This window comes from Psychrobacter nivimaris (assembly GCF_043419765.1).
Classification (GTDB): Bacteria; Pseudomonadota; Gammaproteobacteria; order Pseudomonadales; family Moraxellaceae; genus Psychrobacter.
On sequence record NZ_JBHOFX010000002.1, the window covers coordinates 230,685 to 288,355 of the forward strand.

49 protein-coding genes (2 of these 49 cut by a window edge) are annotated in these 57,671 nt (G+C 41.9%); 28 read left to right on the plus strand and 21 right to left on the minus strand.

Annotated elements, in window-relative coordinates; translation table 11 throughout:
* A protein-coding gene (locus ACHEVO_RS04365) for an L-serine ammonia-lyase (RefSeq protein ID WP_227511229.1) crosses the window boundary here: on the plus strand, window positions 1-1,331 show its 3' portion. The gene continues 106 nt to the left of window position 1, outside the view; only the last 1,331 of its 1,437 coding nucleotides appear in the window; its start codon lies off the left edge, out of view; the stop codon is at window positions 1,329-1,331.
* Window positions 1,332-1,445: 114 nt separating this feature from the next.
* Here ACHEVO_RS04365 and ACHEVO_RS04370 read toward each other — a convergent pair whose 3' ends face one another.
* The 3 genes from ACHEVO_RS04370 to xthA all read right to left on the minus strand — a co-directional run bounded on the left by ACHEVO_RS04370 (window position 1,446) and on the right by xthA (window position 4,443).
* Window positions 1,446-1,844: a DUF4377 domain-containing protein gene (locus tag ACHEVO_RS04370; protein ID WP_057759787.1), complete on the minus strand. Its 399-nt coding sequence runs from the start codon at window positions 1,842-1,844 to the stop codon at window positions 1,446-1,448.
* Window positions 1,845-2,204: 360 nt separating this feature from the next.
* Window positions 2,205-3,428, minus strand: coding sequence for a bifunctional glutamate N-acetyltransferase/amino-acid acetyltransferase ArgJ (gene argJ / locus ACHEVO_RS04375; protein ID WP_394124074.1), 1,224 nt, complete (start codon window positions 3,426-3,428; stop codon window positions 2,205-2,207).
* A gap of 190 nt (window positions 3,429-3,618) precedes the next feature.
* Window positions 3,619-4,443 carry an exodeoxyribonuclease III gene (gene xthA, locus ACHEVO_RS04380; protein WP_394124075.1) on the minus strand — a complete coding sequence of 275 codons (825 nt, stop codon included), beginning with the start codon at window positions 4,441-4,443 and terminating at the stop codon, window positions 3,619-3,621.
* Window positions 4,444-4,648: 205 nt separating this feature from the next.
* Here xthA and ACHEVO_RS04385 point away from each other — a divergent pair, with 205 nt between their 5' ends.
* From ACHEVO_RS04385 to ACHEVO_RS04405, 5 genes are all read left to right on the plus strand, one after another.
* Window positions 4,649-5,236 (plus strand): thioesterase family protein, encoded by a 588-nt coding sequence (locus tag ACHEVO_RS04385; protein WP_394124076.1) that lies wholly within the window; start codon window positions 4,649-4,651, stop codon window positions 5,234-5,236.
* Between the two features lie 7 nt (window positions 5,237-5,243).
* Window positions 5,244-6,080: an ABC transporter ATP-binding protein gene (locus tag ACHEVO_RS04390; RefSeq protein WP_394124077.1), complete on the plus strand. Its 837-nt coding sequence runs from the start codon at window positions 5,244-5,246 to the stop codon at window positions 6,078-6,080.
* 147 nt (window positions 6,081-6,227) lie between these two features.
* The gene (locus ACHEVO_RS04395; RefSeq protein ID WP_394124078.1) at window positions 6,228-7,004 is read left to right on the plus strand and encodes an ABC transporter permease; all 777 of its coding nucleotides are present in this window, start codon (window positions 6,228-6,230) and stop codon (window positions 7,002-7,004) included.
* A gap of 462 nt (window positions 7,005-7,466) precedes the next feature.
* Window positions 7,467-9,164 carry an AMP-binding protein gene (locus ACHEVO_RS04400; protein WP_394124079.1) on the plus strand — a complete coding sequence of 566 codons (1,698 nt, stop codon included), beginning with the start codon at window positions 7,467-7,469 and terminating at the stop codon, window positions 9,162-9,164.
* A gap of 653 nt (window positions 9,165-9,817) precedes the next feature.
* On the plus strand, window positions 9,818-11,518 hold the full coding sequence (locus ACHEVO_RS04405; protein WP_296207764.1) for an AMP-binding protein: 1,701 nt from the start codon (window positions 9,818-9,820) through the stop codon (window positions 11,516-11,518).
* 92 nt (window positions 11,519-11,610) lie between these two features.
* On the opposite strand, the gene ACHEVO_RS04410 is transcribed toward ACHEVO_RS04405, so the two are convergent.
* The 5 genes from ACHEVO_RS04410 to sohB form a co-directional block, all read right to left on the minus strand.
* A complete protein-coding gene (locus ACHEVO_RS04410) occupies window positions 11,611-12,480 on the minus strand; it encodes an SDR family oxidoreductase (RefSeq protein WP_394124080.1) in 870 nt (289 codons plus the stop codon).
* Between the two features lie 122 nt (window positions 12,481-12,602).
* A complete protein-coding gene (locus ACHEVO_RS04415; RefSeq protein WP_394124081.1) occupies window positions 12,603-13,367 on the minus strand; it encodes a histidine phosphatase family protein in 765 nt (254 codons plus the stop codon).
* 48 nt (window positions 13,368-13,415) lie between these two features.
* Window positions 13,416-14,660 (minus strand): phosphotransferase family protein, encoded by a 1,245-nt coding sequence (locus ACHEVO_RS04420; RefSeq protein WP_394124082.1) that lies wholly within the window; start codon window positions 14,658-14,660, stop codon window positions 13,416-13,418.
* 241 nt (window positions 14,661-14,901) lie between these two features.
* Window positions 14,902-16,152, minus strand: coding sequence for an acyl-CoA dehydrogenase family protein (locus ACHEVO_RS04425; RefSeq protein WP_227526716.1), 1,251 nt, complete (start codon window positions 16,150-16,152; stop codon window positions 14,902-14,904).
* A gap of 258 nt (window positions 16,153-16,410) precedes the next feature.
* Window positions 16,411-17,376, minus strand: coding sequence for a protease SohB (gene sohB / locus ACHEVO_RS04430; RefSeq protein WP_394124083.1), 966 nt, complete (start codon window positions 17,374-17,376; stop codon window positions 16,411-16,413).
* A 374-nt stretch (window positions 17,377-17,750) separates the two neighbouring features.
* On the opposite strand from sohB, the gene aspS reads away from it, so the two are divergent.
* The 4 genes from aspS to ACHEVO_RS04450 all read left to right on the plus strand — a co-directional run bounded on the left by aspS (window position 17,751) and on the right by ACHEVO_RS04450 (window position 22,581).
* Complete coding sequence (gene aspS, locus ACHEVO_RS04435; protein WP_101204567.1) at window positions 17,751-19,577, plus strand: aspartate--tRNA ligase; 1,827 nt, start codon at window positions 17,751-17,753, stop codon at window positions 19,575-19,577.
* 67 nt (window positions 19,578-19,644) lie between these two features.
* Window positions 19,645-20,676 (plus strand): lysophospholipid acyltransferase family protein, encoded by a 1,032-nt coding sequence (locus ACHEVO_RS04440; protein ID WP_394124084.1) that lies wholly within the window; start codon window positions 19,645-19,647, stop codon window positions 20,674-20,676.
* A gap of 234 nt (window positions 20,677-20,910) precedes the next feature.
* On the plus strand, window positions 20,911-21,627 hold the full coding sequence (locus ACHEVO_RS04445; RefSeq protein WP_449301498.1) for a glycosyltransferase: 717 nt from the start codon (window positions 20,911-20,913) through the stop codon (window positions 21,625-21,627).
* 108 nt (window positions 21,628-21,735) lie between these two features.
* Entirely contained in the window at window positions 21,736-22,581 is an 846-nt protein-coding gene (locus ACHEVO_RS04450; protein ID WP_394124086.1) for a hypothetical protein, read from the plus strand.
* A 59-nt stretch (window positions 22,582-22,640) separates the two neighbouring features.
* On the opposite strand, the gene ACHEVO_RS04455 is transcribed toward ACHEVO_RS04450, so the two are convergent.
* Window positions 22,641-23,807: a glycosyltransferase gene (locus ACHEVO_RS04455; protein WP_394124087.1), complete on the minus strand. Its 1,167-nt coding sequence runs from the start codon at window positions 23,805-23,807 to the stop codon at window positions 22,641-22,643.
* Window positions 23,808-24,067: 260 nt separating this feature from the next.
* Between ACHEVO_RS04455 and ACHEVO_RS04460 the strand changes: the two genes are divergently transcribed.
* The 5 genes from ACHEVO_RS04460 to ACHEVO_RS04480 all read left to right on the plus strand — a co-directional run bounded on the left by ACHEVO_RS04460 (window position 24,068) and on the right by ACHEVO_RS04480 (window position 28,202).
* Entirely contained in the window at window positions 24,068-25,084 is a 1,017-nt protein-coding gene (locus ACHEVO_RS04460; protein ID WP_394124387.1) for a capsular polysaccharide biosynthesis protein, read from the plus strand.
* A 5-nt stretch (window positions 25,085-25,089) separates the two neighbouring features.
* Window positions 25,090-25,860 (plus strand): glycosyltransferase family 25 protein, encoded by a 771-nt coding sequence (locus ACHEVO_RS04465; RefSeq protein WP_394124088.1) that lies wholly within the window; start codon window positions 25,090-25,092, stop codon window positions 25,858-25,860.
* A 12-nt stretch (window positions 25,861-25,872) separates the two neighbouring features.
* A complete protein-coding gene (locus ACHEVO_RS04470; RefSeq protein ID WP_394124089.1) occupies window positions 25,873-26,652 on the plus strand; it encodes a glycosyltransferase family 25 protein in 780 nt (259 codons plus the stop codon).
* 90 nt (window positions 26,653-26,742) lie between these two features.
* Window positions 26,743-27,525 (plus strand): glycosyltransferase family 25 protein, encoded by a 783-nt coding sequence (locus tag ACHEVO_RS04475; RefSeq protein ID WP_394124090.1) that lies wholly within the window; start codon window positions 26,743-26,745, stop codon window positions 27,523-27,525.
* A gap of 50 nt (window positions 27,526-27,575) precedes the next feature.
* Entirely contained in the window at window positions 27,576-28,202 is a 627-nt protein-coding gene (locus tag ACHEVO_RS04480) for a YrbL family protein (RefSeq protein ID WP_394124091.1), read from the plus strand.
* A 182-nt stretch (window positions 28,203-28,384) separates the two neighbouring features.
* On the opposite strand, the gene ACHEVO_RS04485 is transcribed toward ACHEVO_RS04480, so the two are convergent.
* The 3 genes from ACHEVO_RS04485 to glnE all read right to left on the minus strand — a co-directional run bounded on the left by ACHEVO_RS04485 (window position 28,385) and on the right by glnE (window position 33,663).
* Window positions 28,385-29,278: a polysaccharide pyruvyl transferase family protein gene (locus ACHEVO_RS04485; protein ID WP_394124092.1), complete on the minus strand. Its 894-nt coding sequence runs from the start codon at window positions 29,276-29,278 to the stop codon at window positions 28,385-28,387.
* Between the two features lie 214 nt (window positions 29,279-29,492).
* Window positions 29,493-30,422 (minus strand): branched-chain amino acid transaminase, encoded by a 930-nt coding sequence (locus ACHEVO_RS04490; protein WP_394124093.1) that lies wholly within the window; start codon window positions 30,420-30,422, stop codon window positions 29,493-29,495.
* Window positions 30,423-30,798: 376 nt separating this feature from the next.
* Complete coding sequence (gene glnE, locus ACHEVO_RS04495) at window positions 30,799-33,663, minus strand: bifunctional [glutamate--ammonia ligase]-adenylyl-L-tyrosine phosphorylase/[glutamate--ammonia-ligase] adenylyltransferase (RefSeq protein ID WP_394124094.1); 2,865 nt, start codon at window positions 33,661-33,663, stop codon at window positions 30,799-30,801.
* A 408-nt stretch (window positions 33,664-34,071) separates the two neighbouring features.
* On the opposite strand from glnE, the gene tusD reads away from it, so the two are divergent.
* The 4 genes from tusD to ACHEVO_RS04515 all read left to right on the plus strand — a co-directional run bounded on the left by tusD (window position 34,072) and on the right by ACHEVO_RS04515 (window position 35,667).
* Window positions 34,072-34,539, plus strand: coding sequence for a sulfurtransferase complex subunit TusD (gene tusD, locus ACHEVO_RS04500; RefSeq protein ID WP_394124095.1), 468 nt, complete (start codon window positions 34,072-34,074; stop codon window positions 34,537-34,539).
* A 67-nt stretch (window positions 34,540-34,606) separates the two neighbouring features.
* A complete protein-coding gene (locus ACHEVO_RS04505; RefSeq protein ID WP_101204423.1) occupies window positions 34,607-34,930 on the plus strand; it encodes a hypothetical protein in 324 nt (107 codons plus the stop codon).
* A gap of 54 nt (window positions 34,931-34,984) precedes the next feature.
* A complete protein-coding gene (locus ACHEVO_RS04510) occupies window positions 34,985-35,314 on the plus strand; it encodes a hypothetical protein (protein WP_394124096.1) in 330 nt (109 codons plus the stop codon).
* 8 nt (window positions 35,315-35,322) lie between these two features.
* Window positions 35,323-35,667, plus strand: a complete 345-nt coding sequence (locus ACHEVO_RS04515) for a TusE/DsrC/DsvC family sulfur relay protein (RefSeq protein ID WP_394124097.1) — start codon at window positions 35,323-35,325, stop codon at window positions 35,665-35,667.
* A gap of 152 nt (window positions 35,668-35,819) precedes the next feature.
* On the opposite strand, the gene ACHEVO_RS04520 is transcribed toward ACHEVO_RS04515, so the two are convergent.
* Window positions 35,820-36,380 (minus strand): tRNA (cytidine(34)-2'-O)-methyltransferase, encoded by a 561-nt coding sequence (locus ACHEVO_RS04520; RefSeq protein ID WP_102092185.1) that lies wholly within the window; start codon window positions 36,378-36,380, stop codon window positions 35,820-35,822.
* Window positions 36,381-36,637: 257 nt separating this feature from the next.
* Here ACHEVO_RS04520 and ACHEVO_RS04525 point away from each other — a divergent pair, with 257 nt between their 5' ends.
* On the plus strand, window positions 36,638-36,778 hold the full coding sequence (locus ACHEVO_RS04525) for an entericidin A/B family lipoprotein (RefSeq protein WP_057759705.1): 141 nt from the start codon (window positions 36,638-36,640) through the stop codon (window positions 36,776-36,778).
* Window positions 36,779-36,878: 100 nt separating this feature from the next.
* Here ACHEVO_RS04525 and hemW read toward each other — a convergent pair whose 3' ends face one another.
* On the minus strand, window positions 36,879-38,189 hold the full coding sequence (hemW, locus tag ACHEVO_RS04530; protein ID WP_394124388.1) for a radical SAM family heme chaperone HemW: 1,311 nt from the start codon (window positions 38,187-38,189) through the stop codon (window positions 36,879-36,881).
* 315 nt (window positions 38,190-38,504) lie between these two features.
* Between hemW and ACHEVO_RS04535 the strand changes: the two genes are divergently transcribed.
* From ACHEVO_RS04535 to accC, 4 genes are all read left to right on the plus strand, one after another.
* Window positions 38,505-38,984 (plus strand): EVE domain-containing protein, encoded by a 480-nt coding sequence (locus tag ACHEVO_RS04535; protein ID WP_394124098.1) that lies wholly within the window; start codon window positions 38,505-38,507, stop codon window positions 38,982-38,984.
* 385 nt (window positions 38,985-39,369) lie between these two features.
* Window positions 39,370-40,737 carry an MATE family efflux transporter gene (locus ACHEVO_RS04540; RefSeq protein WP_394124099.1) on the plus strand — a complete coding sequence of 456 codons (1,368 nt, stop codon included), beginning with the start codon at window positions 39,370-39,372 and terminating at the stop codon, window positions 40,735-40,737.
* A 240-nt stretch (window positions 40,738-40,977) separates the two neighbouring features.
* Window positions 40,978-41,403: an acetyl-CoA carboxylase biotin carboxyl carrier protein gene (gene accB, locus ACHEVO_RS04545; protein WP_394124100.1), complete on the plus strand. Its 426-nt coding sequence runs from the start codon at window positions 40,978-40,980 to the stop codon at window positions 41,401-41,403.
* A 125-nt stretch (window positions 41,404-41,528) separates the two neighbouring features.
* Window positions 41,529-42,890 carry an acetyl-CoA carboxylase biotin carboxylase subunit gene (accC, locus tag ACHEVO_RS04550; RefSeq protein ID WP_394124101.1) on the plus strand — a complete coding sequence of 454 codons (1,362 nt, stop codon included), beginning with the start codon at window positions 41,529-41,531 and terminating at the stop codon, window positions 42,888-42,890.
* A gap of 150 nt (window positions 42,891-43,040) precedes the next feature.
* Here accC and ACHEVO_RS04555 read toward each other — a convergent pair whose 3' ends face one another.
* Together ACHEVO_RS04555 and leuA are read right to left on the minus strand one after the other, a co-directional pair.
* Complete coding sequence (locus ACHEVO_RS04555) at window positions 43,041-43,676, minus strand: hypothetical protein (RefSeq protein ID WP_394124102.1); 636 nt, start codon at window positions 43,674-43,676, stop codon at window positions 43,041-43,043.
* Between the two features lie 217 nt (window positions 43,677-43,893).
* Window positions 43,894-45,678 carry a 2-isopropylmalate synthase gene (leuA, locus tag ACHEVO_RS04560; protein WP_160021915.1) on the minus strand — a complete coding sequence of 595 codons (1,785 nt, stop codon included), beginning with the start codon at window positions 45,676-45,678 and terminating at the stop codon, window positions 43,894-43,896.
* A 221-nt stretch (window positions 45,679-45,899) separates the two neighbouring features.
* On the opposite strand from leuA, the gene ACHEVO_RS04565 reads away from it, so the two are divergent.
* Window positions 45,900-46,388, plus strand: coding sequence for an Lrp/AsnC family transcriptional regulator (locus ACHEVO_RS04565; RefSeq protein ID WP_394124103.1), 489 nt, complete (start codon window positions 45,900-45,902; stop codon window positions 46,386-46,388).
* Window positions 46,389-46,393: 5 nt separating this feature from the next.
* Here the strand turns inward: ACHEVO_RS04565 and ACHEVO_RS04570 are convergent, their stop codons facing one another.
* From ACHEVO_RS04570 to ACHEVO_RS04590, 5 genes are all read right to left on the minus strand, one after another.
* Window positions 46,394-47,650 (minus strand): YbfB/YjiJ family MFS transporter, encoded by a 1,257-nt coding sequence (locus ACHEVO_RS04570; RefSeq protein ID WP_394124104.1) that lies wholly within the window; start codon window positions 47,648-47,650, stop codon window positions 46,394-46,396.
* Window positions 47,651-47,774: 124 nt separating this feature from the next.
* Window positions 47,775-49,118 carry an ABC1 kinase family protein gene (locus ACHEVO_RS04575; protein ID WP_394124105.1) on the minus strand — a complete coding sequence of 448 codons (1,344 nt, stop codon included), beginning with the start codon at window positions 49,116-49,118 and terminating at the stop codon, window positions 47,775-47,777.
* 170 nt (window positions 49,119-49,288) lie between these two features.
* Window positions 49,289-50,092 (minus strand): HesA/MoeB/ThiF family protein, encoded by an 804-nt coding sequence (locus ACHEVO_RS04580; RefSeq protein WP_394124389.1) that lies wholly within the window; start codon window positions 50,090-50,092, stop codon window positions 49,289-49,291.
* 50 nt (window positions 50,093-50,142) lie between these two features.
* Entirely contained in the window at window positions 50,143-51,012 is an 870-nt protein-coding gene (prmC, locus tag ACHEVO_RS04585; RefSeq protein ID WP_394124106.1) for a peptide chain release factor N(5)-glutamine methyltransferase, read from the minus strand.
* A gap of 50 nt (window positions 51,013-51,062) precedes the next feature.
* Window positions 51,063-52,979, minus strand: a complete 1,917-nt coding sequence (locus ACHEVO_RS04590) for an AmpG family muropeptide MFS transporter (RefSeq protein WP_394124107.1) — start codon at window positions 52,977-52,979, stop codon at window positions 51,063-51,065.
* A 783-nt stretch (window positions 52,980-53,762) separates the two neighbouring features.
* On the opposite strand from ACHEVO_RS04590, the gene katG reads away from it, so the two are divergent.
* From katG to ACHEVO_RS04605, 3 genes are all read left to right on the plus strand, one after another.
* Window positions 53,763-55,946: a catalase/peroxidase HPI gene (gene katG / locus ACHEVO_RS04595; RefSeq protein WP_394124390.1), complete on the plus strand. Its 2,184-nt coding sequence runs from the start codon at window positions 53,763-53,765 to the stop codon at window positions 55,944-55,946.
* Window positions 55,947-56,293: 347 nt separating this feature from the next.
* A complete protein-coding gene (locus tag ACHEVO_RS04600; protein WP_057759664.1) occupies window positions 56,294-57,223 on the plus strand; it encodes a LysR substrate-binding domain-containing protein in 930 nt (309 codons plus the stop codon).
* 197 nt (window positions 57,224-57,420) lie between these two features.
* A protein-coding gene (locus ACHEVO_RS04605; RefSeq protein WP_394124108.1) for a membrane-bound PQQ-dependent dehydrogenase, glucose/quinate/shikimate family crosses the window boundary here: on the plus strand, window positions 57,421-57,671 show its start. The gene runs 2,284 nt beyond the window's last position; the window shows 251 of its 2,535 coding nt (coding positions 1-251); the start codon lies at window positions 57,421-57,423; the stop codon falls past the right edge of the window.

Here is a 57,671-nt window from a genome sequence, read left to right on the forward strand (position 1 = left end):
AGCAGATGGAACTGACTGCGGTTAAGACCATTGAGATTGAGCTATATGGCTCTCTGGCGGCGACCGGAAAAGGCCATGCAACAGATACCGCTATATTGTTAGGACTGCTTGGACATACGCCTAGCACGATAGACACACGTATGACCAGTAGCTACCTATCTCCTATCTTCTCTGACAAAATTCTTAATGTATCAGGCACGCATACGATTGCTTTTGATACAGAGCAAGACATCTACTGGTATGACGATACTGTGCTACCTTATCACCCTAATGCATTGACGCTACGCGCTATCTCAACTGAAGGCGTTCGCTATCAGCAGACTTATTATTCAGTTGGTGGCGGTTTTGTCATCAATGAAGAAGATGCAACTAACCCAGACGAAGATCATGCCAGCCCGACCATCGATAGAGTTCCCTACCCGTTCAATAACGCAGCAGAGCTACTAGAGCAATGTCGTGAGCATGACTTGAGCATCAGCGAATTGGTACTAGCAAACGAATGTCACTTCCATGCCAAAGAAGAAGTATTTGCTTATCTAGATAGCATTTGGGAAGTGATGCAAGACTGTGTCAAACAAGGCTGTGAAAATGGCGGCATCTTGCCGGGTGGATTAGATGTAAAACGCCGTGCCCAAGATTTGCATACGCAGCTGTGTGCTGAAAAAGACCAACCTATCACCAAGACCGATAAGTTAGCCGCTATGGACTGGGTCGATTTGTACGCGCTTGCCGTCAATGAAGAAAATGCCAATGGCGGCAAAGTAGTCACGGCTCCAACCAATGGCGCAGCAGGTATCATTCCTGCCGTACTGCATTACTATCGTGATTTTTTGCCCAACTACAGCCAAGATGGCGTTCGTAAATTTTTGCTAAACGCCACTGCTATCGGTAGCCTTATCAAACAAAATGCTTCAATCTCTGGTGCTGAAGTTGGTTGCCAAGGTGAGGTTGGTTCTGCGTGTGCAATGGCAGGCTCTGCACTGGCAGAAATCATGAATGGCACGCCAGCCAAATGCCTAAATGCTGCTGAGATTGGTATTGAGCACAATCTAGGCCTTACTTGCGACCCTATTGGCGGACTGGTACAAGTGCCTTGTATCGAGCGTAATGCGATGGGTGCAGTTAAAGCAATCAATGCAGCACGTCTAGCCTGTAGAGGTAATGGTCAGCACTTCGTCTCTTTAGACAAAGCGATAGAGACGATGAAGCAAACAGGTGCCGATATGTCTGATAAATATAAAGAGACGGCACGAGGCGGTCTGGCGGTCTATGCTGATAGTAGAATCCCTACAGCAACGCGCGGTGTTAGCGTCAACTACAGTCAATGCTAATTTGACTTCTCAAAAACTAATTTACTAACAATAAACACGTAAAAAAGCCTCTAATTCGTTAGAGGCCTTTTTGTCATGTATAACTGGTTTATCGTCTATATATTGCTATCAATATTATTCAGCAGTTTTTGATACCACTTCGTTTAGAATCCAAACTGGCTGTACGACATTAGAGCCCTCTGCTGTTACTGCTTCTTGACGTACATCTAGGACATAACGATAGTTCGGCTCATAGGTAAAGCCTTGAATATTACCGTTTAGCGTGGTGTAGTTTTTCTGATAGGTCTGACGATACTGCAAGCACTGTGATTCGACCATGCTGCCATCAGTAGCAGTCAGGTCACATACTGCTTTACGCGGTGCAATTTCTACTTCAAAACTCGGGATGTTTACTACTTTTACATTCATAGGTTGTCCTTCAACAACCATCGTGCGCTCATTGTCCATACCCATCGTAGAGCAACCAGAAAGGGCAAAAGTTGTCATCAATGCTGCAAGTGCTAATTTCTTCATTATTCAATCCTCAGATAATTGTTATTGATTCTTTATTGTTAGCTTAGTTACTGACTTATTTATTGATTTAGCTAATAATTCATTGCTACTTAGATAAACTTATTGTTTTGAACACCTTATCTTGCTTTGCTACAAGCTAATAAGGCTGTTTGCTTCTTACTGAAACCAGTATAGGTCGCTAGTCGTCTTGCCCTCTATGACTGCTTTGTAAAGTAACGTCAGCTTTTGCAACTGATGTTAATGAAGCGTATTGAATAGCGGAGTTATTTGCTACTGAGGAGATGACTGACATTAAAAAGCCAGAACAATATTTGTTCTGGCTCTTATACAACTATGCAAATTCTGTTTTGTTAAGAATGACTAGCTACGATAATCAGCGTTTATTTTGACATAATCGTATGACAAGTCGCAGGTATACACCGTATCGCTAGCATCACCACGTGCAAGGTCGATATGAATGGTAATCTCAGGTCGACTCATGACTGTTTTGCCTGCCTCTTCTGTATAATCGGGTGCAACACCGCCATTTTGGCAAATCATTACCTCGTCTAGATACACATCGACTTGCTCTGTGTCTAGATCTTCGATACCAGCATAGCCCACTGCTGCTAATATGCGTCCCCAGTTAGCATCACTAGCAAAAAATGCCGTTTTTACTAAGGGTGAATGTGCGACTGCATAAGCCACATCGCAGCATTCTTGCGTGGTTTGACCGCCAGTCACTTTGACCGTCATAAATTTAGTAGCGCCTTCGCCATCACGCACAATCAGTTGTGCCAGACGGATAAACACATCAGCCAATGCATCGAATACAGGCTGATAATGTGGATGCTCTGGACTATCAATCACCTCTGAGCTAGCAGCACCTGTTGCAATCAACACACAACAGTCATTGGTTGAGGTATCGCCATCGACAGTAATGCGGTTGAAAGACTGCTCATTGATAGCGCTTAGCATCTCTTGTAATAAGTCAGCAGCGATATTAGCATCTGTCGCCACATAGCCCAGCATAGTCGCCATATTTGGGCATATCATTCCTGAGCCTTTAGACATACCAGTAACATGATAGCTAGTACCTGCTACATCAATTTTTTGGCTGGCTAATTTAGGAATAGTATCTGTCGTGCGAATACCGTTAGCAGCGGCTAGCCAGCTATCAGACGCTAGATTAGCCAATGCATTATCCAGACCTGCGATGACCGCATCACTATTTAACGGCTCACCAATCACACCGGTAGAGAATGGCAATATTTTGTTGGTATCTACACCGGCCTTTTCGGCCAATGCTGTACAAATATCAATGGCGCGGCGCTTACCATCAGCGCCCGTACCTGCATTTGCGTTACCCGTATTAGTGACTAAATAGCGCGGACTAACCTTAGCAAAGTGCTCACGCAATACTCGCACTGGCGCGGCACAAAAGGTGTTTTTAGTGGTTACAACCGCAGTAGTGGCCTTATCAGATATTTCGATGACTACTAAATCATCGCGGTCCTTATAACGGACGCCTGCCGCTGTGGCACTGAGCTTGATACCGTCGATAGGATAGATAACGTCAGGTACTGATACATTTCCAACAGCCATAATAAAATCCTCATTTCTCAATTTTTATCGTTATTTATGGAATACGAAGTGATAAATATATAGTCAGTTCAAGACAGCTTAAATACAAGGATAGCTAGCTACAGTGCTACGACTAGCAGACTGAACAAGCTACTCATCGTATCTAATTGACATGAGATTGCCTATATATAGGTATCACGGTATATAAGTATTACGGTTTCTTTAAGTCAAATGCTGACCAAATCGGTGCATGGTCAGACGGTTTTTCCATAGCACGTAGCTCATAACTGATACCAGCATCAATACATTTATCGATTAAGTCTGAAGTGCATAGAATATGATCAATACGTAACCCGCGCTTAGGTTCATCATTGAAGCCGCGACTGCGATAATCAAACCAACTGTATAACTCGGCACTCTCTGGATAATGCAGACGGTAAGTATCTGTCAGCTCACGTGACATCAATGCTGAATACCATTCGCGCTCTTCCGGCAGAAATGAGGTTTTTCTGTTTTTCAACCAACGTTTGGCATTGACTTCACCAATACCAATATCGATATCTTCTGGTGCAATATTCATATCACCCATGACGATAATCGAACGACCTTCCGCTTTTAGCGTATCAATATAAGCCATCAAATTGGCATAATAAACGCGCTTCATAGGAAATTTAGTCGGGTGATCTTGGCTCTCTCCTTGCGGAAAGTAACCATTGAGCACATCCACTTCACGACCTTCAAACTCATAACGTGCATGGATAAAGCGTTTTTGGGCTTCTTCATCTTCGCCAGGGAAGCCTTTTTGTACGAATACAGGTGCAGCTTTGGATAATAGTGCGACGCCGTAATGCCCTTTTTGTCCAAAGTACTCTACGTGGTAGCCTAGCCCTTCGATATCGCTAAGCGGAAATTGATCATCATGAACCTTGGTTTCTTGTAGGCCCATGACATCAGGATCGATTACCTCACGCACCGCTTCGAGCTGATGCTGACGTGCACGGATACCATTGATGTTAAAACTGACAAAACGGGTCATAAACTGTCCTATACTGATTGGTTAGAATATAGCGTTCTATAAATAGGTGAAATATAAACGACTATGATAACAAATGTAAGCGGTTCTAGCGGTTGCATGGCCTGAAATCTTGAGCTAGAGTAACTCTATTATAAGCACTATCTATTATTGGTCTATCTGAAACACTTTTATTCAACAATACTTATTAAAAATATCGAGCATCACTATGACAACAATTAAGCAAAAAAATACGACATCAGCCATGAATGATGGTACCAAACCATTATTTGCTAAAGATTATAACGTCTATATTAACCATACTGATGCTGGCGGTATAGTCTATCACGCCAATCACTTGGTATTTTTTGAAAACTGTCGACGCGACTGGTTTACTGAGCTGGGCTTAAATGGATATTTTTTGCAGACTGACAGTGGTGAAGTACAGCATTTTGTCGTGAGTCAGGCAGACTTGCAATACAAAAGAGCCATTCTATTAGATGAGGTAATTAGTGTACGTATTGATAAAGTGGAGCTAAAACCTGCCAGCATCATATTTTACCAAAGTATATATCGCAATCTACCAAATCATAGTACTACGGAAACAGATGATAGCCAGCTACTAAGCAGCACCAAAATCGTTATTGCCTGCGTACAAAACCTTGTCAAACCAGAGCCAATGAGTAATGATGAAATAGGCAGCGATAAACCAGATACTGCAGCGACAACCCCACCAATGCGTCCTATTCGTGTACCAAAAAAACTGCGCGTTACGATCGAACAAGCTATCGACGAGCAATTAAATGGTCAGCAGTAGAACTGCTATGAGCATAGATACGGATAGAGTGTTGTTTGAATTTGATAATCTATGGGTACATAACCAACGAACGGTACGTACTCATAGCATTAAAGATAGCAAAGAAGCCTCGAATAAAATCTCTATGCCGTCTAGTATTTATCAAAAATGGACAAGCAAGCTAACCGCAAACACTTCATTGAATCAAGAGCCATCAATTCATGATCGAACGCTAATAAGCGGTGCGAGCGGTACGCTATTGTCAGAGCAAGTCACTGTTTTGACAGGAGCGTCTGGTAGCGGTAAATCAGTACTGCTGCGAGTATTGGCAGGATTATTTTCCATGAGCAGCGGTACTGTTCGTTTGCACGATGACACGTCGAGTAATGTTTATCACGATATTCATGAGACTGCACCTATGCGGTGGCGCAAGCAGGTCGCCCTACTCGCTCAGCATCCACAGTTGCTAGACGGCAGTGTCCTTGAAAACTTACAAATGCCTTATCAATTGCATGCTCACCAATCGCAGACTTTTGATAGAGACTGGCATGTTGCTCAGCTTGAACACTTAGATAGAAGTGCAGATTTTTTACAACAAGACGCCAAGCACTTATCTGGTGGCGAGCGCCAACTGGTCAATACATTGCGTCTATTACAGTTCAATCCACAAGTTCTATTACTAGACGAGCCAACCGCCGCTTTGGACATTGACACTTCAGCACAGCTAGTCAACTTACTCATCAGCTGGTTGCACGCAGATGCACAGCGCACACTCCTATGGGTGACTCACGACACAAAAGATATTATGCCTTTGGCAAATAGACACTGGCATATGCAAGCAGGTGTGCTCACTGCAGACTCTTGACATTTTCTTGATTGGCAATATTTAATCAGATGAGTAAGTCTTTATATAGCTGCTCGGACAATTTAGCACGTTAATTAACTCAACCCTCACCTTGTATTATTACTATAATTACTTCCTAAATAAGCTCATACGAGTGGTACGAATGATATGCAAATTTTTCTCACTTATGGTGATATCGCTCTTGCCAGCAGTTTAATTATTATCGTATTGCTCATCTCTTGGCGCTTACGTTTAAAGCTAAGCAAGACCCTTTTAATAGCGGCACTTCGTACGATTATACAGCTTAGCTTTATTGGGCTAATACTGGCATGGATCTTTGCACGTGAACAATGGTATGAAGTGCTACTTATTTTAACGGTCATGACTCTAATTGCAGCAAGTGCCGCCAAAAATCGTGTCAAACGCAGCTATAAAGGGTTGTTAAAAGATACGTTATTAGCAGTCGGTATCTCAGCAATACTAGTAACGGCGATTGCGATTATAGCGATTTTGAATGTGCAGCCTTGGTATACACCGCAATTCATTATTCCTATATTGGGTCTGATATTAGGTAACTCTCTGACTGCTATTTCGTTAACGAGCAATCAATTGATTGAATCCTTTCATGAGCAATCTGAACGTATCGAAATGATGCTCAGTCTATCTGCTAAGCCGTTCGAAGCCGTCCATGAGCAGATAAAAGCAGCTATCACTAATGGCATGACTCCAACTCTGAACTCTATGCTAGTCGTCGGTATTGTTAGTTTACCAGGCATGATGACGGGTCAAATCCTAGCGGGCGCCGATCCCACTCAAGCCGTACGCTATCAAATAGTCACTATGTTCCTGATATGTGTCAGCAGTACACTTGGCTGCACCATCAGTGCATTACTTATTTATCGAAGATTCTTTAATAAAAAAGATCAATTCATTTTACCGCAATAATTTTGGCATCTATATCCCTTTGTGTTTTATCAGCTCACCAATATTAATTATCTAATCCTTCTTTTGTCAGCCAGCAAAGTCACTATATTCTTATAAGTTAATATATGTACTGATCAGTATCGCTTACTGTTATTGTTTTAGACTAAATTCATGCTAATGTATTGCTCAAATGTATCGTTTTTTTTGATACTTTATTGGTAAGCTGCAGATAAATAGTTTTAGAACGAGCGTTGTTTTTATTACTGAACTTTTTATTTATTTGTTCTATTTAATGCTTTATATAAATACTCATTAAATAAAATGCTGTGACAGCAGCAAAAAAACTAGCTATTAATCAATAGACAGGGATGCTATTGAATACGGTAGATACCACTTAAATAAGTAGTGGTTTGTACCATTGATAGATTGACAACTACCTTTTCAAAATACTTTAGCCTATATCAAATCGCAAGGATGCTAACTATGATATCGAACAAACCTTGGCTTTCTCAATATCCAGCCGGTGTGCCAAAAACCATTAACCCCGATAGATATAGCAGCATCATGGAGCTATACGAAGAATGCTTCGATCGCTTCCGTGGACATCCGATGAGCATTTGTATGGGAGTGACTCATACCTATGGTGATATCGATAATGCTTCGATGGCAGTTGCTGCTTGGCTACAGAACCAAGGCTTGCCAAAAGGCAGTGTCGTCGCTCTCATGATGCCAAATATTCCACAGTATCTACCAACCATGATTGGCATTTTGCGTGCAGGCTACGTTTGTACCCCTGTTAATCCTCTATATACTGGCCGAGAATTACGCCATCAGCTTAACGATTCTGGTGCTCAAGCGATCTTTGTGGTCGATAACTTTGCCCAAGCGCTTGAGCAAGTCATTGAAGAAACGGCTATCAAACGTGTGATCCTATCGAAAATGGGCGATATGATGGGTTTGAAAGGTATTTTGGTCAATACGATTATTCGTCAGGTCAAACGCTTAGTACCCAAGTATAATCTTAATGACCCCAAATACCATGTCACTAAATTCCCTGACGTGCTAAAAAAAGGTAAAAACTTACCTTTTCAACAACCAACCATGTCTCTGGACCAAAAAGCATTTTTGCAATATACAGGTGGTACCACAGGACTTTCGAAAGGCGCTATTTTATCGCAGCGTAATATCGTAGCAGCAGCGATGCAATCAGAAGCATGGACCCGCCCTATCACATCAGAAATTAATGAAGTATATATCAATATGGTAATGGCACTGCCGTTGTATCATATCTTCGCATTCATGTTGAGTTTACTTGGTATGCGTTCAGGTTATACTTTTATATTGATACCCAATCCTCGCGATATTCCAGGATTCGTCAAAACCTTGTCAAAACAACCGTTCCATATTTTCCCTGCAGTTAATACCCTCTTTAAGGGGCTGCTCGATAATCCAAACTTTAAAGATTTGGACTTTAGCTCTTTGCGTATCTCACAAGCTGGTGGTATGGCGGCTACTGAGCAAACTGCGAATCGATGGTTAGAAGTGACTGGCTGCGCGATGATCGAAGGTTGGGGTATGACAGAAGGCGTTGCAGTCGGTACCGCCAACGTTATTACCAATCGTGAGTTTAACGGTACTATCGGTGTACCAGCCCCTGGTGTCGATGTCATCATTATTGATGAAGATGGCAAGCATGTAGGTTTAAACGAAGGGGGTGAGCTATGTATTAAAGGCCCTAACGTAACCTCTGGATATCTGAATAGAGACAGTAGTGCTGATTTTACTAGTGATGGTTATTTCCGTACTGGTGATATCGTCAGCATGGATGACAAGGGTTATATTAAACTGCTCGATCGTAAAAAAGATATGATTTTGGTTTCAGGATTTAATGTATTCCCGAACGAAATTGAGTCTGTGATGCTTGACTGTGATGGTATTCTTGACTGCGCAGTAATTGGTATTCCTGACGATCATCAAGGTGAAGCGGTCAAAATATACGTAGTACCTGAAGACAATAATGTTACCAAAGAAGTGATTACAGACTTTGCCTTAGATAATCTAACGGGTTATAAGTGTCCACGCCACATCGAGTTTGTGAGTGACCTACCAAAAAGTAATGTCGGTAAAGTACTGCGTCAAAAATTGCGTGAAAAGCATAATGCAGATTACCCACAAAGATAAAACAACCTTAAATTTTAACTTTTCAAAAATTTAATTTTACTTTTACTAAAGAGCACCTTACATTTAATGTAGGATGCTCTTTAGCATATTTATTCTTAATTATTTATATTTGAGAATACTCTTCTAAAACTCTCGTTATTATATTCATAAAATTAATTATTCTGGTTTTCTTAATACAGGTAATGATAATTATTTGATAAGACAGTGATTTATTTTTATGAACCAATTGCTCAATAACTGTATCCTACAACATATATTCTTTTATTTATCAAATTTAATTATAAACTATCAAGTTCTTGTATAAGAATAACAGACCTAGTTGTAGTTATGTTAATGTATCGCCAAAATGTGTCACTATACTTTCTGTTATTTTAATATTATAGTACTTTCAATTAAGGCCAATTGATTAATATTATTTTACAAGTGGTCATTTTCATTATCAAAAATAGTAATCGGCTTTTTAATCTACTTAGATGTTTACGCTTTGTGGTTAAATCAAACTTTATATAGGCCCCATATTTTAGCAGTATGTGAATACATAGGATAGCACTCGACAATTTCTTGCTAATGGAGCAGCAACTTGAATTGTTGACATGGACGTGACTACTTTTTTATAGAGCCTTAACTTATTTCAATATTTAAGGACACTAATCATGACAGTAGATAAACCTTGGCTTGCTCAATATCCAGAAAACGTACCCAAGACGATTAATCCTGATCAATATGAAAGCCTCATAGAGTTATATGAAGAGTGTTTTAACCGCTTTCGTATGCATCCGATGACTATCTGTATGGGTGTTACACATACTTATGGCGACGTTGATACAGCCTCACTTGCAGTAGCAGCATGGTTACAAGCACAAGGCCTACCTAAAGGCAGTGTAGTAGCTCTTATGATGCCAAACGTTCCCCAATATCTACCAACTATGATTGGTATTCTACGTGCAGGTTATGTTTGCACTCCAGTAAACCCACTATATACGGGTCGCGAGTTGCGTCATCAATTGAACGACTCGGGCGCTCAGGTTATTTTTGTTGTTGACAACTTTGCTCAAGCCTTAGAGCAAGTCATTGAAGAAACCAATATCAAACGTATCGTGCTGTCAAAAATGGGCGATATGATGGGTCTAAAAGGTATTTTGGTCAATACTGTCATCCGTCAGGTCAAACGCTTGGTTCCAAAGTACAACCTAAACGATCCTAAGTATGACGTTACTAAGTTCCCTGAAGTTCTAAAGAAAGGTAAGAATCTACCGATTCAAGCGCCAAAAACTACCCTACAACAGAAAGCTATTTTGCAGTATACAGGTGGTACTACTGGGTTGTCTAAAGGTGCTGTCCTAACACAACGTAATGTCGTCGCTGCTGCTATGCAGTCAGAAGCATGGTATCGTCCTGTTACTTCAGACATCAATGAAGTCTATATCAATATGGTTATGGCATTACCGCTATATCATATTTTTGCCTTCATGCTGAGTCTGCTCGGTATGCGTTCAGGTTATACCTTTATCTTAGTACCTAATCCGCGCGATATGCCAGGGTTTATTAAAACGTTATCAAAACAACCATTCCACATCTTCCCTGCTGTGAACACTCTATTCAAAGGGTTACTTGACCAGCCAAACTTTAAAAACTTAGATTTTAGTTCATTACGTATCACTCAGGCTGGTGGTATGGCGGCAACTGAGCAAACCGCAGCACGTTGGTTGGAAGTAACTGGCTGCCCTATGGTTGAAGGTTGGGGTATGACGGAAGGTGTTGCGGCAGGTACTGCCAACGTTATCACTGATCGTAAATTCAACGGTACTATTGGTATACCTGTTCCTAGTGTCGATATCATCGTAGTAGATGACAGTGGCAAACGTGTAGGCCTAAATCAAGCAGGCGAAATGTGTATTAAAGGTCCTAATATTACGTCTGGTTACTTTAATAAAGACAATACCAATGATTTCACAAGCGACGGCTACTTCCGTACGGGTGATATTATCAGTATGGACGAAAAAGGCTATATTACCCTACTAGATCGTAAGAAAGACATGATCTTGGTTTCAGGATTCAATGTATTCCCGAATGAAATCGAATCCGTTATGCTCGATTGTGATGGTATCGTCGATTGCGCAGTAATTGGTATTCCTGATGACCACCAAGGTGAAGCGGTTAAAATTTATATCGTACCTGCCGATAACAATGTCACTAAAGAAGTCATTAAAGAATTTGCGCTAGACAATTTGACTGGTTATAAATGTCCACGTCATATTGAGTTTGTTAGTGAACTACCAAAGAGTAACGTTGGTAAAGTACTGCGTCAAAAGCTGCGTGAACAGCATATGTCAAACAACCCTCAAACGTTGTAATACTTGCCCTGCTATTTCAGAATAAATAAAAGAAGAAGCCCACTATTATTGTAGTGGGCTTCTTCTTTTCTACCTTAGGAAAACCAATTTGATTAACTTAGTTTATTCATTACCTGTAATGGCAAGTGCTTCATCGCGTGACTGACCATGGACCAAGGTAGGCTCGGCACACAGGCTTCATCCACACCCGCTTCAATAGCTGCGACAATAGCTTTAGTACCAGTATCTGTATCGACTTCGAACGGTAATGGCTTAGAGCCTTCGTTGATTTCGGTGCGAATATAACCTGGGTAAATCGTAGAAACTTTAATAGGAAGATTGGTCAAAAGCATATCAGCACGAATACCTTCTGCTAAATGAGCCAAGCCGGCTTTACTTGCCCCATAGGTCGTCAGATGCCTAGGTAATCCGCGCATGGCTGACATGCTAGATATCACGACCAAATGGCCACTGTTCTGAGCACGGAAGATATTCATGGCGGCTTCACACTGTGCCAGTGCGGCGACAAAATTGACAACGGCAGTGCGACGATTGGTTTCAAAATGTCCTTTACCAATGCGGCGGCTATCACCAATGCCTGCATTGACCACTACTCGCTCAATGCTACCGAAGTCATCTGCAAAAGCATCAAACACTTGAAAAACCGTATCATAATCACTTACATCTAGTGCTTGGTATTCGACTCGAATATCAGGATACTTGTCCATCATCTCCGATTTTAACTGTTCTAAACGATCAGTGCGACGCGCACATATGGCCAAGTTGTAGCCAAGGCTAGCAAACAGTCTGGCCATACCTTCACCCAGACCTGAACTGGCACCTGTGATAAGCACCGTTTTGCCCTTGCCTACTTGCTGCTGACTCAAACCTTTTAGATAGCTTGCAGGTCGAACCGCGCCTACTATCTGGTTTTTGCTATGGCGCGCACTTTTAGCAACCAATTTTATTAATTTGCTTTGCATGTACCGTCCTTTGTATATCGATATTGCACAGAATCAAATCAGTATTTCTTAGTATAAACGCTGATAGTGCTTATACTTTAAGCAGGTATGACACTATATTATTCGTAAAATCATGTGTAAATTTATCGCCATGTCACAAACGGTTTACCATCAGAGAATAAATGACTATATTCATTCAAAGACAGCAAGCGAGAGCTTTGATTCTTTAAAGTAATAGAGGTCACCCCCGTATTGACCAAGCTTTTATTCAGCTGATAAGCGGTCTGACTGCCTTGTCGCAATAACTGGGCAGTGATTGCAGCGATGACACCACCTGAAGTGAATACGAGCACGGTGCTGTCCTGATCTAAGCTCATGCTTGCTGCTTTTGTACGTACTTGTTCAAGGGCTTGCTGTGCACGATTATTAAACTGGGGCCAACTTTCAAGATAGTCTTGATCATTATCACCAGCATGCCAGCGCTGCATCGCTTGATCAAATAGCTCAGCCAGTCGTGTCGCTGGCGATTCTGCTTTGGCGATTTCAGCTGAGATGTCAGATCGATTGCCAGATGCCTCTGCTGACTTAACAAACACGTCTTTATGATTAAATTCATCAAATTGCGGCAGAATATAACTATCAGGCTGATCAAAGTTGATTGCGGGCGCAACAGCTGTGCCATTGCTATTACTGGCATGTACAGATGACTGGTAACGCTCCCAAAAATGACGTGCTGAGTCTTGCTGCCGAACCAACCTACCAGTGAATATGGCATCGATGCGGCGCTGTGTGGCTGCATAGTGCTGACCTAGCATTCGGGCTTGGATAGTACCTAGTTCTGAGAGTTGATCATAGTTTTCTTGTCCAAAAGACGCTTGGCCATGACGTGCTAAAAGTATGGTTGTCATAAATTCTTACCTTATATCATATTTGCTAAAGTACGGTTTGCTGAATACTTACGCTTCAGGAGAGTCAGGTGCTTTTGCAAAATAACCTTTTGGTAAAATACTTTTGACCACTTTTTGAACAGGGCTTGGCAACTGCTCAATAGCAGCAGCATCTACGCCTATGTCTTCTAAATGCGGCTGCACATGCGCATTGAATAAGGCTTCACCTTCATATTGCGCAATTAATTTGAGACATTTAGCATGCATGACATGTATAACGAGCCAAGCGTTTTTGAAAGCTGGATTGGTGGTTTGCTTATGATAATAACGATAGTAGATTTGCTGAATAATGCCTGAGAGGCGGAACAAACCAAACACTTCATAGAAGGTCCAATTATCTATCTCTAAACCTGACTGTTTTAGATAATATTCAACCACTTCATCACGCGTCATCATGCCTTCTAAATGTGTTGGCTGACGACGGAACTGCTGCATGATGATATTATCATCTTCTTCAATCCAGTAAGCCAACGCACTACCCAAGTCCATCAATGGATCGCCAAGGGTTGCCATCTCCCAGTCGAGCACGCCAATCACTTTGGTTGGCTCATCTGCATCAAGTATGACATTGTCAAAGCGCCAATCATTATGAATGATACAAGTTTTGCTATCAGCAGGCGTATGCTTAGCAAGCCATTGTCTGACCAGTGCAAAGCTCGGTACATTAGGTGTCTTTGCTTTGACATAACGTTTATCCCAACCACTGATCTGGCGTTCACAGTAACCTTCACCGCGGCCCAAATTGACCAAATCAGGATGCTCGGTATAGTCTATCTGATGTAACTCTACCAAAGCGTCTAATACATTGGTGCAAAGCAGACGCGTTTGCTCAGGATTTAGATCGATACCTTCTGGCAATTCTGCACGAGGGATAATACCCTCCATACGCTCCATCACATAAAAGTCAGCGCCGATAACAGCTTCATCCGTACATAGCGCAATCATCTCAGGTACATAAGGATAAGCATCTTTTAATGCTTTTTGAACGGTGTACTCACGCACCATGTCATGGGCAGATTTTGCCTTGGTACCTTTCGGTGGACGACGTAATATGAGGTCTTGGTTTTTATTTTCACCCTTATACTGTAGTCGATATGTCCAGTTTGATGCGCCGCCTGAGAACTGAGTGACCGTAGGCTCGCCTACCACATCGACACCTTGACCGCGAAGCCATTCACTGACTGCTTTGGCATCAAGCTCTTCACCTTCGCGTACGGCACCGCCTTTGTCTAGTACTTTATTATCAGTTGCCATGAGACATTCCTTATCATGTGGTCATTTATTTTTATAACAGATATGCGAGCTAGTTCTCAATTCAATTTATCTCATTCTTCTCGCTATTTTTGAAATGAGGACTCGCTCTAGTGATGAAAAATTCACTACTAAGTCGTTAATAGTGAATTTTCAATTAGCATTTTGATTGGCTTATTCTTGATAGTTGCGTGAGCAAATCAAAACTAACTCACACAACCGTTTGTTAAGATTAAGCTTAAGACTAAGCTTTGTCAGACTTAGCAGAACGACTAAAGCCCTGACGTTTGAGTTCTAGTTTGGCAATCATGGTTTTATGTACTTCATCAGGACCATCTGCCAAACGTAGTACACGTGCTTGCGCGTAGAAATTCGGTAGCAAGGTATCTTGACAGACGCCCATACCACCATGAATCTGAATCGCCATGTCAACTACTTCTTGCAATACAGTTGGCGCCACTACTTTGATAGCAGAGATTTCAGTCAATGCTGCTTTGGTGCCTTGAGCGTCCATTTTTTGGGCGGCGTACAACGTGAGCAAGCGTGCTTGGTCGATTTTGATGCGAGCCTCGCTGATACGCTCAAAGTTACCACCCAATTGTAGTAACGGCTTACCAAAGGCAGTACGTGACATGCCACGCTTAACCGCTAATTCAAGAGATTTTTCGGCAGCGCCGATACAGCGCATGCAATGATGAATACGGCCTGGCCCTAGACGACCCTGTGCAATCTCAAAGCCTTTACCAGGTCCACCAATAAAGTGGCTGACAGGTACACGTACATTTTCAAAGCTAATTTCACCGTGCCCGTGCGGTGCATCATAATCACCAAACACTTTAAGCATGCGTTTAATGTTCACACCCGGAGTATTGACTGGCACAAGCACCATCGAATGCTGATGATGACGGTCTGCACTTTCATCCGCGGTATATGCCATCACAATCAAGACATCAACCGCTGGATCGCCAAGACCAGATGACCACCACTTGCTACCATTGATGACAATCTCATCACCATCGACTACGGCGGTTGCTTGCATATTGGTTGCATCACTTGATGCCACATCGGGCTCAGTCATACAGAATACAGAGCGTGTCTTACCTTCTAGGATTGGGGTAAGCCACTTGTCTTGCTGCTCTTGAGTACCGTAGCGCCATAACAGCTCCATGTTACCGCTATCAGGGGCATTACAGTTGAATACATGAGGTGCTAGCAAACTACGACCCGTCAATTCTGCGATAGGCGCATAATCAGTGACTGACAGTCCTGCACCTAGTGTGTCATCTGGCAAGAATAAATTCCACAAGCCTTCTTCACGCGCTTGCTTGCGCAGGTTTTCGTAGGCTTCTGGCCACTCCCAGTTTTCCCAATTACCGTCAGGATTTTTCTTATGACAATCTTCCCAGAATTGGGCTTCGATGGGTTCAATATTCGTTTCGATGAACGCTTTGACTTTGGCATGCATGGCTTGACCATGTTCTGTTGCGGTAAACATTAAATTGTCGTTAGACATAAATGACTTCCTTTTCTTTATTGATTGTCTAAATCAAATGTTAATAAAAAGCTCTACTAGAGCTTTAGTGCACGTACGTATACTGTTTTCCGTGTGCTACATTTATAACACAGCAATTGTCAATAAACAGCAAAAAGGCGCGACCAGCTAGGCCACGCCTTTTACAAAATATAAACAATGTATACAAAAACTTCTGAGCACTAAAATACCATTATTTAACTATCATAATGATAACTAACATTATTTCAGAATATTTAGGCGACTATTCAAATCAAAACGTGCAAGTGCATCAGGTAATTTATCTACAGCCATGCTCAATGTCGCTTCTGCTGCTTGAGCCAATCCCAACTTTTCTGCTAACGTCGGCTTCTGACGTGAATATAGTGCATACACTTCGTTGTCTTCCATACGTTCCAAAATGTAGCTGTCTGAAGTCTGTAGACTATCAATTAAGTTAAGCTTTAACGCATCTTCGCCATACCAATGCTCACCCGTAGCTACTTTAGCAACATCAAGCGCTGGACGATAGGTATTAACGAAATGCTTAAATAGCTCATGCGTCTGCTCTAGCTCTTCTTGGTATTTGGCACGGTCTTCGGCATCATTTTCACCAAATACAGTTACCGTACGCTTGTAGTCACCAGCGGTAAACATTTCATAATCGACGTCATGGTTTTTTAGCCATTTATGGAAGTTTGGCAGCTGTGACACCACACCGATTGAACCAATGATAGCGAATGGTGCAGCTACTACCTTGTCTGCAACGCAGGCCATCATATAACCACCGCTTGCCGCCACTTTATCAACACAAACAGTCAGTTTTAAACCAGCATCTTTTAGGCGAACCAATTGCGCTGCGGCCAAACCATAACCATGTACCAGACCACCGCCTGATTCAAGACGGACGATAACTTCGTCACCTTTATTTGCGGTACTAATTAAAGTACTGATTTCTTCACGCAAATGTTTGACCGCAGTTGCTTTGATATCACCATCAAAATCGAGCACAAAAACTTGTGCCTTATCATCGGTATGTTTTTTCTTATTTTTAGTTTTTGCTTTCAATGCTTGCTTGGCTTTTTTGAACTGTTTGAGGGCAGCTTTGCCTTGGGTGGCTTCCATCAAATCTTCACGGCGCTGCTTTTGAGCATCATTCAAGTGGCGTATTTTAAGCTCAACAGGGTTTTTGGGGGGATGAAATAGCATGGTTACAAATCCTCAAGTCAGTAAATATATTGATATGGCTGTTTTTATTAGCGTGCGGTTGATATGTGCACACTAAGCGGCGTTTTCAAGCATGATGACAATATTTAACCCAATATAAATATCATCGAATAAATACCTCAGACACTTGCACACTCCCGTTCTTTGATTGAACTCAGCCGGTTGTATAACAAAGGCAGATTAGGCATAATATGCGTTTATATCAAATTTTCTGCAGCCAACGTGATGACCATATGTCTTAATCGCGTTGTTTGTGTGTTTTTTTTGCAAATAGCTTGAAACGCACAACAATGGCTGCATTATTGTACTTCGAATTGGGCTGATAACTGGATAACCATATTATGACGCAAAGCACTATGACGCATAGCGAATACCGAGACGAGTATTGCGGAGCCGTAACCGAGAGCTTGCTTGAGCAAACCATTAGTATCGTAGGCTGGGTACATCGTCGTCGCGATCACGGTGGCGTGATTTTCTTAGACATGCGTGACCGCGCGGGTATCTTACAGGTCGTGGTCGACCCTGATACCCCAGAAGCTTTCGCAGCAGCTGATGCTGTACGTCCTGAATACGTGCTAAAGATAACTGGCCGCGTACGTCGTCGTTATGAAGGTACTGAAAATAATAATATGACCAGTGGCCAAATTGAGCTATTGGGCAAAGAAATTGAAGTACTGGCTAAGTCTGAAACGCCGCCATTCCCATTGAATGACGAAAAAACGACTGTATCTGAAGACCTGCGTCTAAAGTATCGTTATCTTGATATGCGTCGTCCGCAAATGCAAGAGCGTATGGTGTTCCGTGCCAAGGCAACTTCAGCGATTCGTCGTTATTTAGATGACCATGGTTTCTTGGATGTTGAGACGCCTATCTTGACTCGTGCAACACCTGAAGGTGCGCGTGATTATCTTGTACCATCACGTACTCGTCCAGGTAACTTCTTTGCCCTGCCGCAGTCACCACAGCTATTTAAGCAATTATTGATGGTGTCAGGTTTTGACCGTTATTATCAAATTGCTAAATGCTTCCGTGATGAAGATTTACGTGCCGATCGTCAGCCTGAATTTACTCAGGTGGATATCGAGACGTCTTTCTTGAACGAAGAAGAAATCATGAACATCAATGAAGGTCTTATCAAGCATTTGTTTAAGACAATGATGGACGTTGAGTTTGAACAGTTCCCTCGCATGACTTACGCTGAAGCCATGCGTGACTACGCATCAGACAAGCCTGACTTACGTATTCCTCTAAAGTTGGTTGACGTTGCAGATTTGATGAAAGACGTTGACTTTAAGGTATTTGCTGGCCCTGCAAACGATCCTAAAGGTCGTGTGGCTGCCCTACGCATCCCTGGTGGCGCATCGTTAAGCCGTAAGCAAATCGATGCTTATACCAAGTTTGTTGGTATTTATGGTGCACGCGGTTTGGCTTATATCAAAGTCAATGACGCTAGCAGCATCAACAACGGTGTGGATAAAGAGTCTGGCCTACAGTCTCCAATCATCAAAAACATGACTGATGACGTACTGGTGAGCTTGATCGAGCGTACTGCTGCAGAAGATGGCGATATTATCTTCTTTGGTGCGGATAAAGCCAGTGTCGTGAATGATGCGATTGGTGCATTACGTCAAAAAATCGGTCTAGATCTTGAAATGACGACTTGTGAATGGGCTCCACTTTGGGTAACTGACTTCCCAATGTTTGAAGAAACTGACGATGGTCGTTGGACGTCGATGCATCATCCGTTCACTAAGCCTAAAGGCTCAGTTGAAGAGTTGAAAAACAACCCAGAATCTGCCCTCTCTATCGCTTATGATATGGTATTGAACGGTACTGAGATTGGTGGTGGTAGCTTACGTATCAACACTTATGATATGCAGCAAGCTGTACTTGAAGCTTTGGGTATTGGTGAGCAAGAAGCTGAAGATAAATTTGGTTTCTTACTTGATGCTCTAAAATTCGGTGCGCCACCGCATGGCGGACTAGCATTTGGTTTGGATCGTTTGATCATGTTGATGGTAGGTGCAAGCTCTATCCGTGACGTTATCGCTTTCCCAAAAACCAAAACAGCTGATTGCCCATTGACCCAAGCACCTGCTGGCGTTGATAGCAAACAACTACGTGAGCTTGGTATCCGTGTGCGTGAAAAAGCACAGGCTGATACCAGCAAGCCTGCTGAATAAATCGCTTAATGATGCGCGGTTGCTGTCTACAGTGCTTGTTACGTGATTCATTACCGTGTGAGTGGTCATGAATCCGTATCATATTTTCAAAGTCGTGCCATTGTCTGTACTGCAGATGCTGGCACGTTTTGTTGCGTGGGTTATTATTAAGATACCCAGTTTAAGTATCATGCGTACCATTCAGATCAATATGGCGCTGATTACTCATACCTTGTCTGAGCAGCAAAAGCGCGCATTGACCAAAGACATTATTTATCATCAATGTCTGACCAGTATTGAATCTATAAAAAGTTGGGCGATGCCTCCTGAGTGGAGTATTGCTCAGATTCGTGATGTCCATAATAAAGACATTTTTTTAGAAGGTCTTGCCAATCCAAATGGCATGCTTGCTATCGTCCCGCATCTCGGCACTTGGGAGATGATGAATGCTTGGCTCAACCAGTTTGGTGCGCCAACCATTATGTATAAGCCAGTTGACGGCAAATTCGCTAACGAGTTTATCCTTCAGGGTCGAGCGCGACTTAACGCGACTTTAGTACCTACTGATGGTAGCGGCGTCAAAGCCGTGTTTAAAACGCTCAAGCAAGGTGGTTTTAGTATCGTACTGCCCGACCACGTTCCAGAGCCATCAGGCGGCGTTGTCGTTCCGTTCTTTGGTATCAAAACATTGACCAGTACACTTGCCTCCAAATTGGCAAGCAAAACCAAATGTGCGCTGGTTGGCTTATCTTGTATTCGCCGTACCGATGGACGCGGTTTTGATATTTACTGCTACAAACTCGATGATCCAGCCTTGTATGACCGCAATGCTGAAGTGGCGACTCATGCTCTCAATCAGGCTATGGAGCGTATGATTACAGACAACTACAGTCATTATATGTGGGGCTATCGACGTTTTAAGCGTATACCAAACTTAGGCAATCCTTATAAAAAAGATAAAGAGACTTTAGCAGCCTTTATCCAATCTCACCATTCTAGCGTTTCTAGTCGTTCTGCTAGTGATATCAACGATAGCGTTAAAAATGACAATGTTGAAAGCGACAATGTTAAAAACGATAGTACTGTTAAAAACGATAACACTAAGCTCGACAATCATTAGTCATCACCAACCTAGCGTTGCACTATTTAGACGTACCATCAGTTTAGACGTTCTATCAGTCACAGCTATGCTAATATTGGCTGAACTCTATATTCTTTTACTTTTATTAGTCCTTCATTTATCTGACTATTATCTCAATACGAGTGCATTATGACATCTGACGTAACTAAGACATCATCTACAGATCCTAAGAAAACCAGTATAAATGCTGCTGAACAGCGTTATATCATCTGTATGAAATGGGGCGACAAATATGGTCCTGAATATGTCAATCGTCTCTATAACATGGTTAGTCGACATCTAACCTTAGATTTTCAGATGGTTTGCTTGACCGATGACAGCACAGGTATTGACCCTGCGATTGCCTGCTATCCGATACCCGATATGGATCTACCAGCAGGTCCTGAACGTGGTTGGAAAAAACTGACTACCTTTAAGCCTGAGCTGTATGATTTAAAAGGTGTGGCCCTATTTTTAGATATCGATATTGTCATTGTCGATAATATCGATGCGTTTTTTACTTACCAAGCTGAGCATGAAGACAGTGTCGTCATCATCCGCGACTGGAAAAAACCTTGGCGCATGATTGGTAACAGCTCCGTCTACCGCTTTAATATTGGTATGAATACTTATCCTGATTTGCTGTCCAATTTTGAGCGACACTTTGAAACCATTCGTACCCAAGTACGTCACGAGCAGGCTTACCTTTCTAACTATTTGCGTGAACATCACCACCTAGAGTATTGGGATAAGACATGGTGTGTTAGCTTTAAGTACCAATGTATTGCGCCGATTCCTTTTAACTTTGTACGCACACCTACTCTGCCGGATGATGCAAAAATCGTTATCTTCCACGGTGAGATTAACCCGCCCGATGCGATTGCTGGTAGTGGTGGTAAATGGTATCGACATGTGAAGCCAAGCCCATGGTTAAAAGACCATTGGCAATAGATGCTTAGTAATTAACCATATTTAGACAATTTATAATTAGCGTAAAGGCAGTGTATTAAGATATAAGATAGGTGAAATAAACGACTGGAAAATAGTATGGCGCTATATTTGAGATTACCTGCTACCGCTGGGTTCAATATTGATAATGAGCTCATCATTATCAATGCTTTTAATGCCAATGAACCTGAACAGAGCTTGCATGGAAAAGACGTCAATATTATCGCTTCAGGGCCATCTATACAGCAGCTACCGTTAGCAGAGCTCCTAGATACGCCTACTATTTTTGTCAATGGCAGTATCAGCCTGATTGGGCAGCATCAGTTTACCGATATTGTTGGTTACGTCATCAGTGATGCGCGCTTTATCAATCATCAGCCTGAGATTTTACAGCAGTACTATACGGGTCAACCTCTATATGCAACGTTAGCTGTCTTTGAAGCGATGGCCACCACGCACCCTGATATTATGCAAACGTACCATCATGCCATGCGGGTGTTGTACCCAGTGGATAGGCCATGGGGAGTCAAGTCAAACAAGCTATCTTTTAATAAGCTTATCTTTAAGAAAAAATTACTCAATAAAAAAATGCCGCTATCGTACTTTATCAATAATCCAAACTTTATTATTGATAGCGATCATAAAGCGGCTGACATCGGTGTCTCTCTTAACATTACTCATGGATTTGTGGAAGCAGGCACCGTTGCTTATGTCGCGGCGCAGTTGGCGTTTTCGCGCCAAGCAGCGAGTATTCATCTGTACGGTATTGATCTGCTTAATAGCAAGCAACCACGGTTTTATGAAAATAAAAATAATAGTGCGCCAAGTATGCTCAGCAAAGTCATGCACGAGCGCATTGTACCTTCATTTAACTTGCTCGGCAGAATCTATCAATCGCATGGTGTACCCGTCGTCAACCACTCTCCTATCTCTAAAACGCTATTCGACACTTTCTAGTTGATGACTCGCAATTAATAACCTCTACTTGATTGCGTTTAATTAAGAACCACTACACGTTATAAACCCTCATTTTTCTCTGAATCTAAAACAGAACCAAACGCTAAGTACTGTCTTGCAATATGTTCAGGAAATAACTGCTGGTTTAGCGGCACGATATAATCTGTAAGATTGTCTATGGCTTGGTCGATGAGTAACGCCAAGCCATCAATATCACCTACCGTAATCAAGTTTTGCTCAGGTAATAATTCTCTTGGCCCAAAAGGACAATCCGTACTGATTACTGGTACGCCCAGTGCTTGCGCCTCTACAATGACATAGCCAAAGCCTTCAAACTTAGAGGTGAGTACCATCAGTGCAGCTGTTCTAATTAATGGATAAGGGTTGGTCTGAAAGCCTAAAAACTTAATCCAATCGCTAATATTTAGTTGGACAGCCAACTGTTTAATCTCTGCTTCAAGCCTACCTTTACCTACTAGTACTAATGGCAGCTTCCGTTCTGTTTTGGCATACGCCTGTAGCAAGTCTCGATGACCTTTCATGCTATCAAATGAAGCGACATGTATAATGTATTCTTTATCTACTAAGCTGAAATGTTCAAGATGGCTAGATGCTGCTGCTTTGGTATTTATAGCGATAGCATCACAAGGGTTATAGATTGTTGTGGTTTTGGTGATATCTCCTATAATATCAATCAAATCTTGGCGTGCACCCTTACTCACACAGCTACAAAGATGAGCGCCATAAACCATTTTCAAATGATTTATAGTCTGTACTGGCGCCTCTAATAATTGGTTTTGGAACTGCTTAGATAGTGCTGTATGCAGTACATTTACGATATTTGGCAACTGACTATATGCCATAATCCAGTTTATCTTATAGATATTAGCCAGTATCAAATCTGGCCTCCCTATTTGGCTAAGCACGTAAGTATCAATACGTTTAGCGACTGATTCATAGGCTTGTGCTTGCGTAGATTCTGGGTCGAGATTCTGCTCAGAAAACACCTCATCATATGACACGATATGATATTGAACACGAGCGTCTAGTAGCATATCTTGCGTCGCTTCCAAGCATAGGATATGAGTACGATAGCCCATATCTGCATAAGCACTTGCCAAAGTCGTAACCATACGCTCAGCACCGCGACCTTCAAGCGCTTTTAAAATAAATAGAATAGTAGGTGGCATTAGTGTCTCAGCTTGATTTTTTAACGGTATAGGCATGATAGGTTAGCCAAATGAATGCAACTATGGTCATAATTATTGCAGCGTTCTGACTTTATATGCTAGTCTCACCTACCGCTGGTGCTCGGCATTTACTTAGTAAAGTACGAGCAGGATTTAACGGTATCTCTATAAAAAATGATAATAAGTCTAACTATCTAAATCGATTAAACCTTGTTAATAATCGCATCAGCAAATATCATAGCTGGTCTAATATCGCTACTAACATAGATGTATATCCGCAAAGAACAGGATTAGTTATGAAGCAGCCTAGTGAAAACACATTAGACATCGTCATTGCTTGGGTAGATGGCGCAGACCCTATACTCAAGCAAAAACGAGAACAGTATAAGCCAACTAAAGAAGTGGCATCTGACGCAATAACTGACACGCGTTTCGCTAGCGACGATGAGATATATTATAATATTGCTTCTATCATCAAATATGTGCCTTTTTGTCGTCATATATATCTTGTCACAGATCAACAGAAGCCAGCGTTCATCGATGAGTTTGCCAAGCAAGGTATTTGCTCAGCAGATAAAATACGCATTGTTGATCATAAGGACATATTTTTAGGTTACGAGCAGTTTTTACCTACGTTTAATAGCACTTCAATTGAGACGATGATATGGAATATTAATGGGCTATCTGATTACTTCATCTATATGAATGATGATTTCTTTTTTAACCAACCGGTAAAAATGGATGAATTTTTGGATGATGAAAAAATTATTATTCATGGCCATTGGCAAAAGAAAATAGTACTTAATACTAAAATGAAATATCGGCAACTCTTAAACAAATTTTTAGAGACTCCTATTCAGCCTAAATATACTACAGCGCAAATGTTAGGCTCTATACCTCTTAAGACTAACCAATTCTTCAAGATACATCATTATCCTCATATTGTTGACAAGAGCATATTAAGCAGCTATTTACTAAGCAACCTTACTTTTCTGGAAAATCAGATAAAGCATCGTTTTAGAGATATATCTCAATTCGATCCAGTTTCTTTGGCTAATCACTTGAGCATACAGAAAAAACAAGCCGTTCTGAAACCTGATTTAAACCTAAACTATCTTAAAAATGAATATAGCGTAGAGAAATTCATAAAAAATTTAGATGATGAATCTATAAAATACGGTTGTATTCAAAGCATGGACTTATTAAGTGAAGGGTTTTCACAAAAGGTTAATAAAGCAATGATTAAAAAGTTCTATCTATACTTACCCGAATCGTTGTTGATAGAAGAAACCCAATGTACTATCAAAAGGTAAATGATATGAAAGTTCTTACTTACTTGATCAACCTAGACGGTAGCGATGAGCGCCTAGAAAGATCGAGACAACAGCTTAGTAATATTGGTTGGTCATTTGAACGCATCGCTGCCTATGATGGCCGCAGCAAAGCTTTATCGGAGTTTATAGACTATGATGACAAACGAGCCAGAAGTAATTTAGGTCGTAGTCTTTTAAATTCAGAAATCGGCTGCTATTTAAGCCATTATCAATGTGCACAAAAGTTCCTAGAAACTGATGCTGATATTTTAGTTGTATTAGAAGATGATATGAAGATGATCAGTAGTTTTAAACCTGTTATTGATAAAACACTGACGTATCTACATACTCATCCAGAGTTGGACTGGTATCTGGTTAATATCGCAGCTAAAAAGAAGAAGCTTGCTAAAGACATTGTTACTTTTGATGCGCATACTTTATGGCATGCTTATTACTTCCCTATCCGCGGCTTAGGGCTTATTTGGTCACGCAAAGGTGCAGAAGAGTTTATTAAACAAGGTAAGACCATTTATATGCCTGTCGACATTTTCTTCCAAAGATGGCTTAGCCAAAATGGTAAAGGTCTAGGCTTATGGCCTGCACTGATTAGCCCAATGGGATTCGATAGCGATATCTTAGGTACACAAGCGACCCAAAATATACAACGTAAAGAAAAAGAAGGTAGAGACTCATCTTATAGTTTGAAAAAACAGAAAAGAATGTTGCAAGATAAAGCAGCAGCTATTAAAAACCTAATAATTACTAAATATATCTGAGTTATTTAAACTATGAAGAATTTTGTTATCAGCCTACAGTCAGCGACAAAGCGTAGAGAGCATATTACTAATGAGTTTGGCAAACATAATGTTATCTTTGAGTTTTTTGATGCGTTAACACCAGAGACCGCAAAAATATATATTCAAAAATATAATTTACCTTTTCAACTAGAATCTATGCATTTAACATCTGTTGAAATAGCTTGTATGATGAGTCATATCGCTGTTTGGAAAAAAGCAATTGATGAAAACATTCCTTACATAACCGTATTTGAAGATGATATTTATTTAGGTGTAGATTCTGAGTATTTTTTGAGCAGTTCCGAATGGATTAAACCTGATTGGAATATAATTAAGATTGAGACAGTCTACAACAAAGTATTGTTGAACAAGAAAAGATACCATAACCTTCCCAAAGAACGCCAACTTATACCCTTAAAAGATAAACACTTAGGAGCAGGAGCTTATACACTGACCTTACAGGGCATCAAGGATTTATTTGATTACAGCTTACAGCGTGAAATGCTGCCTATAGATGAAACTATATTTAGGGACTATATCCTTGATAATAACGAACCTGTTTATCAGATGGTACCGGCACTTTGCGTTCAAGACATTATAATCAGTAAGCGTGGCAAGGGACTATTACTTCCTAGCTCATTAGAAGAGAGTCGTAGCAAACGTATGGGTTATGCAAAGAAAAAAGGCTTAGCAAAAATCCGTAGAGAAGTAAGTAGACTAGTAGAACAAGCCAAACACTCACTACATGCCGAAGAAATACCTTTCAAATAAAAACTATTAACATACTATCAAGTAGTAATATAACAAATGCTTGTTCAAACATCCTTTAGTCGTAATCGTCTATTTTAGAGCTATCTTTATATGAAAAACCTAGTCATCAGTCTAAACCACAAGACCGAACGCAGACAGCATATGACAACTGAATTTCAAAAACATAATATAAACTTTGATTTCTTTGATGCCCTAACCCCTGATATAGCGACTTCTTACGCACAAGCTTTAGGGTTAGATTTAAATAGAAGTCCGCTTACACCAACAGAGCTAGCTTGTATGATGAGCCATATTGCTGTTTGGAAAAAAGCAATTAATGAAAGTATTCCATATGTAACTATTTTTGAAGATGATATTTATCTAGGTGTAGATGCTAAATCGTTACTAAGTAATGCGGAATGGGTTCAACCTGGTTGGAACATAATCAAGATTGAAAGCTTCTATGAAAAAGTGTTTCTTTCCTCAGAGACTCATAATGTTTTATCAAAAAAACGTTATATAGCACAGCTTAAAAGCAAGAACTTAGGAGCAGCAGGATATATTCTTTCTCTGCAAGGTGCAAAGATACTTTTAGAGTATGTCTTACACAGTGAAATTCAGCCCATTGATGAAACTATATTCAATCATTTCATACTTAATCATCAAGAACCTATCTTTCAAATGGTACCAGCACTATGTGTGCAAGAGATGATTATAAAAGAATCACTAGAACCTCTTTCTTTGCCTAGCTCGTTAGAAGAAGAACGTAAAATACGGAATTCTTTAAAAGAGAAAGAGAAAAAAACTATCTTTTCTAAAATTAATAGAGAAGCCAAAAGACTAACCTTTAAAACAAAAGAGCTTTTGTTAGCAAGAAAGGTGATTTTTAAATAATCTTTGAAACTATCTACCCTTAATATTAAAACACATTAGGTACTGTATCCATGGAAATAGTTGAGAATCTTACAATCTTGGGTCAAGGCACTCAGAAGTTTGTGTATGAACACCCATCAGATTTTGATAAAGTTATTAAGATAATGAAACCTATAAATGCAACACATGATGGTGGTAGAGCTAATCAGCACTATTTAAGATCACATCGTTCTCAGGGAATTTATAGGCAATTTCGTAGAGAACTACTACAATACTTACAGTTATGTAAGAACACTTATAACCAGAAAGTCTTTACTTTTCCTATTGAAACTGTTTATGGCTTTATTCCTACTGATCAAGGACTAGGCTTAGTTACTGAGAAAATAATAAGTCCTAATGGTCTTCCAATATCGTTGAACGAGCTTTCACAAAAAAAGATGTTAGAAGATAAACATATTGAGGCATTAAAAGTATTCTTTGATAAATGCTGCGAAATGCATATTGTATTCGGTGAGGTAAACATCGCTGGTATTATGTATACTGAACAAAGACAGGGTGTGCCAGAATTTGTATTAGTTGATGGTATCGGCGAAAAATTGATTATACCTTTTAGAGCTATGAGCAAAACTGTCAACACTCGAAATATCAAGAAAGTTGAGAAAACAATCCATAATCAGATAAATTTGAACATGACTTAAAATCTAGCTGACTGATATCTTTGCATATCAAATTGAAGTTTATTGATTTTTAATTCATATATACTTATACTTATACTTATACTTATACTTATACTTATACTAAGATAATTTTATCATTTACAACAGAAGTCAACCTAACATAAGAATCAAATCAAAAAAACTTCACTATAATGGTTAACAACTTATTCCATACTAAAAGCATCTAGAAGGTCGTTTAAATTAGTTTCTATAGGGATCAACGAAGCTTCTGTTGCCAATTTGTTGAAATCTAAATTGCGCAGATCACTAGCTAATATTGTCTTAATAGGAAATTCTTCACCTTTCAAAGTTGAGAAAAAATCATTAAACTTAAACATGTCACCAAGCAAGGTCTCATCTGCAATTCTTAATAGTAACCACGGTATATTATAGGCTTGCGCAATTATAATTCCGTGCAAAGATGTTGATATACAAATTTTAGAGCTTGCTATTTCAGCTATAACATTTTTAGGAGATTGCATCACATTGATTATATTGAAGGTATCTTCATAACTTTCGAATAAGCTCTTATGATTGAAGTGTGGGACTATACTAATATGATTAATATTTTTTAAACTTGGTGAAAAAAACCTAGGTAGTAACAAAGCTGGATCACCTAGTGGCAGGCTATTATCAATTTCATATATTTTTGATAACTCCTGTCTGGTAAGTGAACCTCGTACTGCTAATATCTTATCAATTTGACAACGCCTTAATTTCTTTATTTTTTTTGGGTTATCTAAAGGCTGTATAAGTCCTGAACCCCATATAGATATTTTCTGATTTGGGAAATTACTAGCATGCTCAATAATAGAACCTACGGTGAATATAGTTCTATTAATATTTAGATATTTAGAGTTTGATACAGGTCTATCGGTCATCAGAGTTATTAACCATGGACCTATCAAATCACCAAAGTTAGTTGTTACATCCCACCAGTATGTATGAATCAGTTCCGTTGAAGTAAAATTTCCATTGCTGTCAATATCAAAAGTCTCAATATAATCCGTAGTTTCAGTGGTTGATTTTTTATGTTTTTTGTTATTAAAAAATGCCATAATTATAACTATTCACTCTTTATCTTATATCGTAAATTATTCTGAAAAGCTATTTATAAACTGAGTATTCTCTATTGTACTAATAGATAAAATAGTAAGACTGCCAACCTGTTTTACTCATAACTTTGAAGATACTTAATAGTATTATTTTTCTAATAAAAAGCTAAGACCATTGAAATCTTAGCTTTTTGCTTCTACACGAAAATCTAAAATTTTAATCAATAAAGCTTAACCAGTCCATATATTTCTCATTACGACCATGAACCACATCAAAGTATAGGGTCTGTAGTTTTTCAGTCAATGGACCGCGGCCACCATTGCCGATGATGCGATCGTCATATTCACGAATAGGTGTCACTTCAGCAGCAGTACCTGTCATAAATATCTCGTCAGCCAAGTAAAACTCATCACGAGTGATACGGCGTTCGATAACATTGATACCTAGATCAGCTGCGAACTGCAAGATAGTACGACGGGTAATACCGTCTAATGCACCACCTGATAGGTCTGGCGTATGTAGCTCACCATTTTTCACCAAAAATAAGTTCTCGCCTGCGCCCTGACATACAAATCCTTGTGGATCCATCAAGATAGCTTCGTCATAGCCATTACGCGTCACTTCTTGGTTTGCCATGATAGACACAGGATAGTTACTAGAGGCTTTAGCCTTACACATAGTCACGTTTGGCATGTGATGCGTATATGATGACGTTTTTACACGGATACCGTTTTTGATGCCCTCTTCACCAAGATAAGCACCCCAATGCCAAGCAGCAACCATTGCATTGATGCTATTGTCACGTGAAGACAAGCCAAGTTTTTCTGCACCTACCCAAATGAGCGGACGAATATAAGCTTCTGCTAAGTTGTTTTGCTTGACCACATCCTTATGTGCTTGCTCTAAAGTGGCAGCATCAAAAGATACGTCCATTTGAAAGATTTTAGCTGAGCCAAGGAGACGCTCGGTGTGTTCTTTTAGGCGGAAAATAGCGGTACGATTATCCGCTGTTTGGTAAGCGCGTACGCCTTCAAACACAGCCATACCATAATGCAAGCTATGTGTAAGCACATGAACTTTAGCATCTGGCTGTTCGATCATCGTGCCATTCATCCAAAGCTTACCATCTTGTGTTGCCATATTCATTTTATTGTCCTTATGCTAGCACTGACGTCTAACTTTTTTTAGGTAGGTTTTATTTAACAGTATTGATCAACATCGTATGATAACACCGCAGCGTCAACTTTTATTGCCTAAACAACATCTTCATTATGACAAACGACTGACAGTATTATGATGATGTGTGACCGATTATATCACTGGCCGTCTTGGCAAATGAAATCTTTTGGTTTGGCACTATATGGTTTTTAATTATATCGTTCCTAGCTACCAATTCTATCCATAGTTTTCGTTTATAGCTTTTATTGAAAGTTTTTGTTCATAGCTTCTATTTATCATAACGCATTACAGTTTAAGCGTCTCTTGGACTATCGGCAAGGCCTTAATCATACAAGTTTCGATATTACTCGTCGTCTGTCTCCACACCCATAAGATGCTGCCATTGTGACTGTACTAACGCTCGCGTCTCCTGCCACAATGACTCATCAACGAGCAAAGACTGCTCTGATAGTGCCAATTGATGAGTAGCAGCACGTATTCTTAGATAGGCATCAGTCAAATCCTGACAGACTTGGTCATCCCAAATACCAAGCAAAGCAACTTCTGCAAAAATTCGCACATTATCGCTCCATTTGGTCAAACTTGGATATTCATGCGAGTAAGCCAATACAGCAAACTGTGCTAAGAACTCAATGTCTACAATCCCGCCTGCATCTTGCTTAAGATGAAACTTACCCGCTTCCTGCTGCCATTGGCTCGTGCCTAGATGCTTTTGCATTTTGATACGCATGCTGGTGACTTCACTACGTACTTGATCCAGTGTCCGTGGTAACGACAATACATCGCGTCGAATATCACAAAAGCGTGCAGTGACGCGTCTATCTCCGCAAATCGCACGAGCACGTACCAACGCTTGATGCTCCCACGACCATGCTTTATCCATCTGATAGGTTTCAAACGCATGACAAGACACTACCATCATGCCAGCATTTCCCGAAGGCCGCAGACGCATATCAATCTCATAAGCACGGCCATCACGTGTTTGAGTATTGAGATAATTCATCAGTTTTTGTACAAGACGCGCGGCAAACTTCATACCACTGACTGATTTTTCACCAGTGGTCATGCCTTGCTCTTTTATCTTGTGTAAGAATACCAAGTCCAAATCTGAAGAATACGATAGCTCTAAGCCACCAAGCTTGCCATAACCGATAATTGCAAAGCCGCAGTCCGCTTCAGTGACTGGGTCGCCATCTTGGCCAATAGGATACCCATAACGGTTAACAATTTCTGCAAAAGCGCGCTCTAATGCCGCTTCTAGAACTACTTCAGCGATATAAGTCAATGAATCCGATACTTTCATAATCGGGCGTTCAGCCAATACATCACTAGCAGCGACCGCCAACACTTGATTCTTCTTGAATAGACGTAGGACGCTTAACAGCTCTTCTTCATCGTTTGGCTCGACGCGTAGCAACTGTTGGCGCAAGATATCACGTAGCTCACGCTTATCTGGCAGATGGCGATAACGCTGCTGCAAAAAAGTATCCAATAATACAGGATACTGAGCCAACTCTTTTGCGATCCACGGGCTGGCAGATAACATTGGAATTAGCTCAATCGTTGCATTAGGGTTTTCAGCAATCATGACCAAGTAGATAGAACGGCGACAAATCGCTTCAAGCAGTGAGATCAATCTTGGTAAAGCAGTATTGGCAAGTTGCTGCTGTTCTTGATGCGCTAACAACGCATGGACAATGACAGGATATGCGTCGTCTAAACGCTCTCTGGCCTCATCACTTAAATTAGCCACCATTTTTGATTGCCAAAAGTTCTGTAGTAACTCGCGATTTTCTTCTGTCAGCACTTCATTTAAACGAGCAATTTGCTCATCTAAGTGCTCTGGTTCTAGATCAGTATCTTCGTTGTCAGGTACTTGGCGCTCAGTGACCATACGCTCAAACGGCACATTGACACTCTCGCGATGACGATTAAGCTGATCTAATAAGGCATTCCAGTTTTCAAAATTCAGCGTCACTGCTAGATTATGCTGCCACTGCTCATCGTGTGGTAAGCGCTGGGTCTGCTGATCATTAATCGCTTGAATAGCATGCTCAAGCCGGCGTAAGAACCGATACGCGGCCTGTAGCTGCTCGTAAGTTGAATGCTCCAGATAGCCAAGCTCACATAATACTTGCATCGCTTGCAAGCAAGGTTTGATTTGCAACTGTGGATGCCGGCCGCCATAGATAAGCTGAAAGGCCTGTACGATAAACTCAATATCTCTAATACCACCCGCGCCAAGCTTGATATTGTCCAAGTCTTCACGCTGTGCAACTTGGTTTTGAATAAGAGACTTCATCTCTCTCAATGCCGAAAACGCACTGTAGTCCACATAATAACGAAAGACAAATGGCTTAATCAGCGCTTGTATCTCTTCATAAAATGGCTGGTCTATTTGTCCGACTACGCGTGCTTTTAACCAAGCAAAACGCTCCCACGCCCGCCCATGCATCGTAAAGTATTTTTGTAATGCGGATAGATGAATAGCCAAATCACTTCCATCACCCCATGGACGTAAGCGCATATCTACTCGAAAGACAAAACCGTCAGCAGTCTTGTTATCAAGCAGTTTAATGATGCCTTGACCCAATCTGGTCATAAAGCGTTTGTTGTCTATGCTACGTGTGCCTTTAGCCTTATTGCCATTGGTCTCGCCGCGCGCTTGATGCACAAAGATTAGATCAATATCACTTGATAAATTCAGCTCTTGCGCACCAAGTTTACCCATGGCCATGATTGCCATATCATCAATCTGTACATTGCCTTGTTCATTGATAAAGGTCGGCTCGCCATATTTAGCAACTAAGTGCTGATAAGTATAATCCTTAGCAAAAGAGATACAACCATCTGCAAACTCAGACAACTCATCGGTCAGCTGCTCCAGACTGATCGTCTGCAAGGCATCTTGCCAAATCCAGCGCATCATTAGTAGCGTGCGCAAGTGACGCAGACCACTCATGACCTTGATTTCATCAGCGAGTTGATAGTTCTCATCTAACGTATAATCTTGTATCAGATCATCGATTTGCTGACGGGTCAGCGTACTATTCAATGGATAGCTACGCAAAAACGTCTGACATGAAACGGTCCGACTTTCCCAAATCTGATAAGCAAATTCGCTCGCTGTCTGCAGGACTTGCAGTTGTTCTACGGTAGGCTGATAATCTGTACCATTGTTCACACGTGAGGGCATAGCAGGTAACATAGTGACAAAAACTCCTTACATAGAATGGTAAGACTACGTGAACCTAGCTCATAAGTTTATTGTTTTTTCTTACGAGGCAGTCACAGCATCAAATAATAATACTCAGTGTGCCTACACTTGAGATAAAACCACGTTAAATAACAGTGACTCTATTTGGTTTGCGGCGCTTTATGTTAGCATAAACATCTTTGATAGAGACGACGCACCTCTCTTTTATGACATAACGTTATTTGATATGACAGTATGATCCGCTGTATGTCGCATTATCAGTATAAATTCTGTTTTCTGTCACGCAAATTTGCACACAAGCACTATAATAATAACGACCAAATTACTTTATACAAAGCATTTATAGCAACTCGGCCATAATTTTTAAACTCTAATTTATAATATGTGATACCGCGCCTTATGACGACCACTTCCCCGTTACTACTGATTACTGCTGACCCTAGTCACCCATTGGCACACTTGGCGTTACGCTACGCACGTGCTTATCTGAAGGGCGCAGCGAATAGTCATGATATTGATAACAATGACACTAATAGTACAGGTACAGGCAGCAGCGATAATGCTGCCTCTGAACAACCTCTGCTCAATGTCTTCTTTTATGGCGACTCGGCTCACATAGCCAATCGCTTGCGTTGGCAGTCAGCCGATCAATTAGACTTGACCAAAGAATGGCAGTCATTGGCTGAGCAGTATCAATTACCTCTGCCTGTCTGTGTCAGTACAGCCCTTAGCCGCGGTGTGAGTGATGTAGACAACAGCTCACGCCATCAGCTTGACGGTGCCAATCTTGCGACAGGGTTTACGTTAGTGGGACTTAGTGAGCTTGCCATGATGATGCAAGATGACAGTCGTTTGATACAGTTTTGATAGTGTGTCGTTTGATAACTTGTCTATTGAGATCACTGGTAGCGGTAACTATTTTTAGGAATACATAATGAGATTATTAATTCAGCTGCACACGCCCACTGAAGCAGCAAGCTACGAAGGTTGTGCGCTTGCACTAACTTTAGCGACATTTGGTCATGAGGTGCAATTGTTCTTAGATGCGCCGGTCTTTGGCCTACTGATGCAATCTGACTCGCGGCTGCATGGTATGATTCAGTCACTTGAGCTTTACGATATGCCCGCAGCTTGGCTACCTGATGATGTCTTTAGTGGCTGGGTCACTGGTATGTTGCCGACAGATCTGGCATCACAGCTCACACTCGTGCCAGAGGTCATCAACTCGCAAGACTTTGAGCAGATACTTACCTTTTAAATCGCTATATAACTTAGACTTATAAAATAATAAAGCACGTAATCGGACACCTTTATGGCAACTTTATATCAATTGCATAGCACGATGGCTACCCTTAGACGCAGCACCGAAGAGATGTCTCGCACTTGGCGCACAGGTGATAGTATCATTCTGCTTGGCAGCACTCCTGCTTTTATCGATTGGCTCAATGCTTATTTAAATGATAGCGATATAGGTGGTATTGCTGGTATTTACGCATTGGCAGATGACATCGAACAGCTCACGGCAAATACAACTGGCAAGCTTAATTTAGAGACTAAGTTGACTGCTATTTTAAACGACGCAGAATGGGTCGGACTGACTCAGAGCATTCAGTTTGATAAAGTAGTGACGATTGCCTTATGAGTAATGACATGACTACTCACAACGCTGCGTTATCAGCGACTGACATCGAATTGGATCAAGACGGCCATCTATGTGACCATACGATTTGGACACCTGTTATCGCGCAGCAATTGGCAGACACATTAGAGGTCAATCTGAGCGACGAGCATTTAGAAGTTTTGCAACAAGTGCGCGCGTTTTTTGACAAATTTAATCACGCGCCTGCAACCCGTCCATTAATCAAATGGCTACAAAAGACTTTGCCAGAACTCGATATTAGCAATCAAAAGCTACAGCAGTTGTTTAATACAGGTTTGGTTGCGCGTCATGTCAATCGCTTAGCAGGACTACCCAAACCACCAAACTGTTTATAAGTACTTTATAGTCGATAAAATATGATAAGCGATAAGATATGATCGACGTCGCACTAGAAAATTATCATATGTACATGAGCAGCATCTAATACTTCACTGCTCATTGAGTACGCAAATATTTCTAAGTCTATAGCTATTGTTTAAACACATAGCTATTTTGGGTCATAGACTGTCAATGTCTCATACCCAATACTACGACCTTCATCGCCTGAAAATCCTTGCTGTCGCCATATCTCGTACAAACAAATGGCTACGCTATTTGATAAGTTCAAACTACGCGAGTCAGCCAGCATGGGTAGTCTTAACCAGTTATCCGCACCGATATCTTCACGTATATCATCTGCCAGACCTGCCGTCTCAGAACCGAATACTAGCGCAATATTGGGCATAGCAGCCTTATCAGATGCTTCAGAGTCCGAGTGCTTACCAAAGTCATAATCGTAGAATGGTTTGCTTAGCTTGGTTGTCAATGCGGTAACGACATGGCAATCAGCGGCTTTTAGTGCTTGCCTTGCAGCCGTCCAATCATCATGCACTTGCAAATGCGCATATTCATGATAATCGAGACCTGCGCGGCGTAGCTTTTTATCATCAAGCTCAAACCCTAACGGTCTGACTAAATGTAGCTGTGCCCCGCTATTGGCACACAGTCGAATAATATTGCCAGTATTGCTCGGCATTTTTGGTGCTACTAGCACGATATGGATGGTCATTCTTACTCCACAAATATTCAGCGCTCTATTATGTAAATTTATGAGCGGTAGGTAATCGAAAGTTACAGTTTACTGCCAATAATTACATTTTGATACTGTGCAGCGTTTTTAACTTTCACTATGATGTCTGTAATGGATAACGCGATAGCATTTATGTATGACTGTCTCATCCAATACCCCTTCAGTGAAGCTTGAGCACGATGCTTAGCGTCACTGTTGTTATTTATAACCATTCATTTATCTTTGAGGATACTATTATGAAAAAAGTAATCATCGCATCTTTAACTGCTATGTTCGTTCTAACTGGTTGCAACACGTTCAAAGGCTTTGGCCAAGACGTATCAAGCGCTGGTGATGCTGTAACTGGCGGCGCACAAGAAGTACAAAACAAAATCTAAGGTCTGCTTTTTTAGATTTTCAAAAAGGCTTATCATTCATTTGATAAGCCTTTTTTGTGTTCTTACTCCGCTGCTGTTAAACAATCACTCAAGCACGATTTTATAAAAACGCGCGTAATATCTGATTGAGATAACGCTGACCTAATACGGTCGGTTGCAACTGCGTATCACTATCTACCAACAATCCTTGTTTGACTAAACTTTTTACTTGTTCAGTAATACTATTAAGCGTTAATCCAGTTCTCTTTTCGAACATAGACCAAGCGACGCCGCCATGTAAGCGCAGTGCGTTTAGCATAAACTCGCTCACTAACTCCTCTTGTTCAATCACTTGCCAGCCAACCATTTTTGGTGTGATTTGGCGTATGTCAGACATCTTCGTGGTATCTGGATTTATTACTACATAATCTTTTGGCAAACGCGATTTGCTAAAGCGATAGATACCTGACACTACTAACAAGTCATCTTCCATTTTATCTTTTACGTCTGACGAGTTACTACCATTGCTATCGTCACGACCAATCGTCACCTTACCATGTGCCCCAGCACCAATGGCTAGATAATCGCCAAACTGCCAATAGTTGATATTATGACGACATGGTTTGTCTGACGCACCTGCCCATGCCGACACCTCATAATTGCTATAACCTAATTGCTGCAATAGCGACTGACCTGCTTGTTCGATATCTGCCAAATTGTCTTCATCGGGTAAAATAGGCTGGCTACGGTAAAACACGGTATTTGGCTCAATAGTCAGTTGATACCAAGAGATATGCGTTGCACCAGCATCATGCGCCATTTGGATATCTTCTAGCGCTTCATTCATGGTTTGCTGCGGTAGACCGTGCATCAGGTCGACGTTGACCCGTGCAAATCCAGCTGCTTTGGCAGCTCGAATTGCTGATAATGCTTGCACAGGATCATGGATACGCCCAAGTACCTTTAGCTTATCAGCGGCAAAGCTCTGTACGCCGATAGACAGACGATTGATACCAACCTCTAAATACTGCGCAAATGGTGCATGCTCAAGTGTGCCGGGATTGGCCTCCATCGTGACTTCGATGTCTTCTGCAAATTCAAAACATGTACGTAACCCAGTAAACAATCTCTGATACTGAGTGATAGGTAACAAAGACGGCGTACCACCACCGATAAATATCGAACCAATTTTTCGGCCCTGAGTTAAAGGTTGCTGCATCGCGGCGTCTAACAGTAATGCATCGACGTATTCCTCATACATGGATAGCTCACTGTCCATCGGTAGCTCATGCGAATTAAAATCGCAATAAGGACATTTCTTTACACACCACGGGATGTGAATGTAAAGAGACAATGGAATGTCGGTCACATCTACCGCGATAGTATCCGTTGTTGGTTCAGTAAGACTTAACGTATTCAGGTCGTTTGGCATACTGTCTGTATTCACTTTGGGCATAAATAAACTTATTTTGTAGTGAGCAATAATGATCGATATCAAAAGTAAGGCTAGGATAGCGACTAGATGAGATAAAGAAAAGCCTATCTATCATAAAACTATTAACAAAAACACGTAGAAACGCCCTATTCACCATGGCAACTTATGGGCAGTATATAGAGAGTCTGTTAAAAATAGCCTCTACTAAGAACAGACACTATTAAAAACGGGTTTGAGAATCAGTTAAGAAAAACTAACCTTGGTAGTTTTAAGAACGAATTAAAGAATAAATAAAAAACAAAGGACAGATATATGGCGTATTGGTTAATGAAATCCAACCCTAAATTTTTTGGTATTGAAGATTTGCAGCGCTTGGGTACCGACGGTTGGGATGGCGTTCGCAACTATCGTGCGCGTAACTTTATGCGTGATGATATGAAAGTTGGTGACAAGGTATTCTTTTATCACTCTAGCGCCAAGCCGTCTGGAGTCGCTGGTATTATGACAGTTACTACAGCAGGGTATCCTGATCCTACTCAGTTTCACCCTGAGCATCGTCATTATGACCCCATTGCGACTGAAGAGGAACCTCGTTGGTATATGGTCGATCTTACTTTTGAGCAAGCTTTTATAGAGGCGTTACCATTATCAGAGCTAAAATTTTTGCCAGCTTTGGAAGATTCGTTATTACTAAGGAAAGGCTGTCAGCAATTAACAGTGATTCCATTAGAGCCCAAACATTGGCGAGCAATTATGGATATGGCGGAGACGCTTGAGTTGTTGCCGGAGTAAACTTATTAAATCATCTCTGAGCTATTGGCTATTGGCTATTGGCTATGAAACAGAGTACAAAAAACCTAAGATTAATACCTGTATAGCGGCGCTAAAGCGTTGACATCATAGTGTGGCTTCTTTACCATCTTACTATGTATATGACCTGTCAATCCACTACTTGGATCGACGGGTTATTTTTATTTTAGTGTCTTTACTTTTATTTTCATACTCTGCCTATCTACTTATGCAACATTATAAGCTTGCTCATATTATTTATCGGAGTATTATCGTCGGCACTACTCTCTCCTTACTGCGTCAATCTTAATCGATTGATAGCAGTGTTTGTTTATTAATAATAACTACCTTAATAACAATTACCGCAAAGAATAAAAAGTTGCTTACCATGGTTTTTCCATTGTCTTTCAAAGATTTTAAAAGCTACAGCTTACGTTTAGGCGTACTTGCCCTCCCTATTTTGATTACTCAGTTTTGCCAAGCCGCACTTGGCGTGGTCGATGCCATCATGGCAGGTCAAGTTTCGGCGCTTGATTTGGCTGCGGTAGCAGTTGGCTCTGGTATTTGGCTACCATTGTTTTTATTGGCCACAGGTGTGCTTATCGCAACCACACCTCTGATTGGTGAAGCGATTGGTCAAGACCAGCACGGCCAAGTGCCGCATATCACGCAGCAGTCCTTATGGACCGCAGGTGTCATTGGCATTATCGGTTTTATCATTGTCAATTTGGCTCCCAATGTCCTTGGCATTATGGGTGTCCCAGAAAACATTCAGCCGATAGCGACGCAGTATTTACATGGTGTCTCATTTGGTTTCCCAGCGCTCGCTGTATACGCCGTCCTACGTAGTTATTGTGAGGCATTGGGTCGTCCTGAGCCTGTGACTGTCATTAGCATCATTGGCCTGCTTGCAGATATCCCTTTGAACTATATTTTTATTCATGGGTTATTTGGCGTGCCAGAAATGGGCGGTGCAGGCTGCGGGGTGGCTACAGCGCTAGTATTATGGATAAATGTCCTATTGCTTGCGGCCTATACTAGCTTCACGAAACGTCGCGAATTTGTGAGCACACGATTTTTTTATGGCTTCTCTAGCCCTAATCGTACACAGATTAAAAAGCTGTTGAAACTTGGTATCCCTATTGGTATCTCTATTTTCTTTGAAGCCAGTTTGTTCAGCTTAGGCGCACTCGTTATCAGTCCATTGGGTGAGCTAGCAACAGCATCGCATCAAGTAGCACTGTCAGTGACCTCACAGCTATTTATGATACCGATATCTGTCGCCATGGCGCTCACTATCATGGTCTCCAATCGTTTTGGCCAAAAAAACCTATTAGCACTGCGCCAAGTGCAAGCTACTGGACTGGTATGGACCGTATTGATTGCTTTGACCTGTATGCTTGGGATATGGCTATTCAGGCCAGAACTGGCAGCAGCATTCACGGATAATCCAGAAGTTAGAGCACAGTCTATGCATTTGCTTATCTTTGCACTTGCTTATCAATTATTTGATGGCTGGCAGGTTAACGTCGCTGGTATATTGCGCGGTATGCAAGACACCACCATACCGATGTGGGTAACGCTCTTCTGCTATTGGTTAGTTGCCCTACCACTTGGCGTCTATCTGGTGCGTTTCACTGACGTTGGCGCACAAGGGTTTTGGATGGCGTTGATTACAGGTTTATTCTTATCATCTATCTTACTTACTTTGCGTCTACGCTATCAGCAAAAACGCTTAACTGTGCTATGGGGTTAAGCCAATTGCTCATGGATTGTGTTTTATAATCATTGTTAGCGTTATTTGATCATACAGACTATGAAAAATCGTGGAGATTTTCTTACTAAAAAGATGGCTTACGTCAAAATATGTAAAAATTCTCAGTTAACAACTGTACATTGATTGCTCATTGCCCTGAATCTAGGTATCATTAGCAATTAATTAGACAATATTTAGTTACACTATTTCTCGAATTTAGTACAAGGCCAGATAAAAACTATGGATATTGAAAAAATACGCACCCTCATCGCCCTTATGGAAGAAAGTGAACTGGTTAATTTAGAAATCAGTTCTGACGACGAGCATATTAGCTTAACTCGTCACTATGACGCGCCTGCGCCAACTATGATGGCCGCCCCAGCTGCGAGCGCTGCTGCCGCTGTCGAAGGCAAACCTGCAGAAAAAGCGGGTAGCGTTGAGTCTTCACCAATGGTTGGTGTTTTTTATTCAGCACCAAGCCCTAATGACCCACCATTTGTAAAAGTCGGTCAAAAGGTTCAGGCAGGTGACACCTTAGGTATCATCGAAGCCATGAAAATCATGAACCCGCTTGAAGCGACTCAAAGTGGTATTGTTGACGAAATCTTGGTAGATAACTCTGAAGTCGTACAGTTCGGTCAACCTGTCATACGCTATAAAGCGTAACGATATTTGCCATACTTTATTTCATTATGGCTGACTTTTGGTATATATACCGCGTCAATGCTAAATAACCTGATGCTATGTATCGAAACTCAGTCAATGACTGACGCTTCGACAAGGATGAACCCATGATAAAAAAATTGCTCATTGCCAACAGAGGTGAAATTGCCCTGCGCATCGTCCGCGCCTGTAAAGCGCTAGGTATCGAAACGGTAGGTGTCTACTCTACTGCGGATGCTAACTTGATGCACTTGCGCTTTGTTGATGAGGCAATTTGTATTGGCAAGCCTAATGCTAGCCAAAGCTACCTTGATATTAATACCATCTTGACCGCTGCTGAAATCACTGGTGCAGATGCTATCCATCCCGGTTATGGATTTTTGTCTGAGAATGCTGAATTTGCTGAACAAGTAGAAGAAGCAGGATTGACCTTCGTTGGTCCTAATGCTGATCATATTCGCCTTATGGGCAACAAAGTTTCTGCCATCAATGCTATGAAAAAAGCGGGCGTACCAACCGTACCTGGTTCAGTTGGCGCTGTGACCCTGCACAATGCTGAAGAGCAAGCACGCAATATTGGCTTCCCACTATTGATTAAAGCGGCTTCTGGCGGCGGTGGACGCGGTATGCGTGTGGTTGAACGCTTTGACGAATTGATTGGTCAAGTACAAGCTGCTAAACAAGAAGCTGAGCTCTGGTTCGGTGATGACACTGTCTATATGGAGCGCTATCTACAAAACCCGCGCCACGTAGAAGTGCAGGTGTTGGGTGATGGTAATGGTAATGCTATCCATCTATACGACCGTGATTGCTCATTACAGCGTCGCCATCAAAAAGTCCTAGAAGAAGCACCTGCTCCAGACATCCCAGATGATGTACGTGAGCCAATCTTAAAAGCGTGTGTAAAAGCGTGTGAGCTTGTTAAGTATCGCGGTGCCGGCACATTTGAATTCTTGTTTGAAAATAACGAGTTTTTCTTTATTGAAATGAACACTCGTGTACAGGTTGAGCATCCAGTGACTGAGATGATTACTGGTATCGATGTCGTGGTCGAACAGCTCAAAATTGCTGCCGGTTACGGCCTGTCTTATCGTCAAAGTGAGATTGAGATCCAAGGTCATGCGATCGAATGTCGTATCAATGCTGAAGATGCAGCGACGTTTGTACCCTGCCCGGGCACTATTAGCCAACTGTTCACGCCAAGTGGTTCTGGTATTCGCTTTGACTCGCATCTATACCCTGGTTATGAAATACCGACCTATTACGATTCATTAATTGGTAAGCTTATTTGTCACGGTCAAACTCGTCAGCAAGCCATTGCTAAGACAGTACATGCCCTTGATGAGCTGATTATCGAAGGTATCAAAACCAATATACCTTTGCATCGTGATGTAATTTTGGCGGATGATAACTTTACTCGTGAAGCGCAAAACATTCACTATCTCGAAAGAGAACTGCTGACTGCGAATAAAGCCAAAAAAGACTCGTAGGCTGAAATACTTGTAGAGTCTACTAAGCTTAATAAGCTCTCTGCAATTATCATTTAAAAAAACATATAAAAAAGCCGCTATTAATATAGCGGTTTTTTTATGTCATTAATAATCTGTCAATCATAAGTAAAGTACAACGAGCATCTCTGATTATGGCAACACTCTATTGAAGTTCATAAAGCATTCGTTACCATCAGGGTCAGCGCACCATTGCATCTGATTGCCATCATGATTGATAAATGCAATCAACGCTTCATCAGTCTGGTCGATCTGATTGCCTGAGCAGTCTACTTCATTATTATCATAAACGGTCTTGATCGCAATAACTGGCAGCCCTTCTTCTCGGTGGGTGACTAGATAGCGTCCGTATGTCCACTCTTTACCACTGACAGACCACATCTCATTATCCGCACTAAAGTTATATAGCTCGCGGCACTGGTTAGACTTACCAACTGACGCAAGTAAGTTCTTACTAGTAACTGGTTGAATGTTTAGAACCCGCTCTTCACTTTGAGTCAGTACGCCGCCGTCCATGCCTGTTATCACCTTGGGCTCTATACTGCTTGCTTGTTGCGCACTATTTGATGCCGACTGGTTAGCTTCCGCTTCCTTGGTCATTGTGGCGTGAGTAGAATGAGCGCTGCTGTCCAAGTCTATTTCCCACTGTCCGGCAATGGCTGGACTAATATGAGTGGTGATGGTCGGCTTGGTAATAGCCTCACCGTTCGCAGGCAACGAAGCCAAAATAGATGCTAGCGTGAATGAAGCAAATGAGATAGGTTCCATAATTAACCTTTTATTTATAATATTTTAATATATACATTAGCGTAAGTCTTAGACACCAAAAACACAAGTAACATTATGCTATTGCTCATAAACCTATAGTCGGAATTTCATAGGTATTTATAGCAAAAAATAACGCCATCGCTTTACTTGCTAGAGACAAGAAGCGATGGCGTTATTAGCATACAGAATTTTGCGTGATATCAATGACTACTTAACACTAAGCAGCTTCTGTATTTAGCGCTTGAGCAAAAGCTGATAACGCCCCTTTTAGCATGGCTGATACTGTACTGCTACAAGTACCGATGCCAGAGTATACCTCGCCATCGACATTTAGCTGAATGTAAGCGGCAGCATTGGCATTGGTTTTGTTATCACTATTGGTATCATCATCGATACCATTACCGCTGTTATGATGCGGGTTAATCGCATGTTCTGCATAGTTAATAATATGTAGTGATTTGCCCGTATGCTGCGCAAGTCCATCAATAAACGATGACAATGGGCCGTTACCAGTACCATCAATATCGATGGTGTCGCTATTCATTTGTACTTGACCACTAAAGTAAACCGCACCGCCTTTGTTGTTGACGCTATAGTCTAGTAGCTCAAACTTGCCCTGCTGCAAGTAAGTATCTTCAAAGGTCTGTAAGATTTCATCATTCTGCAGCTCGCGTGCCGCCGCTTCAGCTTGCTTTTGTACCACACGGCTAAAGTCAATCTGCATCCAACGTGGTAAGTTAAAACCGTAATTACGTTGCAAGATATATGCGACGCCGCCTTTGCCTGACTGACTATTGATACGTACCACATCTTGGTAGCTACGGCCAATATGCGCAGGATCAATGGGTAGATAAGCCACGTCCCAGACGTTGTCTGTTTCGCTCTGATTGCTTTCATTGTAGTCGAGAGATTTTTTGATAGCATCTTGATGTGAGCCACTAAAGGCCGTGAAGACCAACTCGCCTACATAAGGATGACGCGGGTGCAATGGTAGATTGTTGCATTCGCTCACAACCTGTACGATTTCACTCATGTTGCTAAAATCAAGCTCAGGATCGATACCTTGGCTAAACAAGTTCATTGCCATGACCATGATGTCCATGTTACCTGTACGCTCACCGTTACCAAGCAATGTGCCTTCGATACGATCTGCACCCGCAAGCACGCCCAATTCAGCTGCTGCTACCGCACAGCCACGGTCATTATGGGTATGCAAGCTCACAATCACGTGCTCACGCTGCGCTAAATTGCGGCAGAAGTACTCTACTTGATCAGCAAAGACATTGGGCATAGATGCTTCGACAGTCGCTGGCAAGTTGAAAATAACTTCCTGACCCTGCTGTGGTTGCCACACGTCACACACTGCATCGCAAACCTCTACGGCATATTCAGTTTCTGTCTGGCTAAAGCTCTCTGGCGAGTACTGAAATACCCAATCTGTCTCAGGATACTTTGCTGCATATTCTTGCAATAGCTTGGCACCTGCAATCGCAATCTCTTTGATTTCAGCTTTATCTTTGCCATAGACTTTCTCGCGTTGTACACGGCTGGTTGAGTTATAGACATGGACAACCGCACGTTTAGCACCTTTTAATGATTCAAAAGTACGGGCAATCAAATGCTCGCGCGCTTGTACCAATACTTGTAACGTCACATCTTCAGGTACGTGGTTTTCTTCGATAAGCTTACGCGCAAAGTCAAATTCTACCTGCGCCGCTGATGGAAAACCAATCTCAATCTCTTTAAAACCAACATCTACTAAAGTCTTAAAGAAGCGCATTTTTTGTTCAATGGTCATCGGATCAATCAGTGCTTGGTTACCATCACGCAGATCCACACTTGCCCATATCGGTGACTTCTCAATCGTCTTGCTTGGCCAAGTACGATCTGGCAGCGATGGCGCAAATGCAAATGGACGGTATTTACGGAAGTCAAAAGCGGCACTTTTTGGTGTAATCTTTGCAGTCCCTGTGGCTGCAGTGTGCGTGGCTTGGTCAGACATAATCAATCCTTAGATGATATGGTTATTTATATATTTAGCTAGGCGATTAGCTGTTGATTAGATCAGTATTTATCATACGAGATAACTAGTGTTCATACCATAATAATATCAAAGTTTAACAGAGAGAAACCTGCTTTCTTTTACTTTATTTTCTGTTATTTTAGTGGAAAAACACAATTTAGACATTATAATCGAATAAATTCACTATTAAGGCTTAAGAAATGCCAGATAATCATATTGATAGTACAGGGACTGCAGATATAGACGAGACAGATAGACAGTTGCTACGCTTATTGCAAACACAGGCGCGTATGAGCATTACTGAACTTGCTGAACGCGTCAACCTATCTGCCACCCCTTGCGCACGTCGTATAAAGCGCTTAGAAGATGCGAACATTATCACCGGCTACCACACCAAAACCGATGCGCAAAAACTTGGCTATCCGCTAGCCGTGTTTATCGCTATTAGCATGGATCGACATACAGCAGAACGTTTTGAGCAGTTTGAACGCAAAGTTCAAAGCTTTGAGGAAGTCATTAGCTGTAGTATTGTCACAGGACGCACCGAAGACTATCTGATTAAGGTCAGGGTACGTGATATGACACATTACGAAGAGTTTTTATTACATCGCCTCAATCGTATTGAAGGTGTGGCTCAAGTTCATACCAGTTTTGAATTACGAGAAGTATTTAGCCGTAGTGTAGTTTAGACGATCTAAACGGTCGTTGGTGACTGTCGACGGAACCATACCAATAGTACAAACCCGATCATCAATCCGATAGCAGCGACAAGTAACCCTGCATTGAAATTACCATCCTTCCCTGCCAGCGCCACTGTCACCAAAGGTCCTAAAAACTGCCCTAACGCATAGGCCAACGTTGCCAAAGCAATCAGTAAATTAGAATAGGCAGGGTTGATATTTTTAAATAGCGTCAGTGTCATCGATACCATACCGACAAAGGTCAATCCTAAAATCGCAGCATTGCCATATAACCCAAGCGCACCATCAAACCATATAGGCAAGCACATCCCAAATGCTTGCAATACCGTCAGCCCCATCAAGGTTTTTATCTCACCGATACGTTTAGCAAGCGCGCCCCATAGGGGGTTTGACAACATTGCAAAAATACCAACGACCAACCAAATCATCAATCCAGCATACGTCTGTGTCGTTAGGCGCTGCGCTGCCATAACGGGCAAAAAAGTTGCCGAGCTAATATAACCAAACCCTGCCAGTACGTAGCTGACGAAAAGTAAAGTAAGCGCTTTATGGTGTCCAGAGATGGCTTCGTATAAGGAGCGTTTAAAGTTTAAATAGGTCTGGTGCACTGACACGTGTTGTTTGGCATCAATCTGCTGTGAATCAACAGCCCGTACTCGTCTTGGTTTTATCGCATACAGTAGCCATACAAGCGGCAAACTGGTGACACCTGTGACTAGCCAAATTACATCGAAGTGATAGCCTAGTTTTAATAGCCACCATGTCACTATGGCAGAGGCGCTAATGCCAACGCCAATACCTGCATAGTGGACTGCTGATAACACAGAACGGCGCTCAGGGCTAAGGTTTTGAATGACAAACGATGAGCTTAGAATCATCGCCACGCCACTTGCAATGCCTGCAATTAAACGAATGATATACCATAGCGTGAGCGACATATTTGGTATGACAAGTAACATCGTGGTGACAACACTGATAATCGCCCACAGCGTCATGGCCTGCCACGTTGAGCGCTGAGGCACAAACATAGCAATAAGCGCACCGATAAAGTAGCCGATATAATTGATTGATGCCAGCCAGCCTGCAATCGTCGTTGATAGCGACAATTGCACCATAATATCAGGTAAGGTGGCGGTAAAAAGAAAGCGACCATAACCCATAACGACTGCCATGCAGTACATACCGATACAGGCAATGGCAGCTTCATTGGTAATCGTCGGGATCATACGGCTTTTAAAAGCAGTCATCATGACAGCGCCATTTTTGTGGCAATTAGCACACAATCCTTTGTGTTAGACAGTCAAAAGCAGTAGTAAAAAAGCAAGAATAAACAGTTATTAGATATGTTAGGTCGAGATGAAATATCAGCAAAAACTATGATACGTCTAACGTTGGCGTCTCTACCGTATCTTGTCCTAGCATCTGTACACGCTGATCGCTAAACATATCCATATCTGGAGCTAGCGTACGCATAAATCGATCAAAATACAACATCTGTTTGGTCAGTAAAGCAAAGTCGCGTGGGAAATGGATACCATGACGTTTGCCAACTTCGACAATCTCAAGCATCATTTTATTAAGCTCATCGGCTTGCTCTTTACTATTGAAAGGTACACCGCTCGTAAAGGTCTTATCTTCTGCCATGATGGTTGTCATCATACGCTGCAAATCATTCCCCAGTGCAGCCACATCGACTTTATTACCACCATGCGTCATTTCCATATCAATCATATGGCGTGCCATGGCTTGATAGTCGCTGTCTTGCATGGCTTGCATCATGCCCATGCACGCACGCCAGCTCTCAGCTTTGAGTTTACCCACAATACCAAAATCCAAAAATCCAATACGGCCATCGGTCAATAACATCAAATTACCAGCATGTAAATCCGCATGGAAACTATTACACAGCATAAGACTGGCAAACCATGTGTTCAAAGTGTCTGCCATGACTTGCGCAGGATCTGCACAGTACTGACGCATGAGCGATTCATCGACCATAGAAACGCCATATAGACGGCTCATCGTTAGCACACGCTTGGTAGTCAGCTCTTCATAGACAGTTGGTGCAACGACACGAGTATTACCTGATACCGCTAAGAACTGCTGAAAATCGCGAATGTTTTGTGCTTCGGCGATAAAGTCCGTCTCGGCAAGCATACGCAGACGAATCTCGTCAATAATTGGTGCAATACTCGCAAACTTCATTGAGGGCATTAGTATTTCAAGTAGCTTGGTTACGCCATGCAATACACCCAAGTCGGTCTGCATGATGGTTTCGACGCCAGGCTTTTGTACCTTTAGCACCACCTCATCGCCATTGTGCAGACGAGCTGCATGCACTTGAGCGATAGAAGCTGATGCTAGTGGCTCTGAGTCAATATGTGCAAACGCATCATCAAGCGTCATGCCATTAGTCGCTAGCTCCTCTCTTAGCACTTGCTCGATATAAGCATAAGACAATGGCGTGGTTTGATCCAAGCAGCTCTGGAAAGCCTTAACATAATCACGCGGAAACAGTGACGGCGTACTGGCGATGAACTGACCGATTTTGATATAAGTCGTACCTAACTGCTCAAAGGTTTCTTTGAGTAGCATCGCGTCAGGTTTCTCACCTTTTGCCACTCTTAGCGCAGACAAACCTGCCACACTCGCTGTTTGGCGAACACGGTTCATGACATTAAAAGTATGCTTTAATAAATGCGGACGATGAATTTTCATAAAAAACAACTATGGTAATAAGAAGGAGGTTTGAAGATAGGCAATACAATATAAAAATGCATTAAAATCAGATTACACAGTTATAGTCGGTTCAATATAATTTGGATACAAGGAAGGCGAGTGAAAGTACTACCAGTCGTAGACTAAGCGATCCTGACACCGTATCCAATTTATAGAGAGTTGACTATAGGACTGCTACAGACAGGACACTGTGGGTCTTTTCGATAGCCCATTAGTCGCTGCTGCATCTGGCTACCATCCCATATGAGCAGCTTGTTTGTCAGTGGATTTTTGGTTAATCCTAAATATTGCAGTGCAGCATTGGCTTGCAAATTACCCATGACGGCAGTAGTGCTAGCCAGCACTCCTGAATTGGCACAAGTACGCTCGTCAGCGGCTTCGTCGAGCACTACTGAGCCAAATACGCAATGATAACAACCTGTATCGATCTGAGGTTCGAACAGTGCCAACTGCCCTTGCATCGCAATCGCTGAGGCTGATAACAGCGGAATCTGGTAGCGTACACTAATACGATTGATGATGTCGCGCGTGACAAAATTATCCGTACAGTCTAAGAGTAAGTCAGGCTTTCCTGCTGCTATATCGAGCAACTCATAAGCGTTGTCTTCATCTAGTCGTGCGACTGTGCCGCGAGTCTTTATCAAAGGATTGATACGCTCTAACATATGCGCTGCGGTCAGTGCTTTAGACTGACCAACATCCTCTGGCAAAAACAACGTTTGCCGTTGTAGATTGCTCGCCTCAATCTCGTCATCATCAATCAGATGGACATGACCCACTCCAGCCCGTACCAATGTCTCAGACGCAGGACAGCCAAGGCCACCTGCCCCTATTATGACCACACGTGCTGTCTTTAGTCGCAGCTGAGCATCCATATCCCAACCGTCTAATAATACTTGTCGAGCATAACGGAGCAGCTCATCATCCGATAGCTGTACCATCTCTTCTACCATATTCATCTACAACCTATAATCAAAGAAATCTACTACCAAAAAACTACCTATTAAACTTGTCCTAGCGTGACACGATCATTACCACCGTAGTCTTTTACGGTATGTACTGATTCAAACCCATTGTCTAGAAACAGCTGCCGAACCGCATCACCTTGATCATAACCATGTTCAATGGCCAATAACCCACCTATACATAGATAGGTCGTTGCTTGCTGGACGATATGCTCGATATCAGCCAAACCCTGATTGGGTGCACTGAGCGCACTAATCGGTTCAGCTGTTAGACCTGCCAAATGCTCGTCTGTTTCGTCAATATAAGGAGGGTTTGACACGATAATATCAAACTGCGGCTCATCATAAATAGGTAGCGCTTGATACCAACTGCTTTGGACAAATTCAACATTGGCAACATTATTGCTCACGGCGTTATGCTGAGCAACTTTAAGCGCCTCTGACGACAAATCAACCGCCACGACTTGCCAATTAGCGTGCTTTAACTCATGAGCAAGACTGATAGCGATACAACCTGACCCTGTCCCCAAATCTAGTAATCGTTTATTACTGAGACATGTTGAATGGTCATTTATCCAGTTTAATACCTGCTCGACCAATACTTCGGTATCAGGCCTAGGAATCAAAGTATGCTCGTTTACCATAAAGTTAAGCGACCAAAACTCCTGCTGCCCAGTCAGGTAGGCAAGCGGTATGCCTTGCTGCATTTTTACCACACCGTCATTGAAACGTGTAACCTCACTATCAGTTAGCTGATAATCTTCGTCAGTCATCAACGCTATCGCAGGCTTATCAATGACATGCAATAACCAATCCGTTAGCCAAAACGACGGTAACTGACTATCAGTATAACCATTCGTCAGTTGTTGAATCTGCTGCTTGATTTGACGAATGGTTGATACGGTCATAAATAGCTCTTAAAAAACAATGAATGTATAAAGGTAAAATACTACTTAGCCTACTCTGATGCGCGCGGTGGCTCTTTGGTATCGGTCAGGTTAGGATTGGTTTTGCTTAGCTTGTCACCTACCCCATTGCCACCGCTGCCATCATTATTGTCATCGCCATAAATATCATCGTTATCACCAATGACAATATGTCTATCGACAAAGTAGATCAGTGCCAGAATTGGAATACCAATAGCAAAGGTAAAGATAAAGAAAAATGGATAACCCATATTATCGACGATAGCACCTGAGTACCCACCCATCACTTTGGGTATCAGGGTCATCAATGAGGAAAAAATCGCATACTGTACAGCAGTAAAGCGAATCGATGTCAGTGCTGATAAGAAAGCGATGAATACAGCGCTTGCAAGGCCCGCAGCCAAGTTATCAAATATCACTGCCATATACATGATGGGTAGGCTACCTGGGTTGTATGTTAATACTACAAACAACAGGTTAGTCGCACACGCCAAAATCGCACCAATCATCATGGCATGCATGATACGGAAACGTTGAGCCAAAATACCACCCAAGAAGCCACCTGCGATTGCCATAATCACACCGACCAGTTTTACGGCATTGGCGATATCGGTTTTGCTAAAGCCCATGTCTTGATAAAAGACGTTGGAGATCACGCCTGCGACGATATCTGAGATACGGTATAGACCAATCAAGGCTAATAGCAGCAAGGCTTTTTTGCCATAACGTCGGAAAAAGTCTAAAACAGGCTCGATCCATGTTGCCATTGCCACTTCTTTTTTTACCAGTCCTACTTGTACCAGGGCATAACCTGCTGCCATCGCCGCGCCTAGGCTTACTAATAAGTGCAAGGTTTCTACAAAGAAGCTAGAAAACGCGCCTTCAAACTCTGGTAAGACCTGTCCCATCAGTATATAAGCGGCGATAAAGGCAATCACTGAAAATACAAACAACGCTACCAGTCTGACGTAGTCTTCACGAGTTTCAGCGACCAACGGGGCTTTGTTAATTATTTTTGGTTGATTGATAATAAAGTACAGTAATAACAATGGTGCGCACGCGACCAATGCTAAAAAGTAAAACTTGATCGCTGGCATTACCATTAGTGGTATCAAGGCCACTGTGCTATTAAATACTGTATTGATCAAAATATTAATTAGGTAAATAACACCAAACAGTAGGCCTGGGATAAGCAGTAACGCTGAATAAATCAGGAATACTTTTAAGTTACCCTTCTGCTTTTTACTTTGCAGGGTCTCAGCGGTTGGCTCATAACTGGCAAACGTCGTTAATACCCCTAATGTCATGACCCCTGCCATGATGTAATAGGTGTTGCGCCACGCTTCATAACTATAAAATGTCTCATTTGAGCCGAAATAATCAGCCAAATATAACGCGCCTGCCCCTGCGACAATCATACCGATGCGGTAGCCTGACACATAGATAGAGGACAAGATAGACTGCATAGACGGCGGTGCAAGCTCAATACGGTACGCATCAATTACGATATCTTGCGTCGCAGAAGAGAACCCAAGCAACACGGCCGCGCCTGCCATATAAACCAAGACATCTTCGCTAACAGGATTTACCCTTGCCATCAAAAAGATCGCCAGCACGATAAGCAGCTGTGATACCACCATCCAACTACGACGACGCCCCAGCCACTTGGTCAAAAATGGTACAGGGAGCGCATCAATCAATGGCGCCCAAATAAATTTGAACGAATAACCCAATGCTGCCCAGCTGAACATAGTGACGACACTACGATCAATGCCTGCTTCTCTCAGCCATAGCGATAGACTTGAGAAAATCAGCAGAATAGGTATACCCGCTGAGAACCCCAAAAACAGCATAATAATGACACGAGGATCGAGATAAGCTTTTGTAGCCTCGCCCCATGACTTTTTGGCAATTGGTTGATTGGGCGGTACAGATTTGACAGCAGACATAATAACTCACCAACAATTCAGACAAAGAACACAACCGCGCACAATTTTTATCAATCTTTAGAATCAGTTATCGACAAAAGGATCGATAAAAATTGCTCTACGTTGCACCAATATTATCATTACAACAAAATCCAGTTATGGTACTTGAGAACCTTTATCTTGACTAGATGTTTTTGCATTAACTTAGCGATTGCAGGCCATGTGCAATCGCTTATATTTCTTAATCGTAACGCAAAAAACTGCAGTGTCTTACCAAGGTTATCTTAGCTCTCTTTTTTATTGCTAATTTCTATTTTGAAAGATGTCTGACAATGACATTATTTATAGGTAATATAAAGGTAGTAGTAAAACTGACGCAGGCTTCATTGGTTGGGTGCACTCTATTGGTTTATTCTTAACTGGCGATGATAAGCAAGGGCGTTAATAGCGATTGAGATAAACAAAACATCAAGCTTTTTATGATTAGTAATTTAAAACTTATAATTCTTATATATTAGTTTTATAAATCTACTCAGCTTAGTTATGCTTTGTACATAAACAACGACTACCGAGATTCACGGTTTGTTCTTTCTATTATCATAGCCTAGGAGTTATACCATGTCCGACTCAGCCAATAATACCACCGACAAAAACACTGCTCCAGATGCTGCTCGTTGTCCTGTAGATCACGAAAGCAATAATAATAATGCGCCTACTAACACAACCTATGAGCAGGGTGATGGTCAAGGCCCAACGATCCATAGCGAAAACGTTGATAACTCGCATGAGCCTGAGCGTCCGAGCATGGGTGGCTGCCCTGTTATGCATCAGGCACATACTACCACTGCATCTGCTGCGACAGATTGGTGGCCAAACGCACTAAACTTAGACATATTGCACCAGCAAGACAAAAAGACTGACCCAATGGGTGAGGACTTTGACTATGCTGAAGCTTTTAAACAGCTAGATCTAGAAGCGGTCAAAACTGACTTAAAAAACCTAATGACTGAGTCGCAAGAATGGTGGCCAGCGGATTGGGGGCACTATGGCGGCTTGATGATTCGTATGGCTTGGCATTCAGCTGGTACGTATCGCGGTGCTGATGGTCGCGGCGGCTCTAATACTGGTAACCAACGCTTTGCACCATTGAACAGCTGGCCTGACAACGTCAACCTTGATAAAGCCCGCCGTCTATTGTGGCCAATCAAGAAAAAATACGGCAATAAATTGTCTTGGGCCGATTTGATGATTTTGGCAGGTAACATGGCTTATGAATCTATGGGCTTCAAAACCCTAGGATTTGCTGGTGGCCGAGCTGATATTTGGCATCCAGAAAAAGACATCTACTGGGGTTCTGAGCGCGAATGGTTAGCCGCTACCAAAAACCGTTATGACAGCGACGAAGACCGCGCGTCACTAGAAAACCCACTAGCAGCAGTACAAATGGGCTTGATTTATGTCAACCCTGAAGGTGTCGACGGCAACCCTGACCCACTAAAAACTGCTCAAGATATGCGTACTACCTTTGCTCGTATGTCAATGAACGATGAAGAGACGGTCGCTCTAACCGCTGGTGGACATACCGTTGGTAAATGTCATGGTAATGGTGATGCGACAATACTAGAAGATGAGCCAGAAGCCGCTGATATCAAAGAGCAAGGTCTAGGCTGGCGCAATCCTAAAGGTCGTGGTAATGCAGGTGATACTGTTTCAAGTGGTATCGAAGGCGCATGGACCACCAATCCGACCCAGTGGGACCACGGTTATTTCGAGCTACTATTGAACCATGAATGGGCACTGACCAAAAGTCCAGCGGGCGCATGGCAGTGGGAACCAACTGACATCAAAGAGGAAGATCGTCCGTTAGATGCTCATGATCCAAGTGTACGTCGTAATCCAATCATGACTGACGCAGATATGGCATTGAGCAAAGATCCTATTTATCGTGAGATTTCAGAGAAGTTCCATAACAACCCAGAGTACTTTGATAAAGTATTCGCTAGAGCGTGGTTCAAACTGACTCACCGCGATTTGGGACCGAAATCTCGTTACTTAGGTGCCGACGTACCGAGCGAAGACTTTGTATGGCAAGACCCTATTCCTACAGGTAATGCGGACTTGACTGCTGATGATATTGCAACGCTAAAATCGCAAATATTAAACAGTAACATTAGTCGTCGTGAGTTGATCATTACAGCATGGGACAGCGCTCGTACATTCCGCGCTTCGGACTATCGCGGCGGTGCAAATGGTGCACGCATCCGTTTAGCCCCACAGAAAGATTGGACAGGCAATGAGCCAGAACAGCTACAACGTGTGCTTGAGACATTGACCAGTATTCAGTCTGGCTTTGATAAAGACGTTAGCTTAGCAGACCTCATTGTATTGGCTGGTAACGCCGCTATTGAACAAGCAGCAAACGATGCAGGCGTAGATATTACTGTACCGTTTAATCCAGGTCGCGGTGATGCTGACGCTGAAATGACTGACGCCGAATCTTTCGCTGATTTAGAGCCGCTACATGATGGCTATCGTAACTGGATTCAGGGTGACTATGCGGTATCACCAGAAGAGATGCTACTTGATCGCACGCAGCTAATGGGTCTAACTGCTCCTGAGATGGTTGTATTGCTTGGTGGTATGCGAGTGCTTGATACCAACCACGGTCAGAGCCAACACGGCGTCTTTACGGAACGTGCGGGCGTGCTTACCAATGACTTCTTTGTTAATTTAACGGACATGAACTACACATGGCATCCTGTAAAAGCAGCTGACAATACTGCTAATAGCTACGAAGTACGTGAGCGTGGTACAGGAAACGTCAAATGGCAAGCAAGCCGTGTAGACTTGGTATTTGGCTCTAACTCTATATTACGTGCTTATGCTGAGCTATACGCGCAAGATGATAACTTAGAGAAATTCGTTCGTGACTTCGTCCGTGCTTGGAACAAGGTTATGAATGCAGATCGCTTTGATATTGCCAAATAAACTGAGTTTGAAGTTGGTCAGTATCAACTAATTACCAGTAATAAATAACTTTATAATCAACGAACAGCTATCTTTTAGAAGGTAGCTGTTTTTTTATGCTCAATAATGACCGTTCTTTATGAATTGTTAGGTCAAATGGCTTCCCTGACTAAACAGCATTTACTGAACAAATAATTTTTTAGCATTGCAAAATACAAATTCTATATTCATAATTATCATAAATTGATAGCTATTTATTATATACAAGAATAATAGCTTTGTTTTACACTACTTTATTACTGTATGTTCAGACATTTTTACTTTCATATACAGACGAGGTTTGTATATTTATACAATAGGATTAAGTTATGGCAATCGACGTAGTGGTCAACCAACGGCATTTGCAGATTCAGCTCAAACAGCTAGAAACAGTATGGCATACGGTGATTAACGGTTATAACTTAAGCCAGGCGGCGACCGTGCTACATACCAGTCAATCAAGCTTATCAAAGCATATTGCTGCGTTAGAAAACCAGTTAAAGACGGAAGTATTCGTACGCCAAGGCAAACGCCTGACGGGACTGACCACTATGGGCACAGCGCTTATGCCTCATATCGAGTCTATTTTTGCTGAAATTCGTACCATTGAAAACCTAAGTTTAGATTTTAATAATCCTAACATCGGTACGCTGACGATTGCCACCACTCACACACAAGCGCGTTATGTACTGCCGCAAGTGGTTAAAGAATTCAAAGATCGTTTCCCTAAAGTAAATTTGATTTTGCAACAGGCAGATCCTGAGACCATCGCTCAGATGGTCATACGTGGTCAAGCCGATATCGGTATCGCAACTGAGTCCCTGCTACATAATAATTATCTTAGATGCTATCGTTACTATGACTGGACGCATCGCGTTATCGTACCGAGTGATCACGAACTGGCTAGCCAAGAGTCTATTGACCTGCCCACGCTTGCCAGCTATCCGATTGTGACCTATCACGGTGGATTTACAGGACGCGGCGCGATTGACAAGACGTTCGACGAAGCAGGACTAGAGCCAGATATCGTATTAGCGGCGCTCGATGCCGATGTGATCAGCACCTATGTCGGTCTGGGCCTAGGTATTGGTATCATCGCAGAAATGGCATTTGAGCCAAGCCATTATCAAAACCTGACTGCCATACCCGTCGATCATTTTGGTCGCTTTACCAGTTGGATGGCGGTACGCGATGATGCAGAAATCCGTCAATATGGTCGCGCTTTCATGGAGCTATGCCAAAAGCAATTTGCAAATTAATGAGCATTTGTTAAATAAAGTATCTCAGACTTGCTCACCCTTACTAGACTGAGCTGTGGATGATAAAATAAATTCTAGAACGTTATTCAATGTTTCTTTTATATATTATTCACACTTGTATTGATATTTGGTCGAATGAAGTTGACTAAATATCAATACATATTAACTTGCTCTTCTGTAAACAGGTGATACCGCTCATGGAAAAATTCGTAGCGATCATTATGGCAATTTTTGCCGCCCCTCTACTCATTGGCGGCGCTTATTTATTGTCCTTAGGCGGTAGTCCTTACTACCTCATTGCTGGCGTTATTATACTAACGACAGCTTTTTTATTGTTCAAAAAACACTGGAGTGCTTACGGGTTATATGCGCTATTTATCGTAGCAACCATGGCTTGGGCACTTTGGGAATCTGGGTTCTATTGGTGGGCGCTAGCACCTCGAGTTGG

Excerpts from the sequence above, each read along its gene's own strand:
- ACHEVO_RS04370 (WP_057759787.1), bottom strand. The coding sequence starts at position 1,844 with ATGAAGAAATTAGCACTTGCAGCATTGATGACAACTTTTGCCCTTTCT.
- argJ (WP_394124074.1), bottom strand. The coding sequence starts at position 3,428 with ATGGCTGTTGGAAATGTATCAGTACCTGACGTTATCTATCCTATCGAC.
- xthA (WP_394124075.1), bottom strand. The coding sequence starts at position 4,443 with ATGACCCGTTTTGTCAGTTTTAACATCAATGGTATCCGTGCACGTCAG.
- ACHEVO_RS04385 (WP_394124076.1), top strand. The coding sequence starts at position 4,649 with ATGACAACAATTAAGCAAAAAAATACGACATCAGCCATGAATGATGGT.
- ACHEVO_RS04390 (WP_394124077.1), top strand. The coding sequence starts at position 5,244 with ATGAGCATAGATACGGATAGAGTGTTGTTTGAATTTGATAATCTATGG.
- ACHEVO_RS04395 (WP_394124078.1), top strand. The coding sequence starts at position 6,228 with ATGCAAATTTTTCTCACTTATGGTGATATCGCTCTTGCCAGCAGTTTA.
- ACHEVO_RS04400 (WP_394124079.1), top strand. The coding sequence starts at position 7,467 with ATGATATCGAACAAACCTTGGCTTTCTCAATATCCAGCCGGTGTGCCA.
- ACHEVO_RS04405 (WP_296207764.1), top strand. The coding sequence starts at position 9,818 with ATGACAGTAGATAAACCTTGGCTTGCTCAATATCCAGAAAACGTACCC.
- ACHEVO_RS04410 (WP_394124080.1), bottom strand. The coding sequence starts at position 12,480 with ATGCAAAGCAAATTAATAAAATTGGTTGCTAAAAGTGCGCGCCATAGC.
- ACHEVO_RS04415 (WP_394124081.1), bottom strand. The coding sequence starts at position 13,367 with ATGACAACCATACTTTTAGCACGTCATGGCCAAGCGTCTTTTGGACAA.
- ACHEVO_RS04420 (WP_394124082.1), bottom strand. The coding sequence starts at position 14,660 with ATGGCAACTGATAATAAAGTACTAGACAAAGGCGGTGCCGTACGCGAA.
- ACHEVO_RS04425 (WP_227526716.1), bottom strand. The coding sequence starts at position 16,152 with ATGTTTACCGCAACAGAACATGGTCAAGCCATGCATGCCAAAGTCAAA.
- sohB (WP_394124083.1), bottom strand. The coding sequence starts at position 17,376 with ATGCTATTTCATCCCCCCAAAAACCCTGTTGAGCTTAAAATACGCCAC.
- aspS (WP_101204567.1), top strand. The coding sequence starts at position 17,751 with ATGACGCATAGCGAATACCGAGACGAGTATTGCGGAGCCGTAACCGAG.
- ACHEVO_RS04440 (WP_394124084.1), top strand. The coding sequence starts at position 19,645 with ATGAATCCGTATCATATTTTCAAAGTCGTGCCATTGTCTGTACTGCAG.
- ACHEVO_RS04445 (WP_449301498.1), top strand. The coding sequence starts at position 20,911 with ATGAAATGGGGCGACAAATATGGTCCTGAATATGTCAATCGTCTCTAT.
- ACHEVO_RS04455 (WP_394124087.1), bottom strand. The coding sequence starts at position 23,807 with ATGCCTATACCGTTAAAAAATCAAGCTGAGACACTAATGCCACCTACT.
- ACHEVO_RS04460 (WP_394124387.1), top strand. The coding sequence starts at position 24,068 with ATGAAGCAGCCTAGTGAAAACACATTAGACATCGTCATTGCTTGGGTA.
- ACHEVO_RS04465 (WP_394124088.1), top strand. The coding sequence starts at position 25,090 with ATGAAAGTTCTTACTTACTTGATCAACCTAGACGGTAGCGATGAGCGC.
- ACHEVO_RS04470 (WP_394124089.1), top strand. The coding sequence starts at position 25,873 with ATGAAGAATTTTGTTATCAGCCTACAGTCAGCGACAAAGCGTAGAGAG.
- ACHEVO_RS04475 (WP_394124090.1), top strand. The coding sequence starts at position 26,743 with ATGAAAAACCTAGTCATCAGTCTAAACCACAAGACCGAACGCAGACAG.
- ACHEVO_RS04480 (WP_394124091.1), top strand. The coding sequence starts at position 27,576 with ATGGAAATAGTTGAGAATCTTACAATCTTGGGTCAAGGCACTCAGAAG.
- ACHEVO_RS04485 (WP_394124092.1), bottom strand. The coding sequence starts at position 29,278 with ATGGCATTTTTTAATAACAAAAAACATAAAAAATCAACCACTGAAACT.
- ACHEVO_RS04490 (WP_394124093.1), bottom strand. The coding sequence starts at position 30,422 with ATGAATATGGCAACACAAGATGGTAAGCTTTGGATGAATGGCACGATG.
- glnE (WP_394124094.1), bottom strand. The coding sequence starts at position 33,663 with ATGTTACCTGCTATGCCCTCACGTGTGAACAATGGTACAGATTATCAG.
- tusD (WP_394124095.1), top strand. The coding sequence starts at position 34,072 with ATGACGACCACTTCCCCGTTACTACTGATTACTGCTGACCCTAGTCAC.
- ACHEVO_RS04505 (WP_101204423.1), top strand. The coding sequence starts at position 34,607 with ATGAGATTATTAATTCAGCTGCACACGCCCACTGAAGCAGCAAGCTAC.
- ACHEVO_RS04510 (WP_394124096.1), top strand. The coding sequence starts at position 34,985 with ATGGCAACTTTATATCAATTGCATAGCACGATGGCTACCCTTAGACGC.
- ACHEVO_RS04515 (WP_394124097.1), top strand. The coding sequence starts at position 35,323 with ATGACTACTCACAACGCTGCGTTATCAGCGACTGACATCGAATTGGAT.
- ACHEVO_RS04520 (WP_102092185.1), bottom strand. The coding sequence starts at position 36,380 with ATGACCATCCATATCGTGCTAGTAGCACCAAAAATGCCGAGCAATACT.
- ACHEVO_RS04525 (WP_057759705.1), top strand. The coding sequence starts at position 36,638 with ATGAAAAAAGTAATCATCGCATCTTTAACTGCTATGTTCGTTCTAACT.
- hemW (WP_394124388.1), bottom strand. The coding sequence starts at position 38,189 with ATGCCAAACGACCTGAATACGTTAAGTCTTACTGAACCAACAACGGAT.
- ACHEVO_RS04535 (WP_394124098.1), top strand. The coding sequence starts at position 38,505 with ATGGCGTATTGGTTAATGAAATCCAACCCTAAATTTTTTGGTATTGAA.
- ACHEVO_RS04540 (WP_394124099.1), top strand. The coding sequence starts at position 39,370 with ATGGTTTTTCCATTGTCTTTCAAAGATTTTAAAAGCTACAGCTTACGT.
- accB (WP_394124100.1), top strand. The coding sequence starts at position 40,978 with ATGGATATTGAAAAAATACGCACCCTCATCGCCCTTATGGAAGAAAGT.
- accC (WP_394124101.1), top strand. The coding sequence starts at position 41,529 with ATGATAAAAAAATTGCTCATTGCCAACAGAGGTGAAATTGCCCTGCGC.
- ACHEVO_RS04555 (WP_394124102.1), bottom strand. The coding sequence starts at position 43,676 with ATGGAACCTATCTCATTTGCTTCATTCACGCTAGCATCTATTTTGGCT.
- leuA (WP_160021915.1), bottom strand. The coding sequence starts at position 45,678 with ATGTCTGACCAAGCCACGCACACTGCAGCCACAGGGACTGCAAAGATT.
- ACHEVO_RS04565 (WP_394124103.1), top strand. The coding sequence starts at position 45,900 with ATGCCAGATAATCATATTGATAGTACAGGGACTGCAGATATAGACGAG.
- ACHEVO_RS04570 (WP_394124104.1), bottom strand. The coding sequence starts at position 47,650 with ATGATGACTGCTTTTAAAAGCCGTATGATCCCGACGATTACCAATGAA.
- ACHEVO_RS04575 (WP_394124105.1), bottom strand. The coding sequence starts at position 49,118 with ATGAAAATTCATCGTCCGCATTTATTAAAGCATACTTTTAATGTCATG.
- ACHEVO_RS04580 (WP_394124389.1), bottom strand. The coding sequence starts at position 50,092 with ATGGTAGAAGAGATGGTACAGCTATCGGATGATGAGCTGCTCCGTTAT.
- prmC (WP_394124106.1), bottom strand. The coding sequence starts at position 51,012 with ATGACCGTATCAACCATTCGTCAAATCAAGCAGCAGATTCAACAACTG.
- ACHEVO_RS04590 (WP_394124107.1), bottom strand. The coding sequence starts at position 52,979 with ATGTCTGCTGTCAAATCTGTACCGCCCAATCAACCAATTGCCAAAAAG.
- katG (WP_394124390.1), top strand. The coding sequence starts at position 53,763 with ATGGGTGGCTGCCCTGTTATGCATCAGGCACATACTACCACTGCATCT.
- ACHEVO_RS04600 (WP_057759664.1), top strand. The coding sequence starts at position 56,294 with ATGGCAATCGACGTAGTGGTCAACCAACGGCATTTGCAGATTCAGCTC.